Source organism: Pseudonocardia alaniniphila (assembly GCF_022524485.1).
GTDB classification, from domain to species: Bacteria; Actinomycetota; Actinomycetes; order Mycobacteriales; family Pseudonocardiaceae; genus Pseudonocardia; species Pseudonocardia alaniniphila.
Window position 1 is genome coordinate 115,344 of record NZ_JAKXMK010000003.1, and the last position, 56,579, is coordinate 171,922.

57 protein-coding genes and 1 tRNA gene (2 of these 58 cut by a window edge) are annotated in these 56,579 nt (G+C 71.9%); 21 read left to right on the forward strand and 37 right to left on the reverse strand.

Annotated elements, in window-relative coordinates; genetic code table 11:
- A protein-coding gene (gene cds1, locus MMF94_RS03390) for an L-cysteine desulfhydrase Cds1 (RefSeq protein ID WP_241034747.1) crosses the window boundary here: on the reverse strand, window positions 1-187 show its 5' portion. 917 nt of this gene lie to the left of the window's left edge; the window shows 187 of its 1,104 coding nt (coding positions 1-187); it begins with the start codon at window positions 185-187; the stop codon falls past the left edge of the window.
- 336 nt (window positions 188-523) lie between these two features.
- On the opposite strand from cds1, the gene MMF94_RS03395 reads away from it, so the two are divergent.
- Complete coding sequence (locus MMF94_RS03395) at window positions 524-1,231, forward strand: hypothetical protein (RefSeq protein WP_241034748.1); 708 nt, start codon at window positions 524-526, stop codon at window positions 1,229-1,231.
- Window positions 1,228-4,473, forward strand: coding sequence for a bifunctional cytochrome P450/NADPH--P450 reductase (locus MMF94_RS03400; protein WP_241034749.1), 3,246 nt, complete (start codon window positions 1,228-1,230; stop codon window positions 4,471-4,473). Before MMF94_RS03395 ends, MMF94_RS03400 begins: the two co-directional genes overlap by 4 nt.
- Window positions 4,474-4,502: 29 nt before the next feature.
- Here MMF94_RS03400 and selD read toward each other — a convergent pair whose 3' ends face one another.
- Window positions 4,503-5,537: a selenide, water dikinase SelD gene (gene selD / locus MMF94_RS03405; RefSeq protein WP_241034750.1), complete on the reverse strand. Its 1,035-nt coding sequence runs from the start codon at window positions 5,535-5,537 to the stop codon at window positions 4,503-4,505.
- A 173-nt stretch (window positions 5,538-5,710) separates the two neighbouring features.
- Here selD and MMF94_RS03410 point away from each other — a divergent pair, with 173 nt between their 5' ends.
- From MMF94_RS03410 to MMF94_RS03430, 5 genes are all read left to right on the forward strand, one after another.
- Window positions 5,711-6,493 (forward strand): hypothetical protein, encoded by a 783-nt coding sequence (locus tag MMF94_RS03410; RefSeq protein WP_241034751.1) that lies wholly within the window; start codon window positions 5,711-5,713, stop codon window positions 6,491-6,493.
- A gap of 97 nt (window positions 6,494-6,590) precedes the next feature.
- Complete coding sequence (gene selA / locus MMF94_RS03415; protein WP_241034752.1) at window positions 6,591-7,934, forward strand: L-seryl-tRNA(Sec) selenium transferase; 1,344 nt, start codon at window positions 6,591-6,593, stop codon at window positions 7,932-7,934.
- Window positions 7,924-9,771, forward strand: a complete 1,848-nt coding sequence (gene selB / locus MMF94_RS03420) for a selenocysteine-specific translation elongation factor (protein ID WP_241034753.1) — start codon at window positions 7,924-7,926, stop codon at window positions 9,769-9,771. The genes selA and selB overlap by 11 nt, the downstream gene beginning before the upstream one ends.
- A 59-nt stretch (window positions 9,772-9,830) precedes the next feature.
- Window positions 9,831-10,244: an anti-sigma factor antagonist gene (locus tag MMF94_RS03425; RefSeq protein ID WP_241034754.1), complete on the forward strand. Its 414-nt coding sequence runs from the start codon at window positions 9,831-9,833 to the stop codon at window positions 10,242-10,244.
- Window positions 10,245-10,530: 286 nt separating this feature from the next.
- The gene (locus MMF94_RS03430) at window positions 10,531-10,824 is read left to right on the forward strand and encodes a WhiB family transcriptional regulator (protein WP_277398639.1); all 294 of its coding nucleotides are present in this window, start codon (window positions 10,531-10,533) and stop codon (window positions 10,822-10,824) included.
- A gap of 52 nt (window positions 10,825-10,876) precedes the next feature.
- Here MMF94_RS03430 and MMF94_RS03435 read toward each other — a convergent pair whose 3' ends face one another.
- From MMF94_RS03435 to MMF94_RS03450, 4 genes are all read right to left on the reverse strand, one after another.
- On the reverse strand, window positions 10,877-11,317 hold the full coding sequence (locus tag MMF94_RS03435; RefSeq protein ID WP_241034755.1) for a hypothetical protein: 441 nt from the start codon (window positions 11,315-11,317) through the stop codon (window positions 10,877-10,879).
- A gap of 298 nt (window positions 11,318-11,615) precedes the next feature.
- Window positions 11,616-13,829, reverse strand: coding sequence for a SpoIIE family protein phosphatase (locus MMF94_RS03440; protein WP_241034756.1), 2,214 nt, complete (start codon window positions 13,827-13,829; stop codon window positions 11,616-11,618).
- A 53-nt stretch (window positions 13,830-13,882) separates the two neighbouring features.
- A complete protein-coding gene (locus MMF94_RS03445) occupies window positions 13,883-15,286 on the reverse strand; it encodes an Nramp family divalent metal transporter (protein WP_241034757.1) in 1,404 nt (467 codons plus the stop codon).
- 92 nt (window positions 15,287-15,378) lie between these two features.
- Complete coding sequence (locus MMF94_RS03450; RefSeq protein WP_241034758.1) at window positions 15,379-15,912, reverse strand: GNAT family N-acetyltransferase; 534 nt, start codon at window positions 15,910-15,912, stop codon at window positions 15,379-15,381.
- A gap of 40 nt (window positions 15,913-15,952) precedes the next feature.
- Between MMF94_RS03450 and MMF94_RS03455 the strand changes: the two genes are divergently transcribed.
- Window positions 15,953-16,516, forward strand: coding sequence for a helix-turn-helix domain-containing protein (locus MMF94_RS03455; protein ID WP_241034759.1), 564 nt, complete (start codon window positions 15,953-15,955; stop codon window positions 16,514-16,516).
- Window positions 16,517-16,567: 51 nt separating this feature from the next.
- On the opposite strand, the gene MMF94_RS03460 is transcribed toward MMF94_RS03455, so the two are convergent.
- The 9 genes from MMF94_RS03460 to larE all read right to left on the reverse strand — a co-directional run bounded on the left by MMF94_RS03460 (window position 16,568) and on the right by larE (window position 26,815).
- Entirely contained in the window at window positions 16,568-18,364 is a 1,797-nt protein-coding gene (locus tag MMF94_RS03460; RefSeq protein WP_241034760.1) for an IlvD/Edd family dehydratase, read from the reverse strand.
- Window positions 18,365-18,381: 17 nt separating this feature from the next.
- Window positions 18,382-19,143, reverse strand: coding sequence for an SDR family NAD(P)-dependent oxidoreductase (locus MMF94_RS03465; RefSeq protein WP_241034761.1), 762 nt, complete (start codon window positions 19,141-19,143; stop codon window positions 18,382-18,384).
- A gap of 15 nt (window positions 19,144-19,158) precedes the next feature.
- Window positions 19,159-20,700, reverse strand: a complete 1,542-nt coding sequence (locus tag MMF94_RS03470; RefSeq protein WP_241034762.1) for a UxaA family hydrolase — start codon at window positions 20,698-20,700, stop codon at window positions 19,159-19,161.
- Window positions 20,700-22,001: a nickel pincer cofactor-dependent isomerase, group 22 gene (locus MMF94_RS03475; protein WP_241034763.1), complete on the reverse strand. Its 1,302-nt coding sequence runs from the start codon at window positions 21,999-22,001 to the stop codon at window positions 20,700-20,702. The genes MMF94_RS03470 and MMF94_RS03475 overlap by 1 nt, the downstream gene beginning before the upstream one ends.
- 28 nt (window positions 22,002-22,029) lie before the next feature.
- A complete protein-coding gene (pdxA, locus tag MMF94_RS03480; RefSeq protein ID WP_241034764.1) occupies window positions 22,030-23,025 on the reverse strand; it encodes a 4-hydroxythreonine-4-phosphate dehydrogenase PdxA in 996 nt (331 codons plus the stop codon).
- Window positions 23,022-24,104: a four-carbon acid sugar kinase family protein gene (locus MMF94_RS03485; protein ID WP_241034765.1), complete on the reverse strand. Its 1,083-nt coding sequence runs from the start codon at window positions 24,102-24,104 to the stop codon at window positions 23,022-23,024. Before MMF94_RS03485 ends, pdxA begins: the two co-directional genes overlap by 4 nt.
- A 67-nt stretch (window positions 24,105-24,171) precedes the next feature.
- Window positions 24,172-25,320 (reverse strand): nickel pincer cofactor biosynthesis protein LarC, encoded by a 1,149-nt coding sequence (larC, locus tag MMF94_RS03490; RefSeq protein WP_241034766.1) that lies wholly within the window; start codon window positions 25,318-25,320, stop codon window positions 24,172-24,174.
- A complete protein-coding gene (larB, locus tag MMF94_RS03495) occupies window positions 25,317-25,982 on the reverse strand; it encodes a nickel pincer cofactor biosynthesis protein LarB (RefSeq protein ID WP_241034767.1) in 666 nt (221 codons plus the stop codon). Before larB ends, larC begins: the two co-directional genes overlap by 4 nt.
- Window positions 25,979-26,815, reverse strand: a complete 837-nt coding sequence (larE, locus tag MMF94_RS03500) for an ATP-dependent sacrificial sulfur transferase LarE (protein WP_241034768.1) — start codon at window positions 26,813-26,815, stop codon at window positions 25,979-25,981. Before larE ends, larB begins: the two co-directional genes overlap by 4 nt.
- Before the next feature lie 198 nt (window positions 26,816-27,013).
- Here larE and MMF94_RS03505 point away from each other — a divergent pair, with 198 nt between their 5' ends.
- From MMF94_RS03505 to MMF94_RS03520, 4 genes are all read left to right on the forward strand, one after another.
- On the forward strand, window positions 27,014-27,412 hold the full coding sequence (locus MMF94_RS03505) for an STAS domain-containing protein (RefSeq protein WP_241034769.1): 399 nt from the start codon (window positions 27,014-27,016) through the stop codon (window positions 27,410-27,412).
- A 68-nt stretch (window positions 27,413-27,480) separates the two neighbouring features.
- Entirely contained in the window at window positions 27,481-27,921 is a 441-nt protein-coding gene (locus MMF94_RS03510) for an ATP-binding protein (protein WP_241034770.1), read from the forward strand.
- A complete protein-coding gene (locus MMF94_RS03515) occupies window positions 27,918-28,697 on the forward strand; it encodes a SigB/SigF/SigG family RNA polymerase sigma factor (protein WP_241034771.1) in 780 nt (259 codons plus the stop codon). The genes MMF94_RS03510 and MMF94_RS03515 overlap by 4 nt, the downstream gene beginning before the upstream one ends.
- A gap of 30 nt (window positions 28,698-28,727) precedes the next feature.
- Window positions 28,728-29,951, forward strand: a complete 1,224-nt coding sequence (locus MMF94_RS03520) for an NAD(P)/FAD-dependent oxidoreductase (RefSeq protein WP_241034772.1) — start codon at window positions 28,728-28,730, stop codon at window positions 29,949-29,951.
- Between the two features lie 9 nt (window positions 29,952-29,960).
- On the opposite strand, the gene MMF94_RS03525 is transcribed toward MMF94_RS03520, so the two are convergent.
- Window positions 29,961-30,182, reverse strand: a complete 222-nt coding sequence (locus tag MMF94_RS03525; RefSeq protein ID WP_241034773.1) for a DUF3618 domain-containing protein — start codon at window positions 30,180-30,182, stop codon at window positions 29,961-29,963.
- Between the two features lie 122 nt (window positions 30,183-30,304).
- On the opposite strand from MMF94_RS03525, the gene bcp reads away from it, so the two are divergent.
- Complete coding sequence (gene bcp / locus MMF94_RS03530) at window positions 30,305-30,772, forward strand: thioredoxin-dependent thiol peroxidase (RefSeq protein WP_241034774.1); 468 nt, start codon at window positions 30,305-30,307, stop codon at window positions 30,770-30,772.
- Here the strand turns inward: bcp and MMF94_RS03535 are convergent.
- On the reverse strand, window positions 30,762-32,141 hold the full coding sequence (locus tag MMF94_RS03535) for a family 4 glycosyl hydrolase (protein WP_241034775.1): 1,380 nt from the start codon (window positions 32,139-32,141) through the stop codon (window positions 30,762-30,764). The two genes, bcp and MMF94_RS03535, sit on opposite strands and share 11 nt — an antisense overlap.
- A gap of 155 nt (window positions 32,142-32,296) precedes the next feature.
- Between MMF94_RS03535 and MMF94_RS03540 the strand changes: the two genes are divergently transcribed.
- From MMF94_RS03540 to MMF94_RS03550, 3 genes are all read left to right on the forward strand, one after another.
- Window positions 32,297-33,484: a PfkB family carbohydrate kinase gene (locus MMF94_RS03540; protein ID WP_379660394.1), complete on the forward strand. Its 1,188-nt coding sequence runs from the start codon at window positions 32,297-32,299 to the stop codon at window positions 33,482-33,484.
- A gap of 54 nt (window positions 33,485-33,538) precedes the next feature.
- On the forward strand, window positions 33,539-34,216 hold the full coding sequence (locus MMF94_RS03545) for a hypothetical protein (protein WP_241034776.1): 678 nt from the start codon (window positions 33,539-33,541) through the stop codon (window positions 34,214-34,216).
- Window positions 34,181-34,253, forward strand: a tRNA-Leu gene (locus MMF94_RS03550). Before MMF94_RS03545 ends, MMF94_RS03550 begins: the two co-directional genes overlap by 36 nt.
- Window positions 34,254-34,291: 38 nt before the next feature.
- On the opposite strand, the gene MMF94_RS03555 is transcribed toward MMF94_RS03550, so the two are convergent.
- A complete protein-coding gene (locus tag MMF94_RS03555; RefSeq protein WP_241034777.1) occupies window positions 34,292-34,975 on the reverse strand; it encodes a TVP38/TMEM64 family protein in 684 nt (227 codons plus the stop codon).
- Window positions 34,976-35,104: 129 nt separating this feature from the next.
- Between MMF94_RS03555 and pcaC the strand changes: the two genes are divergently transcribed.
- On the forward strand, window positions 35,105-35,512 hold the full coding sequence (gene pcaC, locus MMF94_RS03560; RefSeq protein WP_241034778.1) for a 4-carboxymuconolactone decarboxylase: 408 nt from the start codon (window positions 35,105-35,107) through the stop codon (window positions 35,510-35,512).
- Window positions 35,513-35,591: 79 nt separating this feature from the next.
- Here the strand turns inward: pcaC and rdgB are convergent, their stop codons facing one another.
- The 12 genes from rdgB to clpS all read right to left on the reverse strand — a co-directional run bounded on the left by rdgB (window position 35,592) and on the right by clpS (window position 42,975).
- A complete protein-coding gene (gene rdgB, locus MMF94_RS03565) occupies window positions 35,592-36,182 on the reverse strand; it encodes an RdgB/HAM1 family non-canonical purine NTP pyrophosphatase (protein ID WP_277398640.1) in 591 nt (196 codons plus the stop codon).
- Window positions 36,179-36,931, reverse strand: a complete 753-nt coding sequence (gene rph, locus MMF94_RS03570) for a ribonuclease PH (protein WP_241035039.1) — start codon at window positions 36,929-36,931, stop codon at window positions 36,179-36,181. The genes rdgB and rph overlap by 4 nt, the downstream gene beginning before the upstream one ends.
- Before the next feature lie 85 nt (window positions 36,932-37,016).
- Window positions 37,017-37,802, reverse strand: coding sequence for an MBL fold metallo-hydrolase (locus tag MMF94_RS03575; RefSeq protein ID WP_241034779.1), 786 nt, complete (start codon window positions 37,800-37,802; stop codon window positions 37,017-37,019).
- 10 nt (window positions 37,803-37,812) lie between these two features.
- On the reverse strand, window positions 37,813-38,214 hold the full coding sequence (locus MMF94_RS03580; RefSeq protein ID WP_241034780.1) for a hypothetical protein: 402 nt from the start codon (window positions 38,212-38,214) through the stop codon (window positions 37,813-37,815).
- A complete protein-coding gene (locus MMF94_RS03585) occupies window positions 38,207-38,569 on the reverse strand; it encodes a hypothetical protein (protein WP_241034781.1) in 363 nt (120 codons plus the stop codon). The genes MMF94_RS03580 and MMF94_RS03585 overlap by 8 nt, the downstream gene beginning before the upstream one ends.
- Window positions 38,570-38,627: 58 nt before the next feature.
- On the reverse strand, window positions 38,628-39,464 hold the full coding sequence (gene murI / locus MMF94_RS03590) for a glutamate racemase (RefSeq protein ID WP_241034782.1): 837 nt from the start codon (window positions 39,462-39,464) through the stop codon (window positions 38,628-38,630).
- A 10-nt stretch (window positions 39,465-39,474) separates the two neighbouring features.
- On the reverse strand, window positions 39,475-40,104 hold the full coding sequence (locus MMF94_RS03595; RefSeq protein WP_241034783.1) for a rhomboid family intramembrane serine protease: 630 nt from the start codon (window positions 40,102-40,104) through the stop codon (window positions 39,475-39,477).
- Between the two features lie 177 nt (window positions 40,105-40,281).
- Window positions 40,282-41,232, reverse strand: a complete 951-nt coding sequence (locus MMF94_RS03600; RefSeq protein WP_241034784.1) for a PLP-dependent cysteine synthase family protein — start codon at window positions 41,230-41,232, stop codon at window positions 40,282-40,284.
- Window positions 41,233-41,262: 30 nt separating this feature from the next.
- A complete protein-coding gene (locus MMF94_RS03605) occupies window positions 41,263-41,535 on the reverse strand; it encodes a MoaD/ThiS family protein (protein WP_241034785.1) in 273 nt (90 codons plus the stop codon).
- Window positions 41,536-41,583: 48 nt separating this feature from the next.
- Entirely contained in the window at window positions 41,584-42,063 is a 480-nt protein-coding gene (locus MMF94_RS03610; protein WP_241034786.1) for a M67 family metallopeptidase, read from the reverse strand.
- 67 nt (window positions 42,064-42,130) lie between these two features.
- Window positions 42,131-42,682, reverse strand: coding sequence for a DUF2017 domain-containing protein (locus MMF94_RS03615; RefSeq protein ID WP_241034787.1), 552 nt, complete (start codon window positions 42,680-42,682; stop codon window positions 42,131-42,133).
- On the reverse strand, window positions 42,679-42,975 hold the full coding sequence (clpS, locus tag MMF94_RS03620) for an ATP-dependent Clp protease adapter ClpS (RefSeq protein WP_241035040.1): 297 nt from the start codon (window positions 42,973-42,975) through the stop codon (window positions 42,679-42,681). The genes MMF94_RS03615 and clpS overlap by 4 nt, the downstream gene beginning before the upstream one ends.
- Window positions 42,976-43,053: 78 nt before the next feature.
- Here clpS and MMF94_RS03625 point away from each other — a divergent pair, with 78 nt between their 5' ends.
- Entirely contained in the window at window positions 43,054-44,361 is a 1,308-nt protein-coding gene (locus tag MMF94_RS03625) for a nicotinate phosphoribosyltransferase (RefSeq protein ID WP_241035041.1), read from the forward strand.
- A complete protein-coding gene (locus tag MMF94_RS03630) occupies window positions 44,358-44,924 on the forward strand; it encodes an isochorismatase family protein (RefSeq protein WP_241034788.1) in 567 nt (188 codons plus the stop codon). Before MMF94_RS03625 ends, MMF94_RS03630 begins: the two co-directional genes overlap by 4 nt.
- 74 nt (window positions 44,925-44,998) lie before the next feature.
- Here the strand turns inward: MMF94_RS03630 and MMF94_RS03635 are convergent, their stop codons facing one another.
- Window positions 44,999-45,904: an acyl-ACP thioesterase domain-containing protein gene (locus tag MMF94_RS03635; RefSeq protein WP_241034789.1), complete on the reverse strand. Its 906-nt coding sequence runs from the start codon at window positions 45,902-45,904 to the stop codon at window positions 44,999-45,001.
- Window positions 45,905-46,042: 138 nt separating this feature from the next.
- Between MMF94_RS03635 and MMF94_RS03640 the strand changes: the two genes are divergently transcribed.
- Window positions 46,043-48,064 (forward strand): ATP-dependent DNA helicase, encoded by a 2,022-nt coding sequence (locus MMF94_RS03640; protein ID WP_241034790.1) that lies wholly within the window; start codon window positions 46,043-46,045, stop codon window positions 48,062-48,064.
- A gap of 13 nt (window positions 48,065-48,077) precedes the next feature.
- Here the strand turns inward: MMF94_RS03640 and MMF94_RS03645 are convergent, their stop codons facing one another.
- The 6 genes from MMF94_RS03645 to MMF94_RS03670 form a co-directional block, all read right to left on the reverse strand.
- Window positions 48,078-48,791, reverse strand: a complete 714-nt coding sequence (locus MMF94_RS03645) for an aminoacyl-tRNA hydrolase (RefSeq protein WP_241034791.1) — start codon at window positions 48,789-48,791, stop codon at window positions 48,078-48,080.
- A gap of 20 nt (window positions 48,792-48,811) precedes the next feature.
- The gene (serB, locus tag MMF94_RS03650; protein ID WP_241034792.1) at window positions 48,812-50,044 is read right to left on the reverse strand and encodes a phosphoserine phosphatase SerB; all 1,233 of its coding nucleotides are present in this window, start codon (window positions 50,042-50,044) and stop codon (window positions 48,812-48,814) included.
- 22 nt (window positions 50,045-50,066) lie between these two features.
- A complete protein-coding gene (gene ctaD / locus MMF94_RS03655) occupies window positions 50,067-51,821 on the reverse strand; it encodes an aa3-type cytochrome oxidase subunit I (protein ID WP_241034793.1) in 1,755 nt (584 codons plus the stop codon).
- A gap of 172 nt (window positions 51,822-51,993) precedes the next feature.
- A complete protein-coding gene (locus tag MMF94_RS03660) occupies window positions 51,994-52,803 on the reverse strand; it encodes a PIG-L family deacetylase (RefSeq protein WP_241034794.1) in 810 nt (269 codons plus the stop codon).
- Between the two features lie 73 nt (window positions 52,804-52,876).
- Complete coding sequence (locus MMF94_RS03665) at window positions 52,877-54,739, reverse strand: AAA family ATPase (RefSeq protein ID WP_241034795.1); 1,863 nt, start codon at window positions 54,737-54,739, stop codon at window positions 52,877-52,879.
- A gap of 92 nt (window positions 54,740-54,831) precedes the next feature.
- Window positions 54,832-55,941 (reverse strand): NDMA-dependent alcohol dehydrogenase, encoded by a 1,110-nt coding sequence (locus MMF94_RS03670; protein WP_241034796.1) that lies wholly within the window; start codon window positions 55,939-55,941, stop codon window positions 54,832-54,834.
- A gap of 270 nt (window positions 55,942-56,211) precedes the next feature.
- Between MMF94_RS03670 and MMF94_RS03675 the strand changes: the two genes are divergently transcribed.
- On the forward strand, window positions 56,212-56,579 hold the 5' end (the start) of the coding sequence (locus MMF94_RS03675) for a benzoate-CoA ligase family protein (RefSeq protein ID WP_241034797.1). It continues 1,237 nt past the right edge of the window; only the first 368 of its 1,605 coding nucleotides appear in the window; it begins with the start codon at window positions 56,212-56,214; the stop codon falls past the right edge of the window.

A 56,579-nucleotide genomic window follows, 5' to 3' on the forward strand; every position in this document is an offset into this window, starting at 1 on the left:
GCTTGAGACTGCCCGTCGGGTGCACCGACTCGTCCTTGAGGTAGACGTCCACACCCCATTCCGCCGGCAGCGGGAACGGGTGCAGGTGCGTGTCGGCCGACCGGTTCGCATCGGCCTCGACGAGCCGGATCGCCTCGGTCACCCAGGCACGGGTGCGGTCACAGGATCGGTCGACAGGCTCGGTCACGAGCGCCAGTGAAGCGCACCGGGACCGGACCGGCCCCGCTGAGGCCGCGGCAACCAGTGCAATCCCGCGTGCCGGACGACACCGGCACGGTCCGAACAGGAGATCGCTGACCTGCGAAAACCCGTTGTGTTCGGCGTCTAGCCGACCGTAGCCGCAGGCAGGGCCGTTCGCGTGAGCCGGTGGGGGCGAATGGCTCATCTCGCCCGGTACGGGGCGTCTCGGTATTGACCGGGCACCGCGGACGCCCGTACTACAGGCGCGGGACTGGGCGTCCCGGCGGGGAACGACGACCGGGTTGGCCGGTCCCGGGCGCCCGCGGTCCCGAGGGGACCTCCCATGGCAGCAGCCACGCGGCACGACACCGGCAGCACCCCGGTCATCGCCAGGCCCGGGCTGTTCCACGCCCGGATGGCCGGCATCTCCGGCGTGGTGTTCGCGGTGTTGTTCACCGTCGGGCTGGTACTGCTCCAGCAAGCGCCGGACCTGGAGGCCTCGGACGCCGAGTACGTCGCGTTCTACAGCTCGGGATCCGGCAACGTACTGGTCGCACTCGGCCTGTACGTCGTCCCGTTCGCCGGCATCGCCTGCCTCTGGCACATGATCGCGACGCGCACCCTGCTGCAGGTGCTCCGCCCGGCGTCGTGGTCGCAGATCCCGCACTGGCTGCATCTGGCCGCGGGAGTGCTGTTCGTCGCGATGCTCTACAGCGGCGCGGCCGCGGTCGGCGCGGTGGCCCTGCTGTCCCAGTTCTCGAACGTGCCGGCGCCCGCACCCGACGTCGCCCGCGCCCTCTCGTCGGTGGGCTACTCGATGGTCTTCGTCTACGGCGTCCGGGCCGCCGGCGTGTACATGATCACCACCACCGGGCTCGCCAGGCTGGCCGGCGTCCTACCGCGCTGGCTCGCCGCAGCGAGCTACGTCATCGCCGCGTTCCTGCTGGTCAGCGTGACCTTTCATCCCGCGATCCTGCTGGTGTTCCCGGCCTGGGTGCTCATGATGAGCATCCTGCTGCTCGCGCACCGGCCGATTGGAGAAACACCATGAGTGAGCCGATCGGACTCGACGAGATACCCGGTCCCCGAGGGCTCCCGCTGCTGGGCAACATCTTCGACCTCGACGCCCACAACCCGATCGACGCACTGGTGCGAATGGCCGGTGAATACGGGCCGCTGTTCAAGCTCAACGTCCCCGGTGGCATGCGCCTGTTCGTATCCGGCCCCGAACTGGTGAACGAGATCTGTGACGAGCAGCGCTTCGACAAGCAGGTCGGCGGGGGCCTGTCCAACCTGCGCCGCGGCGGCATGTCGAACGGGCTCTTCACCTCCCGCACCGACGACCCGTTGTGGCACCGCGCGCACAACATCCTGATGCCGCCCTTCAGCCAGCAGTCGATGCGCGACTACATGCCGAAGATGCTCGACATCGCCGATCAATTGATGGAGAAATGGGGGCGGCTCAATCCGGGCGAGGACGTCGACGTGCCCGCGGACATGACCAGGCTGACCCTCGACACCATCGCGTTGTGCGGGTTCGGCTACCGGTTCAACTCGTTCTACCGCGACACCCCGCACCCGTTCGTCGAGGCGATGGTGCGTTCCCTGACCGAGGCGCAGACCAGGGTCCGGCAGACGAAGCTGCAGACGCGTCTGCGGGTCCGCGCCCAGCGTCAGGCGGAGGAGGACCAGGCGTTCATGAACGACCTGGTCGACCGGCTGATCACCGAACGCCGCGCGGAGGGGGACGCGGCCGACACCACCGACCTGCTCGGACGGATGCTCGTGGGCGTCGACAAGCAGAGCGGTGAGCGGCTGCCCGACGTCAACATCCGCGCGCAGTGCATCACGTTCCTCATCGCGGGCCACGAGACGACCTCGGGCCTGCTCTCCTTCGCGATCTACTACCTGCTCAAGAACCCGGACATGATGGAACGGGCGCGCGCCGAGGCCGACGACGTGCTCGGCACCTGGGCGTGGCCGACCTTCGAGCAGGTGCAGCGGCTCACCTACATCAGGCAGGTGCTCGACGAGGCCCTGCGGCTCTGGCCCACGGCCCCGGCGTTCAGCCGCTATCCCTACGAGGACACCGTGATCGGCAGCCGGTACGCGATCCCCGCCGGCACCACCCTCAGCGTCGTGATTCCGGCGCTGCACCGCCAGACATCGGTGTGGGGCCCGGACGCGGAGGAGTTCAACCCGGACCACATGGGCCCCGAGCGGCTGGCCGGCCTTCCCCCCAACGCCTACAAGCCCTTCGGCACGGGGCAGCGCGCGTGCATCGGGCGGCAGTTCGCGCTGCAGGAGGCCACGCTCGTACTCGGCATGCTGCTGCAGCGGTTCGAACTCGTCGACCACCTGGGCTACGAGCTGAAGACCAAGACGACGCTGACCGTCAAGCCGGACGAGTTCCGGATCCAGGTCCGGCCCCGCAGCGACGTCCACATCGAACGGGGCGCCGTCCCACCGGTGGCGACCGAGAGCCCCGCACGCACCGAGTCCATCGGCACCGCTGCCGCCGCTGCGGTCGCCCCGGCGGTGGCGCGCCACGGCACCCCGCTGTCGGTGCTGTTCGGATCGAACCTCGGCACGGCCGAGGGCATCGCCACCCGGCTGGCGCAGGAGGGCACGGAACGCGGCTTCGACGTGACGCTGGGCGCGCTCGACGACCACGTCGACGACATGCCCGCGAGCGGGGCCACAGTGATCGTGTCCTCGTCCTACAACGGCACGCCGCCGGACAACGCCGACGCGTTCTGCCGATGGATCACCGGAGCGGGCGACGGGGCCGCCGAGGGCGTCGCGTACACCGTCTTCGGCTGCGGCAACACCGAATGGGCAGCCACCTACCAGGCCGTGCCCACGCTGCTGGACGAGCAGCTGGAGGCCCACGGCGGCCGCCGCGTGCACCGCAGGGGCGAGGGCAACGCGGCCGGTGACTTCGACGCCCAGTACCGCGACTGGCACAGCGACCTCTGGTCCGACCTCGCCACCGCGCTCGACCTGCCAGCCGAGGTCGGCGCCGCCGTCGACGGCGGGCCGCGGCTGTCGCTCACGTTGACCAACCGGCAGCTCACCAACCCGGTGATCGTGTCCTACCGGGCCCGTCCGGGGCGGGTCACCGTCAACCGGGAGCTACTGATCGGCAACGGCAAGCCGGTCGACCGCTCCACCCGGCACGTCGAGATCGCGTTGCCGCCGGAGATGCCCTATCGCGCCGGTGACCACCTCGGCGTGCTCCCGCGCAACAGCGTCGACCTGATCCGGCGGGTGATGGCGCGCTTCGGACTGGACGCCGGTCAGTACGTCACGATCATCCCGCGCAGCGGCACCCACACCCACCTGCCGATCGAGGAGCCCGCACCGTTGCTCGGCGTGCTCGGCAGCTGCGTCGAGCTGCAGGACGTGGCCACGCGCGACGACATCCAGACCCTCGCCCGCTACACGACCGACCCGGACCAGAAAGCGCAGCTCGAGTCCTTCGCCGGCGACGACGAGGAGGCCCACGCCCGCTACACCGAGCACGTGTTCACGCCGAACCGGTCGATGCTCGACCTGCTCGAGGCGTTCCCGGCATGTGAGGTGCCGTTCGAGGTCTTCCTCGACATGCTGCCTCCGCTGCGCCCGCGGTACTACTCGATCTCCTCGTCACCGATGGCGGATCCGGAGGTCTGCAGCATCACGGCAGGGGTGCTCCGCGGGCCTGCCCGGTCCGGGGTGGGGACCTTCACCGGGATCTGCTCGGGGCACCTGTCGATCGTCCCGGAGAACGGCACGGCCTTCGTGTTCGTCCGGCAGCCCTCGATCCCGTTCCGGCCACCGGAGAACCCGCACGTGCCGATGATCATGATCGGCGCCGGCACGGGGCTCGCACCCTTCCGCGGGTTCCTGCAGGAACGGGCGGTCCTGCAGCAGCAGGGAGTGCCGATCGCGCGGTCGCTGCTCTTCTTCGGCTGCCGCCGCCCGGACACCGACATGCTCTACGCGGACGAGCTGAGCACGTACGAGGGGCGGGGCGTGGTGCGCGTGGAGAACGCGTTCTCCCGGGCCGACGCACGCTGCCGGTACGTCCAGGACGCGATGCTCGACTGCTCCGACGAGGTGTGGAGCCTGTTGCAGCAGGACGCCGTGGTGCTCGTGTGCGGCAACGCCGGGACGATGGCACCGGGCGTCCGCGCCGCCCTGCAGAAGATCTTCCGAGCCCACACCGGCGCAGGCGAGTCCGACGCCGAGGCCTGGCTCGCCGGCCTACGCAGCGCCGACCGCTACCTGGAGGACATCTGGGGCGGCTGAGCGCAGCCCCACCGCAACGAGCTCCGAGCTCAGCGAAGGGTTATGCGGCCCGTGCCCGTGCGGGCGCGACCGATCACCGCTGCGGGGGCACCCAGCCGCGCCACCGCCTCGGCCGCCCGGTCGGGCGCGGCGCCGAACAGGAGGCCACCGGAGGTCTGGGCGTCGGCGAGCAGCAGGACTTCCAGCTCCGCGAACCCGGCGGGGTCCACCGACGGGGCCACCCAGTCGCGGTTGCGGCGAGTGCCCCCGGGGATCGTCCCCGCCTCGGCCAGCGCGCGCGTGCCGGGCAGGAACGGCACGGCGGCCACGTCCAGGTCCACGTCGACGCCGGAGGCTGCCGTCATCTTCGACAGGTGCCCCAGCAGCCCGAACCCGGTGACGTCGGTGCAGCCGGTGGCGCCGGCGTCCACGGCGGCCGCCGCCGCTGCGGAGTTGCTCGCCGTCATCGACGCGACAGCGGCCTCCTGCACCTCGGGGGAGGCGGTGCCCGCCTTGATCGCGGTGGTCGCGATGCCGACCCCGAGGGCCTTGGTGAGCACCAGCACGTCCCCGTCCCGGAGCCCGGCGTTGGTGAGGATCCGGTCCGGGTGCACCTCCCCGACCACGGCGAGGCCGTACTTGGGCTCCGGGTCGTCCACGCTGTGGCCGCCGACCACGGCGAAGCCGCTCTCCGCGCCGATCTCGGCCCCGCCCGCCAGCACCTCGGCGAGCATCGACGTCGGGAGCTCCGACGACGGCCAGGCCACGAGGTTCAGCGCGAACAACGGGCGTCCGCCCATCGCGTAGACGTCGGACACCGCGTTCTGTGCGGCGATCCGGCCCCAGGTCCGGGGGTCGTCGACCAGCGGGGTGAAGAAGTCGGTGGTGGCGACCAAGGCACGGTCGGCGTCGAGCCGCCACACCGCGGCGTCGTCGCCGGTCTCGGTGCCGACCAGCAGGTCGGGGTGGGACTGCGGGGTCAAGGTGCGCAGCACGGTGGCGAGCTCGCCGGGAGCGAGCTTGCATGCGCAGCCCGCGCCGTGGCTGAACTGCGTAAGGCGGCGGGAGAGGGTGGATTCCGACACACCCCGAGCGTAGGAGTTCCCGGCGGCGATGGCAGTCAGGACGAACCAGACCAAACCGGCTACCGCACGAAATCACCCGCCTGTCGATCTCGGGTTCAGTTTCGCTCGTTCGGGGGAACAAACTACGCGCCGTGACGATCAGCGGCCAGAACCCTGCTCACGGAGTCCCGAACGTGCAGAGCGCAGGAACCGGCGGCCCGTCATCAGGGGGAGCGTCCTTCGACGTGGTCAGGCGCGGGTACGACCGCGATCAGGTCGACTCTCAGATGCGGGAGCTGCGCGACCGGCTGGCCTCCGCGGAAGCGGCCCGCCAGGGCGCAGAGCAGCACGCCCGGGCCACCGAGAAGGAGATGCGGGCCCGCGCCGCGGCTCAGGCGGACGCACCGATGTCGCAGGACAGCTTCGGGTTCCGCGCCGAGAAGATCCTCCGGCTGGCCGAGCGTGAGGCGGCCGACGTCCGCAACCGCGCGGCCAACGAGGCCACGGCGCTCCTCGAGCAGGCCCGCGCCGACGCGGAACGGCACCGCCACGAGGTGGAGCAGGCGCTGATCGCCCGGTCGGCCGAGCTGGACCAGGAGGCCACCCAGCGCAACGTTGCTCTGCAGGAGCGCGAGCAGCAGGCCGCCGCCACTCTCGCCGCGGCCCGCGACGACGCCGCCCGCATCACCGACGACGCGCGGCACGCCGCCGACGCCCTCGTCAGCGAGGCGCAGGCCCGCGCCGAGGAGGTGCGCCACCGCAGCGAGCAGGACCTCAAGCGCCGTCGCGAGGCCGCCGAGCAGGAGCTGCGCCGCGTCGAGGGGCTGCACGAGAACGTGCGCAGCGAGATGGGCAGGCTCCACAAGCTGCTCGGTGCCGAGCTGACCACGGGCCCGGAGAGCGCGCCGTTCGGCGGCGACGGCGCCGACGCCCCCGCAGCCCGGCCTGTTCAGCGCGAGCGTTCGACCGTCGGCTGAACCGGCCGCCCGATCGGCGGCGGCGCAGCTCCCCGCGCCGCCGCCGAAGGCCCTGGCTGCGAAACGTCGACGTGTTGCCTGGTCGTAGGGTGGTCTCGTGACCACGGTGGATCCGCGGCGACGCGTGCCGCGAACCGACGCGGTCCTGGCCGAGCCACGGATCGCGGCCGCGGCCGAGCGGCTCGGCCGCGCGCTCGTCAAGTCGGCGGTCACGGCCGCGCAGGACCGCGCCCGGCGAGGTGAGCTGCCCGTCGAGCAGGAAGCGGTCGTGAGCGCCGTTCTCGACTCGTTGCCGACCACCGCCACGGGCCTGCGACCGGTGCTGAACGCCACCGGGGTGCTGCTGCACACCAACCTCGGACGAGCCCCGCTCTCCGCGGCCGCCCGGGCCGCTCTGGACCTGGCCGCCGGTACCTGCGACGTCGAGCTCGATCTCGCCACCGGCGGGCGCGGTCCCCGCGGCGCCGCGGCCATCGACGCCCTCCTCGCCGCCGTGCCGGGTGCAGCGGCCGCCCATCTGGTCAACAACGGTGCCGCCGCGCTCGCGCTGGTGGCCGTCACGCTCGCCACCGGCGGTCCCGACGGGCGCCGCGAGATCGTCATCGCGCGCGGCGAGCTCGTCGAGATCGGCGACGGGTTCCGCATCCCCGAACTGCTCACGGCCACCGGCGCGCGCCTGCGCGAGGTCGGCACCACCAACCGCGTGAGCCGCGCCGACTACGCGGCCTCGGTCGGTCCCGAAACCGCGCTGATCCTCAAGGTGCACCCGTCTAACTTCGTGATCAGCGGCTTCACGCGATCCGTCGAGATCGAGGAGCTCACCGACCTGGGTGTGCCGGTCGTCGCGGACATCGGCTCCGGTTTGCTGGCGCCGCACCCGCTGCTCCCCGACGAGCCCGACGCCGCGAGCTCGCTCGCACGCGGGGCCACCCTCGTCACGGCCTCAGGCGACAAGCTGCTCGGTGGTCCGCAGGCCGGGCTGCTGCTCGGAGCGCCCGGCGAGGGAGCCCAGCTCGTGCAACGGATCCGGCGCCACCCGCTGGCCAGGGCGATGCGGGTGGACAAGCTCACCCTGGCCGCGTTCGAGGCCACCCTCCGCGGCCCGGCGCCGCCCACCAGAGCCGCGCTCGACGCCGACCCGGCAGCCCTGCGCGGTCGCGCCGCGCGGGTGGCAGGCTCGCTCGCCGAGGCGGGCGTGGACGCGGTCGCGGTGGACTCCGCGGCCACCGTCGGCGGTGGGGGCGCGCCCGGCGTCACACTGCCGAGCGCCGCGATCTCGCTGCCCGAGCGGTATGCCGACGCACTGCGCGCCGGTGAGCCTGCCGTGCTCGGACACGTCGAGCACGGGCGCTGCCTGCTCGACCTGCGTGCCCTGCCGCCTGACGCCGACGCCGCCCTCACCGCTGCGGTGCTCGCCGTGGGAGCAGGTCGTGAGCGGTAACGAGGGGCGGTCCGCCCGTGCCGTGGTGGCCACCGCGGGGCACGTGGACCACGGCAAGTCCACGCTGGTCCGCGCGCTCACCGGGATGGAGCCCGACCGGTGGGCCGAGGAGCGCCGCCGCGGCATGACGATCGACCTGGGCTTCGCGTGGACCACGCTCGCGTCGGGCACCACCGTGGCGTTCGTCGACGTTCCCGGCCACGAGCGGTTCGTCACCGCCATGCTGGCCGGAGTCGGGCCCGTGCCCGCCGTGCTGCTGGTCGTGGCCGCCGACGAAGGCTGGATGCCGCAGTCCGCAGAGCACGTCGACGCGCTCTGCGCCCTCGGTGTGCGCCACGGGCTCCTGGTGATCACCCGGAGCGACCTCATGGAGCCGGAGCTCGCCCGCGACGAGGCACTCGAGCACCTGGCCGGTACACCGCTCGCCGGCCTGCGGACCGTCTGCGTGTCGGCGGCGACCGGCTCCGGGCTCGACGAGCTGCGCGACGCACTGGACGACCTGATCGCCGGCCTGCCCGCGCCGGACACCACGGCGGACGTGCGTCTCTGGGTGGACCGTGCCTTCACCATCCGGGGGGCCGGCACGGTGGTCACCGGCACGCTCGGGGCCGGCCGTATCCGTGTGCACGACGAGCTGGAGCTGCTCACGGCCGAGGGCGCTCGCACGGTGAGCGTGCGCGGTCTGCAGAGCCTCGGCGCCGACGCCACCGAGGCCGCCGGTGTGTCCCGGGTGGCGGTGAACCTGCGCGGAGTGCCCCGCGAGGCCGTGACCCGCGGCGACGTGCTGCTCACCCCCGGAGCCTGGCTCGCCACCGACCTGCTCGACGCCCGCCTGCACGGGATCCGCGACGGCATTCCCGTCGACGTCGACGACCTGCCCGCCGAGCTGAGCCTGCACATCGGCGCGGCGGCCGTCACAGCCCGGGTACGGCCGCTCGGCGCCGACACCGTGCGGCTGCGGCTGCGCCATCCGCTCCCGCTGCGCGTCGGAGATCGGGCCGTGCTGCGCGATCCCGGGCGTCGGGTGGTCGCGGCCGGGCTGACCGTGCTCGACGTCCGTCCCCCGGAGCTGCGCCGCCGTGGATCTGCCACCAGGCGCGCGGCCCAGCTCGCGACGATGACCGGCGTCGCGTCCGCGGCCGCGGAGCTGGCCCGCCGCGGCATCGCGCGCCGCAGCGAGCTGATCGCCATGGGCGTCACCCGCCCCGATGTGGACGCCGTGGCGCGCGTGGCGCCAGGAGCGGCCGGGTGGCTGGTGGATCCCGGGCGGGCCACCGGGATCGCGGCCGAGCTGGCGGCTGCGGTGGCCGCGCACGACACCGACGACCCGCTCGACCCCGGCCTGCCCACCGAGGCGGCGCGGCGGGCCGTCGGCCTGCCGGAGCCGCGGCTGGTGGAGGCAGTACTGCGCCATGCCGAGCGGGCAGGAAGCGATACCGGCCTCGTGCTGCGGGACGGGCGGGTCGCGCGATCGGCGGCACGCTCGCTGCCGCCCGCGGTTCGCGCCGCGATGGACGCGCTGCGCGCCGACCTGGAGCGCACCCCCTTCGCAGCGCCGGAGGCGGCGCGCCTTTCGGAACTCGGGTTGGGGCCGCGACAGGTCGCCTCGCTCGTCAAGACGGGCGAGCTGATGCGGATCGCCGACGGCGTCGTGCTGCTCCCGGGCGCCGACAAGCGTGCCCTGGAGGTGCTCGCCGACCTCGGCCCCGAGTTCACGCTCAGCGCGGCACGCCAAGCACTCGGTACCAGCAGGCGGGTCGCCGTGCCGCTGCTCGAGCTCCTGGCCAGCGCCGGACACACCGTCCGGACCCCCGACGGGGGTCACCGGCTCGCCTGAGAACCAGGACGAGTGTCTGGAGTGGCACAGCAGCCACGTGGCCCCTACCGTGAGCCTCGATGTCCGAGACCCGTGAGAACCTGCCCGCCGATCCGCCGTCCGTCAGGCGGGGCGGCGACGTCGACGACCAGATCACCCTGGGCCGGCGGAGCCCTGCACCCGGGCAGGTCGTGATCGAGGTCGGAGGTGAGGTCGACATGCTCACCTCGCCTCAGCTGCGCTCCGCCGTGATCGACCAGTTCGGCACGGAAGCGGGCGTGGAGCTCGTGGTGCTGGCCCTCGACGGCGTGTCGTTCCTCGGCACGAGCGGCTTGGCCGTCCTCATCGAGGTGCGCGAGGCGGCCCACGCGGCGGGTGTGGAGCTTCGGCTGGCGTGCACTGCGCGTCGCGTTCTCCGCCCGTTGACGATCGCCGGGCTCGTGCCGTTGTTCGACATTCATGACACGGTCGAGCAGGCCTTGGCGGCCACCTAGCCCGAGTGAGTGACCCGTGACAGTGGTGAGCTGTATCACACCGGATCGGGCGAAGAGCGGCGTCGCCCGAGAGCGTGGAGGCGCCCACGCCGCGTAGGCGGCGCTCTGAGCTGCTCGAACGGCCGAGCAGACGTCCCACGGGCGGCCGCGGAACCGAGCGTTCGGCCAGCGCCGAACGCCGGCAGCTCCCTCATGTCCGATTGGGGGGTGTTTGGCCCCTCAACCAGCCGGGAACGACGTCGTGGATTCGCCGAGTGCCGTCGGGCACGAACGACAAGAGGTGACGATGAGCGACGTCAGCCGGCTTCCCGGCCCGATGGACCATGCGTGGCAGTGGCAGCGGTTGGGTTCCTGCCGGGGGATGGACAGCGCCGTGTTCTTCCACCCGGACGGTGAACGTAACCCGTCCAGGGCGCGCCGGACCGCACAGGCCAAAGCCGTCTGCCACCGATGCCCGGTGATCGAGCAGTGCCGGGAGTTCGCTCTACAGACCCGCGAGCCGTTCGGGGTGTGGGGCGGCTTGGCGGAGTCGGAGCGTCGCGTGATCCTGGAGCAGCGCGGCGTGCCGCTGGCGAGCTGAGCGGCCAGAACGGAGCGAGGGGTGGTCCGGGCTCGGGCCACCCCTCAGCGTGTCAGGCGCCTTCCTCGCCGACGACCGACAGCTCGAGGCAGAGGTAGCGCAGCAAAGGAATGCCGTACACCTGCGCGATGCGCCGAGCGGCCCGGTTGACGACGGCGCGTGCGGCGTCGGCGGGTGCAGGGACGGGTGCCAGGCAGTAGACGCCCGGCTCCGGATCGAAACCGACCAGTTCGCTGATCGCCGCCACGACGTCGTGCTCGGCCCATGGGCCCAGCGGCTGTCGGAGCCCCAGGCGGTGCAGGTGCAGGCCGGGGACGCCGAGTTGGTCCACATCGGCGCGGAGCTCGTCGTAGCCGTCGTCGACGCCGTCGCCGTACCCGTCGAGCGCCTCGACCACGGACACCGGCTCGTCGTCGGCGATGATCAGAACGTCGATGTGCGGGAATGCGGCGACCGCTCGCGCCAGATCCGACTCGGGCCGTAGTAGCTCCATCGCAGTGACGGCAACTGCAACGGCCCGTCGCCTCTGCAGAGAAACAGGCGATCGTTCGATGACAGATGTTGCCATCGGTGCGGAGATCGGAATCTCCGGTACCGCGACCATGTAGTACGTCCCCCTAGACGCGTGCCGACCCCTCGCCCCCCGAGGCGCCTCCCTTTCTGTTGAGGATTGAACCGGCAGGCAGCTACGGGTTGCTCGTTTCCCGCGACCTCGAACGACAAGCGGCGCGCCGGGATCCGCAAACGGCCCTACTACCAGCCGGTAACTCATTCCGGTGCTGATACGCCGTTCAGCGCTCGGCTGTAACGAGTCGATCATCGATGCGGACGGCGAGCAGCGCGACATCGTCGCGGAGGCGGTGCGGACTGCAGGCCGCCAGCACCTGTTCGACGACGGCTTCCGGTTCCGATCGGGGCTCCATCGCGGCGAGGGTGCGCTCCAGCAGCTCCGTGCGCTCGTCGGCGTCCTCCCCCGCGATGTCGGTGAGCCCGTCGGTGTAGAGCAGCAGGATCGAGCCGGGCGAACAGCGCAGCACGGCCTCCGTGCGCCCCGGGTCGGCCGCCCGGCCGAAACTCCGTACGGCCCCGATCATCGGGGAGGTGTGCTCGTCGAGCCGCCGGAGCGTGCCGTCCGGACCGAGCAACAACGGCGCGGGGTGCCCGGCGTTGGCGTAGCGCAGGAGCCGATCGTCGCTGCCCTCGATCGGTTCGATCCGCGCGTACACCGCCGTTGCCATGGCCGCCATCTCCAGGCCCTGCACCAACTGGTCGCAGCGGTCCAGCACCGACCCGGGAAGGCCCCCGTCCCAGGCGTAGGACCGGACGACGCCGCGCAGCTGCCCCATCGCCGCCGCGGCTCGCAGGTCGTGCCCCACCACGTCACCGACCGCCAGCCCGACGGATCCGTCGGGGAGCTTGAGCACGTCATACCAGTCCCCGCCCACCTGGTTGCCGTCGACGCCCACCAGGTAGCGCGCCGCCACCTGCAGGCCCTCGACCTCCAGCACGGCAGGCAGCAGGCTGCGTTGCAGGGTGACCGCCGCCGCGTGCTCCACCTCGTACAGGCGGGCGTTGTCGACGGTGAGGCCGGCGCGGCCGGCGATGTCGGTGGCCAGATGCAGATCCCGCGAGCCGTACCGGCGTCCATAGGGGTGCTGTGTGACGAGGGTGAGCGCCCCGAGCACCCGGCCACGCGCCCGTACCGGCACGACCATGACCGACCGCATCCTCAGCGTGTCGTACACGGCGGCGGCAGCAGGGTCCTCGGGGTAGCGGTCGTCGCCGTGCTCGGGCAGCTCCGGCACGAGGACGGGACGGTCCCCCACGAGCACGCTCCCGGTGTCGCTGCCGCTGCTCGGCCGGTTGCTGCGCAGCCTGCCCAGCTCCTGCATGCGCGCCTCGTCGGCGAGCTCCCTGGCCGCCACGGCGATACGCAGCGGCACGCCCGTGCCCGGCCGATCCAGCAGGTCGACGGCACACACGTCGGCGAGCTCCGGCACGAGGCTGCGCGCAAGCCGCTCGCACGCGTCGGTGACGCCGAGGGCACCGGTCATCTGCGTGGTCGCCTCGGCGAGCAGCCGCAGTTGGCTGCGGGCCTCCTCGGCCTCGGCGAGCGCGGACCTGCGCTCCTGCTCGACGATCACCCGCTCGGTGACGTCGGTCTGCACGCCCACGAAGTTGATCAGATCGCCCTGGCCGTCGTACACAGGGGAGATCGAGACCTGGTTCCAGAACGCCGTGCGGTCGCGTCGGTAGTTGAGCAGCAACTCGGTGATCGGCTTGCGGCGCTGGAGCGCCTCGTGAATGCGCTGCACTGCCGCCCGATCGGTGTTGGGTCCCTGCAGGAACCGGCAGTCCCGCCCGACGATCTCGTCGTAGGAGTAACCGGTGAGCTTGCAGAACGAGGGGTTGACCCAGATCAGCGGGTTCTCGCCGTCCCGCGCGACGGTGATGGTGAATGACATGTCCGTGGCGATGACGGCTCGATCGCGCAGCATCTCGAGCCGCCGCCGGTCGCCGTGCTCGGTGTCGGAGAGCTGGAGGAACACCACCAGCGCGCGGGCGTCAGTGCCGTCGCCGAAGCCGGAGGGCACCATCCCGGCGGGCGCGTGGGAGAGGCTGAAGCCGGTGACCCAGAGCAGCCTGCCCTCGCTGGCGTCGCGCTGGGCGGTGGTGACGCGCCCGCCCCGTCGCGCCGCGTCGCTCACCGCCACCGGTTCCCCCGCCACCGGCACGCCGCTCGCCACGAGCGACAGCGGTGAGCGGGTCTCGCTCATCCGCCTGCCCCCGAGGTCGGTGAGCCCCGCCGCGTCGCTCCAATCGTCGATGTCGACGGGCAGCTGCACGCGGTGACCCGTGAGCTCGATGGCAGCCTCGTTCGCGTAGACGACCTGCTGTCGTTCGAGGTCGATCACCAGGACTGCGGCGGGAGCGCCGTTCAGCACCTGCGGAAGGTCTGCAACGGGGTGCGCCGTGCGGGCACCGAGGTCTCTGCCGTCCTCCACCCGCCCCAGGGTAGGGCGGCACGCCGTTTGCCGCGGCCCGATGTCCGGAGCGACTAGCCGATCCCGAGGCCGAACACCTCGAGCAGTGTGTAGAGGCCGAGCAGCCCGATGGCGACGCTGCTGACGACGAGCAGGGTGTTGAACGCCGAGCCGCCACGCAGCCGCGGATCGAGCTCGGTGCTGCGGAGGTACCAGACCGCCACCACCGTGGCCACGAGGAAGATGCCCGTCATCACGCCGCCGATCTGCACCATCACCACCGGCGACTGGATGGTGAGGTAGGTCACTGCCCACAGCAGCGGCAAGGCGACGGTGAAGATGCGGATCCAGCGCAGCCGCGCAACGGGGTCCTGCCAGTCGAGCACGCCCATCGTCGCGAGCAGGTTGACATACATCCGCGACCAGCTGGGCACGGCCGCCCACATCGTCGAACCCAGCACGGCGATGGCACCGATCAGGAAGGCGATGCTCGCCCACTCGCCGAGCACGTCGGTGTAGATGCGCGAGAGCGTGGTGATCATCCCGTTGCCCTCGGGCACGAGGCCCTGAGGGTTCAGCACCGCAGCGCCCATGAGATAGAAGGCGAGCGTGCCGAAGGTGTAGACGAGCCACGAGACGAACGCGTCCTTGTACATCACGCGGATCCACCCGTTGGCCCGGCGCACCCATGCCTCGCTGCCGTCGTTCGGGCCCGTCCACCGGGCGTAGCCCTTCTCGATGCACCAGTACGTGTAGAACGTGATCTCGTCCGCCCCGACGCCGGTGATGCCGAACATCGCGATCGCGGCGCCGATCGCGCCCGCGGGAATGAGGAACGTCAGCCCGCTCGCCACGTCACCGGCGCCGTAGGCGAACGGCGTGAAAGGCAGGCCGATGGCGATGCCGACCGTGACGAACGTGAAGATCACCACGAGGAGCACCGCTCCCCGCTCGATGAGCCGGTACGAGTTCGTCCAGAGCAGCGCGATGCTGCCCAGGGCGAGCATCGACGTCCAGATCACGAGCGACTGGAAGGCGAGAGGGTCGGGCCCGAACGGCAGCAGGATGCTGAACGCCACGGCCGTGCCGCCGATGATGCCGCCGAGCTGCAGCAGCTTGGTGAGGGCCAGCACCATCCACAGGACGTTGACCCAGCCCATCCGGCCGATCCTGGGCGGCACCCTGTTGTAGCCGGTGAGCGCGGGCTGCCCGGTCGCGATGGTCCAGCGCGCCAGCTCGACCTGGACGGCGACCTTCACGAACGTGCTGAAGATGACCAGCCAGAGCAGCGCGAAGCCGACCTCCGCGCCCAGAGTGGTGGTAGCGATGAGCTCGCCCGATCCCACGATCGACGCACTGAGGATCAGCCCTGGGCCGAGGTAGCGGAAGCTGGCCCTCCACCCGACCGGCGGATCCTTGATCCCCTCCGGGGTCAGGGTGTACGGGTCGGTGCTGGCGGTCTCGGGTGTTGCAGACATACGGCCCCCGTCGGCGTTGACAGCGAGTACTCGATGATGGACAGATACCCCCGATCGGGTCAATGCGACATATGCACCGCAGCGTCGCGAGGTCACACGAGCTCGGGTGGTGCCTCCGCCTCGGCGCCGATCACTCGTTGCATGAAGGCCACGTCGTGCCACCTGCCGTGCTTCCAGCCGATGCGGCGGAAGGTCCCGATCTCCTCGAACCCCATGGCGCGGTGCAGGCCGACACTCGCGTCGTTGGGCAGCGTCATGCCCGCCACGACGGTGCGGAACCCGCGCTCGGCCAGCCGGGCGAGCAGCGCCTCGTAGAGCACGCGCCCGCCGCCGGTGCGCTGCCTGCCATGCCCGAGATAGACGCTGACCTCGCACGACCAGTCGTACGCCCGCCGCGCACGGAACGGGCCGCCGTACGCGTAGCCGATCACCCGGCCCTGGTCCTCCAGCACGAGCCAGGCGTGCGTGCGCAGGGCGTCGGCGATGCGCCGGGCCATGACTCCGGGCTGGGGCGGCTCGCTCTCGAACGAGATCGCCGTGTCGGTGACGTAGGGGGCGTAGATCTCCGCGCAAGCCCCGGCGTCGGCGTCGCAGGCGTCCCGGATCCGGGCGGACACAGCAGTCATGGCAACGATAGTAAGCAAATCGGATCCTATAGTGGCAGCTATGTCCGACCCGCTCTCCGCTTCGCTCGCCGCGACGCTCTCCGCCGCCCGTCGGTCCCGTGCCCTGTCGGCCAGCGCTCTCGCGGAGCGCTCCGGTGTCTCGCGAGCGATGATCGGCAAGATCGAACGCGGCGAGGCGCAGCCCACCGCGGTCCTCCTCGGCCGTCTGTCGGCCGCGCTGGGTATGACGCTGTCCGAACTGGTGGCCCGCGCCGAGGGCGGAGACCGGCGCCTCGCGCGGGCCGCGGACCAGCCGACATGGACCGATCCGGAGACCGGTTACCGGCGCCGTGCCGTGTCACCGATCAGCGGCGGGCCGCTGCAGCTCGTCGAGGTCGAGCTGCCGGCGGGCGCGGAGGTCTCCTACGCGGCCGACACCTACGCCTTCAGACACCAGCAGATCTGGATCCTGGAGGGCCGGCTGCTCTTCCGCGAGGGCGGCACCGACCACGAACTCGACGCCGGAGACTGCCTTCAGCTCGGCCCACCGGCCCCGTGCACGTACGCGAACACGACCCGCGAGCCGGTCCGCTACCTGGTGGCGCTGACGAAACGCGCCACCTGACCCGACGACCGGGACCCCGCCGCGGCGGACGTCCCGGTCGTCGGTGGCGCGTCAGTGGTTGTCGCGGGGTATGCCCATCGTCTGGGCCACACGCTGGTAGGCCACCGCGGGCTTGAGGACCATGCCGTCGCTGAGCTGGTCGACCATCGAGCGCTGGATCTCCTGCCACGGCGTCTGCGACGGGGGCATCGGATAACCGCCCGCCTCCTCCAGCTGCCGCCGGCGCTGCGCGAGCTCCCCGGGATCGACGAGGACGTCGGCGGCGCCCGTGTTCAGGTCGATGCGCACCGTGTCGCCGGTGCGCAGCAGTGCCAGCCCGCCACCGGCCGCAGCCTCCGGGGAGGCGTTGAGGATCGACGGCGAGCCGGACGTGCCGGACTGGCGGCCGTCACCGATGCACGGCAGTGAGTGCACCCCGCGCTTGATCATCGCGGCCGGTGGCTGCATGTTGACCACCTCGGCCGAGCCCGGATGACCCAACGGGCCGCCACCGCGGATGACCAGCACGGAGTCCTCGTCGACAGCGAGCTCGGGGTCGTCGATCCGGGCGTGGTAGTCCTCCGAGCCGTCGAAGACGACGGCCCGGCCCTGCAGGACGTTCGGATGGTCCGGGTCGCTCAGGTACCGCTCGCGGAACTCCGGGGAGATCACGCTCGTCTTCATGATCGCGCAGTCGAAGAGGTTGCCGCGCAGCACGAGGAACCCCGCGTCGCCGACCAGCGCGTCGTCGAAGGTGCTGATCACGTCGCGGTCAGTGGCCACCGTGGCGCGGCAGTTCTCCCCGATCGACGCCCCGTTCACCGTGCGGGCGTCCTCGTGGATGAGACCGTGCGCCATCAGCTCGTTGATCACCGCGGGCACGCCGCCTGCGCGGTGGAACTCCTCGCCGAGGTACTTGCCTGCCGGCTGCATGTTGACGATCAGCGGAACGGTGAGCCCGAGGCGCTGCCACTCGTCCATCTCCAGCGGCACGCCGATGTGCCGCGCGATCGCGGTGATGTGGATCGGCGCGTTCGTCGACCCGCCGATGGCGGAGTTCACGACAATCGCGTTCTCGAACGCCTCGCGGGTGAGGATGTCGGAGGGCTTGAGGTCCTCGTGCACCATCTCCACGATCCGCCTGCCCGTCGCGTGGGCGATGCGTGCGCGGTCGCGGTGCGGAGCCGGGATCGCCGCGCAGCCGGGAAGGCTCATCCCGAGCGACTCGGCGAGGGCGTTCATCGTGGACGCGGTGCCCATCGTGTTGCAGTGCCCCGGCGACGGCGCCGACGACGCCACCAGCTCCACGAACTCGGCCTCGTCGATCTCACCGGCGGCCAGCATCTCCCTGGCCTTCCACACGATGGTGCCCGAGCCGGTGCGCTCGCCGTTGTACCAGCCGTTGAGCATCGGGCCACCGGACAGCACGATCGCCGGGATGTTCACCGTGGCCGCCGCCATCAGGCAGGCGGGCGTGGTCTTGTCACACCCGGTGGTGAGCACGACCCCGTCGAGCGGGTAGCCGTAGAGCACCTCGACCAGGCCGAGGTAGGCCAGGTTGCGGTCCAGCGCCGCGGTGGGGCGCTTGCCGGTCTCCTGGATGGGGTGCACCGGGAACTCGAACGCGATGCCCCCCATCTCCCTGATGCCCTCGCGCACACGGTCGGCGAGCTGCAGGTGGTGGCGGTTGCACGGCGAGAGGTCCGATCCGGTCTGCGCGATACCGATGATCGGCCTGCCCGACTGCAGCTCCTCCCGGGTGAGGCCCCAGTTCATGTACCGCTCGATGTAGAGCGCCGTCATCCCGGGGTTGTCCGGGTTGTCGAACCACGCCTGGCTGCGTAGGCGTCGCTGCCCGTCGGCGTTCATCCGTGCTCCGATCTCGGTCAGGGGGTGAGCTGGCCGCCGTTGATCTCGATCACCTGTCCGGTGATGTAGCCGCTCATCGCCGGCGATGCGAGGAACAGCACAGCGCCGGCACACTCGTCGGGCCGCCCGGCACGGCCCATCGGGATACCGCCGAGCATCGTCTTCATCTGTGCGTCGGCCGTGTGGCGCTCGTGGAACGGGGTGGTGATGACTCCCGGCGCGATCGCGTTGACCCGGATCCCCTCGGGCGCGAGCTCCTTGGCCAGCCCGCGGGTGAAGGTGCTGACCGCGGCCTTCGCCGTGGCGTACACGACCGAGCCCCCGGCACCGCCGGTGCGGGCGGCCACCGAGGTGACGTTGACGATCGATCCCGATCCCTGCCGGCGCATCACCGGAACGGCCTGCCGGCTCGCGGCGAAGACCGACGTCATGTTGACGTCCATCACGCGCGCGTAGTCGACGTCGGACGTCTCCGCCACCGGGCCGCGGCGCAGGAGGTCACCGGCGTTGTTCACGAGAACGTCCAGCCGCCCGAGCCGGGCGACGACGTCGTCGACGACCGCGGCGGCCCCGTCGGGTGGGGCGAGGTCGCCCGAGACCTCCACGGCCGTCCCCCCGGCCGCCTGGATCGCGGCGACGACCTTCTCGGCCCCCTCGCGGTTGCGGTGGTAGTGCACCGCAACGCGAGCACCGTGGCGGGCGAAGCCTTCGGCGACAGCCGCGCCGATCCCGCTGCTCGCGCCCGTGACGAGCACGACCTGGTCACTGAAATCGAGCATCCTGTCCGTCCCTCATCACATGACTGCCCCGAGTTGCCAGGGCACGAACTCCTCTTGACCGAAGCCCAGCTCCTCGCTCAAGGTCCGGCGGCCGGACGCCGTCTCGAGGATCAGCTCGAAGAGCTCCCGGCCGACGTCCTGCACCGATGCGGCACCGTCGGCGATGACCCCGCAGTTGAGGTCCATGTCCTCGGTCATCCGCGTGTACATCTCGGTGTTGGTGGCGAGCTTCAGGCTGGGGGTGGGCTTGCAGCCCAGCACCGAGCCGCGCCCGGTGGTGAAGCACATGACCGTGGCTCCGCCCGCCACGATGCCGGTGACCGAGACCGGGTCGTAGCCCGGCGTGTCCATGAACGTGAATCCCTTGTCGGTGACCTTCTCGGCGTAGCGGTAGACCGCCGTCAGGTTCGTCGTGCCGCCCTTCGCGACGGCGCCGAGCGACTTCTCCAGGATCGTCGTCAGGCCGCCGGCCTTGTTGCCCGGCGACGGGTTGTTGTCCATCGACCCGTGGTTGTCGGCGGTGTAGCGCTCCCACCAGCGGATCCGCTCGACGAGCCGGTCGGCCACCTCGCGGCTCACCGCCCGGCGCGTCAGCAGGTGCTCGGCGCCGTAGATCTCCGGGGTCTCGCCGAGCACCGCGGTGCCCCCGTGGCGCACGAGCAGGTCGACGGCGGCGCCCAGCGCAGGGTTCGCCGTGATGCCGGAGTAGGCGTCCGAACCGCCGCAGTTGAGCCCGAGCACGAGCTCACTCGCGGGCACCGTCGTGCGGCTCACGTCGTTCGCCGCCGGGAGCATCGCCTGCAGCGCCGCGACGCCCGCCCGCATCGTGGCGGCCGTACCGCCCTGTTCCTGGATCGTCATCGTCCGCACGGGCGTGCTGGGGTCGATGTTCCACTCGTCGGAGACGCCGGAGATCTGGTTGACCTCGCAGCCGAGCCCGAGCAGCAGGAAACCTGCGAAGTTCGGGTGCTCGGCGTAGCCGGTGAGCGTGCGCTGGAGGACGGCGAGGCCCTCGCCGTCGGCGGCCATCCCGCACCCCGTGCCGTGGGTCAGGGCCACCACGCCGTCGACGTTCGGGAAGGCGTCGAGCAGGCCGGGGCGGCGGAACTGGTCGGCGATCAGCTTGGCCGTGGTGGCCGAGCAGTTCACCGACGTGAGGATGCCGAGGTAGTTGCGGGTGGCCACGCGACCGTCGGCACGGACGATGCCCTGGAAGGTGGCGCGCTCGGCCTCGGGCACCATCTCGGTGGCCGTGACATCGGAGCCGGGGGCGTAGTCACGCTCGAACGCCTTGAACTCGACGTTGTGCGTGTGCACGTGGTCGCCGGGCTCGATGGCCGCCGTGGCGAAGCCGATGATCTGGTTGTACTTGCGCACGGGCTCGCCCACCGCGATGGCTGCCGTGGCGACCTTGTGCCCCCGCGGCACGGCCCGGCTCAGCGTGAGCCCGCCCTCGGTGGTGCCCTCGTCCAGATCGCGGAAGGCGACCACGACGTTGTCGGCCTCGTGCAGCCGCACACCGATCTCGTCGACATCCACCGACGATGCCCTGCTCATCAGCCCTCCAGCTGCCCTTCGTCGTCGAAGACCATCGGAACGGCCTCACCCGTGACCTCCAGGCCCGGGTGGGCCAGCACCTGTTCGCGCAGCGACTCCGACACCCACAGGTGCTCCAGGTCGAGGGTGTTGCGCATGCGGACGAGCGTGACCCCTTCGAGATCCGGCCGTCCGCAGGTGAGGATCGCGGCGGCGATCGCGCTCCGGTCGGTGGCCATCGCCATCGGTATCTGCGCGCGCTGCGGGCCGCCGAGACCGGAGGTCATCGCGTTGATGTAGACGGCCTCCAGATCGATCCGCTCCAGCAGCCGGAACGGCACGAAGTCGGCGAGGCCGAGGCCCACCGCGTTGCCGTGGGAGGCGTCGCTGACGTCCAGCACCGCGATGTTGGTGATGCGCGGGCGCTCGAACTCCGCGCTGCCGCGGATCATCATCCGGCCGATCACGTTGGTGTCCATGCCCGCGCCGGAGTAGTTCTTGCCGAGGAGATCGATCACGGCCACGTCGATGTCGTCGAAGGGCAGGGTGGCCATCCTGCGCTTGGCGTCCAGGAGCAACTCCGCCTCGACGGGGCCACCGATGTCCTGGGCCGCGACCAGCTCGATCCGGGCCGCCCGGTCGCCCGCGTTCTCGATGATCGCGAGGCCGCCGAGCACCTTGCCCGTCTCGACGATCCGGCGGGCCACCTGCGGGATCCACACGCCGAGGTTCGCGGGCCCGTACCGGTGGATGCCCTCGGCGCCGCGCCGCTTCCCCAGCCCGATGGCGACGATCTTGGCGAGCCCGCTCTCCACCTCGTCCGAGAAGTCGGTGTGGGCCTTGATGCGGTTGACCGCGAGGATGGCGTCGGCCTTGGCCGCGTTGGCGTCGAGGTGCACCGCCGGGCCGCCTGGCACCCGTTCCAGCTCGACCGTCTCCATCGTGGCGTGGATCGGCATGCCGAGCGACTCCTCGGTCATCCCGAGCTCGGCGAGCAGCTGCACCTGCCCCTCGGCGGTGGCGCCGCCGTGCGAGCCCATCGCCGGCACGACGAACGGCTCGGCGCCGAGCGATCGCAGCCACTCCCCTGCCGCGCGCACCACCGCGCACTTGTCGTGGATGCCGCGGCTGCCGGCCGTGATCGCCACGGTCATTCCGGGGGTGATCCGGGAGCGCAGCGGCTCCATGGCCGCCGCCGTGGCCGCCGCGACGTCCTGGATGCGCGTGTCGTCGAGGAGCTGGCGGACGGGCAGCAGGTGTGGGAAGGGCGCGTCGAACTCCAGGCCGCGAACGGCCTCGAACGGGCCGAGGTGGTGGGTCACTGCTTTTCCCTCATGACGGCCTCTCCCCTCATGCGCGGGCGGCGGCGCGGGCCTGCGCCATCGCCGCCCCGACGGTGATGGCCTCGACGAGGCTGTCGGCGCCGGCCTTGCCGGTGCCCGCGATGTCGAAGGCCGTGCCGTGGTCGACGCTCGTGCGCACGATCGGCAGCCCGATCGTCGCGTTGACCCCGGTCTCGAAGCCGAGCACCTTCACCGCGATGTGGCCCTGGTCGTGGTACATCGCGATGGCCACGTCGAAGTCACCCGCGACGGCCCGCCCGAACAGCGTGTCGGCGGGCCACGGTCCGCTCGCCGCGATCCCCTCGGCCTTGGCCTGCTCGATCGCGGGCGTGATGACCTGCGCCTCCTCGTCGCCGAAGAGGCCGCCCTCGCCGGCGTGCGGGTTGAGCCCGGCGACACCGACGGTCGGCTTGTCGATGCCCATGTCGCGCAGCGCGGCGTGGGCGAGCCGGATCGTGGTCAGGACGCGCTCGGTGGTGACGCGCTCCAGCATCGTGCGGATCCCGACGTGGGTGGTGACGTGCACGACGCGGAGCTTCAGCGCGGTGAGCATCATCGCGAAGTCGGTGGTGCCGGTGAGATCGGCCAGGATCTCGGTGTGGCCGGGGTAGGGGTGGCCGGCGAGCGCGATGGCCTCCTTGTTGAGGGGCGCGGTGACGATGCCGTCGATCTCACCCGCGAGCGCGAGCGACACCGCGAGCTCCACACCCTCGAAGGCGATCTGCCCCGCCTCGGCGGAGAGCTGTCCGACGGGCACGGCGACGTCCGAGGGCACGGGGAGCACGTCGAGCGTGCCCGGCTCGAAACGCGCCTCGCCGGGAGAGGACACCGCACGCAGGGCAGGCGCGTCGGGCACCACCGCCGCGGCGGCGCGCAGGGCCTCGAGGCTGCCGATCGCGAGGAGCCGCGCTACCGCGACCCGCGGATCACCCGCCGCCTTCACTGTGACCTCCGGTCCGATGCCGGCAGGGTCACCGACGGTCAGCCCGAGCAACGGCGTCATGGGCGCACCTCCAAAGCCTCCGCGGCGCGGCACAGTGCGTCCTTCGCACCGAACCCGCCCGACTTGGTGACCACCGGGATAGAGCGGTCCCTCATCACCATCTCACCCCGTGGCAGGCCCGGCGTCACTTCCGAGAGCAGGCACACCTCGTGAGCTCCGAGGACGGTCGCCACCGCGAGGGCGGTGGCACCGCCGGTGAGAACGAGCCCGGCGGACGGCGCCGCGTCCAGCACGGTGGTCACGACCCGCGCGAGCTCCGCGGTCAGCGCCACCGCCTGCGGGCTGTCCGGTTCGACCTCGCCGGTGACCTCGCAGGTCAGCACGATCCGGCGGCCGGCACGCAGGGCAGCCGCCACGGTCTCGGCCGGGGACGTACCCCCGGGACGGATCACCACGAGCTCCGCCCCGCAGCCGATGGCGTGCTCCACCTGCGCCGTCGTGGCCGCATGCGCGGTGCCGACGACGAGCAGCACACCGGTCGCGGCCGCTCGGGTTCCGCCCCGGCGGGGCCGGGGTTCGCGCAGAGCGGCGAGAGCGCGGGAGAGCCCACCCGAGCCGACCGCGACGGACCCGTCCGCGACGATCTCGCGGGCGATCTGCGCCAGGTCGTCGTCGGTCTCGGCGTCGGCCACCCGCACACCGGGCGGGAAGTGGTCCGCCACCCGTTCCACGGTCGTCTCACCGTGGACGACGAGCGCGCCGTGCCGGACCGTGCGGCCCTGGCCGGGAAAGGCAGGTGTGGCGACGGCGTCACCGCCGCCCCAGGCGTCCAGCGCGACCGCGACGTCGGCGCGCACCCGCCCGCGCAGCGTCGAGTCGATCTTGACGAACAGCATCTCGGGACCCCAGTCCCGGATGCGGGAGACCGCGGCCCGCATCCGCCGCGCGGCTTCGGCTTCCAGCCGCCAGCGGTTGTCGGTGAGCAGGGCGAGCACCTCGGCGTCCGCGGGTAGCACCTCGGAGGAGGGCAGGACGACGGAGACATTCAGCCCGCGGGCGGCGAAAGGAGCTGCGGCGTCGGCGGCGCCCGTCAGGTCGTCGGCGACGATGGCAAGGTGACGGACGGTGCCGGGAGCCACTCGTGCGATGACCTCCGTCGGGAGGGAAACGGCCGCTTCCGAGGCTATGTGGATGCGCTTTCCAAAGTCAACGCGCATCCTCTGACCCGGCGCTGCGGGCCCGGCGCGTGACCTCCCGCAGCGGCAGGCCGAGCGCCGCTGCCGCGGCGGCCACGTCGTCGTGCTCGGGCTTGGAGCCCCAGGGACCGTGCTTGACCCGGACCGCGTGCCCGTCGACGTCCACGGTCACGGTGCTGCGGGGCAGCGCCAGCCGGTCGACGGTGGTGCGCCGCAGCCCGAGGCTTCCGGTCTCGGCGAGCACGATCCGTTCGCAGTCGCCTGCCCGCTCCGGCGCGGCGAGCACGTGCACGGTGTGCGCCGGGCGCCCCTTCTTCATGACGATCGGCGAGAGCCACGCGTCCGCGGCACCCGCGTCGAGCAGCAGCCCGACCAGGTGGCCCAGCACCTCGCCCGTGACGTCGTCGACGTTCGTCTCCAGCAGCACCATCGCCGCCCCGGCTCCCGATGCGGCTCCCGCGGCCTCGCCGATCAGGGCCTGCAGCACGTTCGGACGGTCGGCGGGGTCGCGGCTCCCCGCGCCGTAGCCCACGGACTGCAGCGCCATGGTGGGCACCGGCCCGAACCGTGCCTCCGCGGCGACGAGCAGCGCGGCCCCGGTGGGCGTGACGGTCTCCCCGCTACCGGTCCCCGTCACCTGTGCGCCCGCCGACGCGAGCAGCGCCGCGGTGGCCGGCGCGGGCAGGGGCAGGATGCCGTGCCTGGTCGAGACGGTGCCGGTGCCAAGGGCGAGCGGCCCGCAGTGCACCTCCGTGACGTCGAGCAGTTCCAGGGCCGCGGCGACGCCCACGGTGTCGACCACCGTGTCCAGGCCGCCGATCTCGTGCAGATGGACGACACCCGGATCGGTGCCGTGGATGCGCGCCTCGACCTCCGCGATCGCCCGGACGGCGCGGGCGGCCAGTGGCAGCTCCGCCCGCTCGACGTGCGCGAGCAGGGCAGCTGCCCGGCGCTCGGTCGCCGTGTCCTCCACGGTGACGATCGCCCTGGTCGCCGACATCCCCCCGCGCGTGACGCGCGCGGCGTCGAGGCTCCAGCCTGCGAGGCCGGTGCGCGCCACGGCCTCGCGTACGCCGTCGAGCGGGGCACCCAGGTCCAGCAGGGCGCCGAGCAGCATGTCCCCGGAGATTCCGCTCACCGGGTTGAGCCAGAGGATCATCGCCTGACCGCCATCCGGTGCGCCGCCACCGCTGCACCGAACCCGGAGTCGATGTTCACCACCACGAGCCCGGGGGCGCACGAGCTGAGCATCGCGAGCAGCGGGGTGACCCCCTCCAGGGTCGCGCCGTAGCCCACCGACGTGGGCACAGCGATCACCGGACAGCCGACGAGCCCGCCCACGACGCTCGGGAGCGCACCCTCCATCCCGGCGATGCAGATCACGGCGTCGGCTCCGGCGAGAACCTCGACCTCACCGAGCAGCCGGTGGATACCGGCCACGCCCACGTCCCGCAGCTCGATGACGTCCAGGCCGATCGCGCGAGCCACCGCCGCGGCCTCGGCCGCCACCGGTGCGTCGGACGTGCCTGCGGAGACGACGACCACCCGGAACGCCCGTGGCGACGCGGGCCGCCACACGAGCAGGCGCGCGGCCGGGTCGTACTCCCCACCGGGCACGGCCGCTGCGACGACCGCCGCGGTGGCCTCCTCGAGCCGTGTGACGAGCACCGGCCCCTCGTTGGCGGCGAGCAGCGCTCCCACCACGCCGATGATCTGTTCCGCCGTCTTGCCCGGGCCGTAGACCACCTCCGGCAGGCCGAGCCGCCGCTCCCGGCCGGTGTCGGCCCGCGCGTACCCGAGGTCTTCGAAGCCGTCCGTCACGGCGCGCTGCGAGCGGGCATGCCGAGCAGGACGTTCATCCGACCGCTGGCGAAGCCCTGCAGGTCCAGGGCGCAGAAGTCGAAGCCTGCCGAGCGGACCACCGCGTCCAGCTCCCCGCGCAGCTGCGCAGCGCGGGGCACCTCGTCGGCGGGAACCTCGATCCGCGCGACCGCGCCACCCGCGTGGACCCGCACCCGGCAGACGGGGAACCCGAGCTCGCGCACCCCCACCTCGGCGAGCTCGACGCGGTGCAGCACCTCCGGCGTCACCGGGTCGCCGTACGCCACCCGGGAGGCGAGACACGCCGCGGCCGGCTTCTCGGCGGTGTCGAGGCCGAGGGCCACGCTCACCTGGCGCACCTCGGCCTTGCCGAAGCCGACGTCGAGGAGCGGGGCGATCGCGCCCCGCTGGCTCGCGGCCCGCTGGCCCGGCCGATGGTCGCCCAGGTCGTCCATGTTGGTGCCGAGGGCGATGCGGGCACCGGACAGGGTGGCCAGCGGCCCGAGCGCGTCGAACAGTGCCGTCTTGCAGTGGAAGCAGCGGTCGGCGCCGTTGGCGACGTACTCGGGCCGGTCGAGCTCGTCGGTGTCCACCTCCACGTGGGCGATACCGCGGCCACGGGCGAACTCCTTGGCGGCGATGCGCTCCGCCCGCGGCAGGCTGGCCGACACCGCGGTGACCGCCACGGCACGCTCACCGAGCTGCTCGGCCGCCACGGCGGCCACGAGGGCCGAGTCGACCCCTCCCGAGAACGCCACGAGCAGTCGCTGCTCGCTGCGCAGCCGACCTCGCAGAGCGGCGAGGAGGGCATCCACCGGTAGTTGCGTGCGCACCAGGTCACTGTATGTGTGCCGTGCGGGGACCCACCACCGGACAGCGGTGCTGCGTGCCGATGCACGTCGGCGCAAGGGTAGGGTTTCGCCTGACGCGCCCGAGACCCCATCGTTTCGACCGAGGTACTTGCGGAGCTCCGGTTGGTGCTTCCTCGATCCGGCCGGGCCAGCGTCTGACAGGCGCCGGAGGTGGAGACCATGCCCGACCCCGCACAGCCCGGGTCGAATGCGCCCGCTGCCGATCCGGTCGGCGAGTTCCTCGGCACCGTCATCACACGGTCCCGGCCCGGCACCGTCGTCCTCGAGGTGCAGGGCGAAGTGGACACCCTCACCGCACCCCAGTTCTCGGCCGCCGTCGACGAGCTGATGAACGATCGCGCGAGCAGGCTCGTCGTCGACCTGACCGGTGTGACGTTCCTGGCCTCGAGCGGTCTGGCCGTCCTCATCCAGGCGGCGCACCGGGCCGACGAGCGCGGTGCGAGACTTCGGCTGGTCGTGAGCACCCGGGCCGTCCGGCGTCCGCTGGAGGTCACCGGCACCGACCAGCTCTTCGACATGTACGCCGACACGCGCCACGCGACCGGCGACGATGATTGATCCCTCACACAGCGGGTAGCAAGATGACCGATCACGTTCCCAGCACGACCGGAAGGAGACCCGGCAGCGTGTCCGACCTGGACGGCCTCTCGCCCGCCGAGACGCTCGACGGGGCCTCGACCGTCGAGGTCCGGACGTCGGCGAGCGCCGCGCTGATCCCCACGATCCGCGCCGTCGCCTCGGACCTGGCCGCGCGAGCGGACTTCGACCTCGACGCCATCTCCGATCTTCGGATGGCCGTCGACGAGGCCTGCGCCACCCTGGTCGACGTCGCCGCACCGTCCTCGATGCTGCTGTGCACCTTCATGGTGCGTTCGGAGCGCATCGAGGTCCACGCCGAGGTACAGGCCCGGCACCCCGATGCCGCGGTGTCCACCGACACGTTCGGATGGCGCGTACTCCAGACCCTCGCCGACGACGTCGCCGTGCACCACGAGCCCGGTGTCGGCGGAGCGGGGCCCACCGTCGGCATCCGCCTGGACAAGCGCTCCGGCGATCTACCACGGTGACCAGGGCCGATCCCGAGTACGGCCACCTCGCTCCCCTGCTCGAGCGGTATGCGGCGCTGGAGCCGGACGACCCTGACCGCGAGAGGCTGCGCGAGGAGCTCGTTCGCGGCTTCCTGCCGGTGGCCCAGCACATCGCGCGCCGGTTCTCCAACCGGGGCGAGCCGCTCGACGACCTCGTGCAGGTGGCGACCGTCGGTCTCATCAACGCCATCGACCGGTACTCCCCGGAACGCGGCAGCGACTTCTTCTCCTTCGCCGTGCCCACGATCAGCGGCGAGGTACGCAGGCACTTCCGTGACCTCGGCTGGTCGATGCGGGTGCCGCGACGGCTCAAGGACCTGCACGTGTCCATCAACGGTGCGGTCTCGGAGCTGTCGCAGAACCTGGGCCGGGCACCGAAACCCACCGAGATCGCCGAGCTGCTCGGCGTGCCGGTGTCGGACGTGCTCGAAGGGCTCGAGGCCTCGGAGGCCTACCGCAGCTCGTCGCTGGACGAGATGCTCTCGTCCGAGCAGGGCAGCGCCACCGTGGGAGAGCTGGTCGGCGCGGCCGACGCGGAGCTGGATCGCGTCGACTTCCGCCAGGCACTGCGCCCCGTGCTCGCCGAGCTCGCCGAACGCGAGCGCACCATCGTCCTGCTGAGGTTCTTCGGCAACATGACGCAGACACAGATCGCTGATCGCGTCGGGATCTCGCAGATGCACGTCTCCCGCCTGCTGGCCCAGACCCTCGACCGGCTTCGCTCGCGGCTGGACCCAGAGACCCGCGTCAGCTGACCTTCGGCTCGTTCCTGCGGAGGGAGACTCATGACTGGCCAACCCGAACACGTGATGATCATCGGAGCGGGCCTCGGCGGCCTGCGCACCGTCGAGCAGCTGCGCTCGGCGGGATACCAGGGACGGATCAGCCTCGTGGGCGCGGAGCAGCACGCTCCGTACGACCGGCCGCCGCTGTCCAAGCAGATCCTCACCGGCGACTGGGAGCCCGAGCGCACCGCGCTGACCGGGCTCGACGAGCTCGAGGACCTGGGCGTCCGCGTCCACCTCGGGATGGCGGCCGTGGCGCTGCGGCCCGGCGGTGGCGGCACCGGCTGGAGCCCGGGGGCCACCTCCGGCCACGAGCTCGAGCTCTCCGACGGCGCCACGCTGCACGGTGACGCCGTGGTGATCGCCACCGGCCTGGTGGCCCGCACGCTGCCCGGGCAGCCCGACTCCGTCCACACGTTGCGCACACTGGACGACGCACTCGCCCTGCGCGCCACCCTGACCCAGATCGAGTCGCTGCTCGTCGTGGGCGGCGGTTTCATCGGCGCGGAGGTGGCGAGCGCGGCCCGGCAGCTCGGGGTCGCCGTCACCGTCCTGGAGGGCCTACCCGTGGTCCTCGCCCGCGCCCTCGGGCCCGACGTCGGGGCGATCGCAGGCCGGCTGCTCGTGGAGGGCGGCGTCGACCTGCGCACCGGTGTGAAGATCACCGGGTTCACCGACTCCACCGGCCCCGGCGTGGGCGTCGAGCTGGCCGACGGCTCGAGCGTCTCGGCCGACGCCGCGGTGGTCGGCATCGGCGGCGTTCCACGGCTGGACTGGCTGGCGAGCTGCGGGCTCGACCTCGGCAACGGTCTGCCCTGCGGTCCCACCGGCCGGATCCACGGGCTGGACGCCGGGTGGGCCGTGGGCGACGTGGCTGCCTGGGACGACCCGGTGCACGGTGAGCGCTACCGCGACGAGCACTGGACGAGCGCCTCCGACCAGGCTGCGGTGGTGGCTCGCGACATCCTCGGCGCCGCTCCCCCGCCCGCGACCGTGCCCTACTTCTGGTCCGACCAGTTCGGTCTCAAGATCCAGCTCCTCGGCCGCCCGGAGCTGGCCGACTCGGTGGTGCCCCTCCACGGTGAGGGCTTCGACGGAGGTCCCGTCCGCGGCACCGTGGCCGGGTACCTCGACGGCGACCGGCTGATGGCCGTGGTCGGCTTCGGCGCGGCCCGGACCGTCACCCGCTACCGCATGCAGGTGGCCGAAGGCGCAACCCTGTAGGGCCCGGGGTCAGCGGAAGATGCGGCGGATGAACGCGATGGCGAGCAACGCCCCCACGGCCATGAGGCCGTAGCGGATCCTCGGGTCGTCGAGCTGCTCGTGCACGCTCTCCTTTCCGGCGTCCACCAGGCGCTTCGGGCTGGCCCGCTCGCCCAGCGCGTCCAGGCTCTCGGCGAGCGCGTCCCTGGCCTGCTCGATCTCACGCTGGATGGTGTCCGGGTCGCGCGCCACGATGCCTCCTGCAGTTCGCACGGTCGAGGAGATGCCACCGTAGATCACGCGCGCCGCAGCGCTCGGCACGGCTGGGGCGGGTCGGCGCGCCACCCCCCGGCCGTGGTGCGAGTATCGCCGGCATGAGTACTCGACTGGCGGTGGGCGACGCGGCCCCGGACTTCACCCTCTCCGACGCCGACGGCAAGCCGGTGTCGCTCTCGGACTATCGCGGTCGCCGGGTCATCGTCTACTTCTACCCCGCGGCCAGCACTCCGGGGTGCACAAAGGAGGCGTGCGACTTCCGCGACAGCCTCGCCGACCTCGGCGACGCCGGGCTCGACGTCATCGGCATCTCGCCGGACAAGCCGGCCAAGATCGCGAAGTTCCGAGACGCCGAAGGCCTGAACTTCCCGCTCCTCTCCGACCCCGACAAGGAGGTCCTCACCGCGTGGGGCGCCTTCGGGGAGAAGAAGATGTACGGCAAGACCGTCACGGGCGTGATCCGCTCCACGTTCGTGGTCGACGGCGACGGCAAGATCGAGGAAGCCCAGTACAACGTGCGCGCCACCGGGCACGTGGCGAAGCTGCGCCGGGACCTCAAGATCTGAGCCGCCCGGGGCCCAGCACCGCGGCCACCCCGGGCAGCGCCGCCCGGTAGGCGGCCACGAGCTCGCGCGCGACGGAGACAGAGCCGACGAGGGGATGCTGGGCGAAGGCACGCACCGCAAGCGTCACGGAGCCCGTGAACGCAGCCTCGATCGTGTCCTGCTCCACCGCCTTGACCTGCTGCAGCAGCCCGAGCATCGAGCCCGGCAGCGGATCGGTGGCCAACGGTGTGACGCCGTGCGGACCGACCATGCAGGGCACCTCGACCACCGCGGCTGCCGGCAGGCCCGGCACCGCCGAACCGTTGCGCACGTTGAGGATCAGCATGCGCGGCGAGCCGCCGGCCAGGGCCGTCATCAGCTCGAGTGCCACCTGCTGATAGCCCCCCGCCGCGACGTCGGCCGCCTCACGCGCACCCGCGCCGCTCGCGCGGCGGCTCTCCGCCATGTAGGTGGCATCGCGCTCGTCCCGTGTCCGCGACCAGCGGCGCAGGGCGTCCTCCGGGTCGGCGGTGGCCGCCGCGTCGTAGAAACGAGCCTGCTGCTCGGCGAGGAACTCGCCCCGGGTGATCGGCTCGGACCGGATCGCCGCCACCGCCTCCGGCGTCCGATAGAAGTAGTAGAGGTACTCGTTGGGCAGCGCCCCGACGGTGCGCACCCAGTCGGCGCCCATCAGCCGCACCTCCTCGATGGTGCGCAGCGCGGAGTCGTCGGCGAGCAGGTCGGGCAAGCGGTCCACACCGTTCACGCGCAGCGTGCGCAGCCAGCCCAGGTGGTTGAGCCCCACGTAGCCGACACCGAGACCGCCCCCCTCCCCGCCGGCCGGGGCGTCGCGCAGGCCCATGCCCTCGACCGCCCGGAGCGCCCGCTGCGCCAGGCCGACCGGGGAGTCGCAGATGCCGACCACCCGCTCGCCGAGCACGCGCTGCATCGCCTCGGTGATCATGCCGGCCGGGTTGGTGAAGTTGATCACCCACGCGCGCGGCGCGACCTCGGCCACACGCTGCGCCACCCGCACCGCCACCGGGACCGTGCGCAGCCCGTACGCGATGCCTCCCGCGCCGACGGTCTCCTGGCCCAGCAACCCGTGCGCCAGCGCGACGCGCTCGTCCACGGTCCGCCCGGCCAGCCCGTCAACCCGGATCGCCGAGAACACGAACCGCGCACCCCTCAGCGCCTCGTTGAGATCGGTGGTGGTGTGCACGGCCGGGGCGCCCGGCCGCTCCATCCGGGCCAGCACGGCGCGGATCGCGGCCAGGCGCGACGGCACCACGTCGTGCAGGACGACCTCGGTGACCGGCGAGCCGCCCGCCAGCGCGGCGTAGACCAGGGGGACCCGGAAGCCCCCGCCGCCAAGGACGGTGAGTCTCACGCGAGCGCCTGCACGAAGTGAGCCACCCGCCGACGGTAACGCAGGCGCCACCCGCCTCCCGCGGGCCACGGGGTGTGGCCCGGCGTTCGCGTTGCCACACGCGCGGACAAGGCGGCAGTATCCGAAGAGCACCACCGGAGGGGGATGAGTTCGCCGTGACCAGCGCAGCGTGGAGGGCTGTTCCCGATCCGGAGGCACTGCCGGTGGGGCCGCTGACCTTGCCGCACGAGACGGTGTGGTGGGACCCCCTCGTCGACGTGCGTGACGCCGACTGGCCCGCGATCGACGTGTTCATGTCCGGCACGGTCTTCCTCGACATCGTGTTCACCGGCCTGCCCACCCTCCCCGCCGCGGGCACGGAGGTGTGGGCCGGGGGGATGGCCTCCTGCCCCGGAGGCATCGCCAACCTGGCGATTGCCTCGGCCCGGCTCGGGCTGCGCACGAGCCTCGCGGCAGGCTTCGGCGACGACGTCTACGCCGACTTCTGCTGGCGCACCCTCGCCGGGCAGGAACGGGTGGACCTATCGCGCTCGCGGCAGTTCGCGGGATGGCACTCACCCGTCACGGTGTCGATGGCCGTGGATCGCGACCGCAGCATGGTCACCCACGCCCACCACCTACCGATCAGCGCCGACACCCTGATCGGCACGCCCCCACCCTCACGGGCCGTGATCACCAGCATCGGCGCCGGGGCCGCCGAACCGGTGCTCCCCGACTGGGTCGTCCAGGCCAGGGCGAACGGCTCGATGATCTTCGCCGACGCCGGCTGGGACCCCACCGGGGCCTGGGACCCCACCTTGTTCACCACGCTCGACGGGTGCGACGCGTTCATGCCCAACGCCGTGGAGGCCATGAGCTACACGCGCACCGACAGCCCTCGCGAGGCGCTGCACCGGCTCGCCCGCCACGTCCCGCTCGCCGTCGTCACCTGCGGCGGCGACGGGGCAATGGCTGTGGACGCCGTCACGGGCGAGGAGGCGTCGGTCCCCGCGCTACCGGTCGATGCGCTCGACCCCACCGGCGCAGGCGACGTGTTCGGAGCCGGCCTCGTGCTGGGCACGATCGCGGGCTGGCCGCTCGAACACCGGCTGCTGTTCGCCGGGGTCTCCGCGGCGCTCGCCGTGCACGAGTTCGGCGGTTCGCTCGCCGCTCCGGGGTGGGGCGACATCGGGGACTGGTGGCGGCAGGTCGAGGAACAGGCCGCCGCGGGTCACCAGGGAGCCGACGAACTGCGCCGCCGCTACGGCTTCCTCGACGCCCTGGTGCCCCGCACCCACGTCTGCGGTGTCCGGCGCGCAGCCGCCACCATCGCCCGCCAGTCGGACCTGACCCGCCCGGTCTGAGCGTATCGACCGACCCGGACCTAGTTTCGAACATGTGTTCGATATGATCCGCTCATGCCCCGCGCCCGAAGCTGGACCGACGAGCAGCTCGCCGTGGCGGTGGCCGCGAGCAGCACGTTGAGCGAGGTCTGCCGGCGGCTGGGACTGCAGCCCGGCAAGTACGACGTGCTCAGCCGCCACATCCAGCGTCTCGGGCTGGACGCCTCACACCTGCCCCGCGCGGGCGCGGCGTCGCCACGCAGCTCGCGACGCTTCAGCGACAAGGACCTCATCGAGGCGGTACGCGTCGAGACGTCGGTGCACGGTGTCCTGCGACGCCTGGGCTACGAGACCAACGGCGGGATGTTCCGCTACATCGTCGCCCACATCCGCCGACTCGGCCTCGACACCAGTCACTTCCGCGGGCAGGGCTGGGCACGAGGATTGAAGCGGCCGTCCACCGGCCTCACCCCCCTCGATAAACTTCTGGTCAAGGGCTCCACAACAGGATCGAGCTCTCTTCGACTGCGGCTCGTCGCCGCAGGGCTGCTGCCCGACCGCTGTCAGGAGTGCGGACTGAACGAATGGCGAGGTCAGCCGCTTCCTCTCGCCCTGGACCACATCAACGGCGACCACACTGACAATCGTCTTGAGAACCTCCGTATCCTCTGTCCCAACTGTCACGCCATGACCGACACGTGGTGTGGAAGGAAGAACGCCGGCGTAGCCCAACGGCAGAGGCGCGGGTCCTAGGAACCCGACAGTGTGGGTTCGAATCCCACCGCCGGCACCCGTACACCCCTGTCCGAGAGGCGCTCACCGAGAGTGCTACCCGGCCTGAGCCTCCCCCGATACCCCCTGTGTCGCAGGGGGTATCGGCTCGTCGATCGGACGGCGGCGCGCCACCAGCAGCGCGCCGGTCAGACCCAGCAGCCCCGACACGACCGACACGGCGAACATGGCCGGGTGCGGGCTGCCGCCCACCGCCGCGTCGCCCAGCACCACGATGGCGACCGTGCCGGGCAGCACCCCGAGCACCGTGCCCAGCAGGTACGGCAGGAAGCGCACCCCTGACAGCGCCGAGGCGTAGTTCATCACCGCGAACGGCACGGCCGGGATGAGACGCAGGGACACCATGGCGAGCAGCCCGCTCTGGTCGAGCCGACCGCGCACCCAGGCCACTCCACGGCGGTGGGCGTGCCGCTCCGCCATCCGGCCGCCGATCAGCCGGACCAGCCAGAAAGCCAGCACCGCGGCCAGTGTGGTGCCGGCGACGGTGAGCAGCAGCCCCAGCACCGAGCCGAACAGGACGCCCGCGGCCACGGTGAAGACCGTGCGCGGCACCGGAGTGATCGTGATCGCACCCTGGAGCAGCACGAACAGCACCGGCGCCCAGAGCCCGGCGCTCTGCACCGTCTGGCGTACATCGGGGACACCGTCGCGCAGAAGGAAGACGGCGATGCCGGCCACCACCAGCACAGCGGCGCCTGCGGCCACCCTCCTCCAGGTCATACTTCGACCGTACCGACGGAGGCGTCGACAGCACGTCGACGGGTGCAGTACGCCACCATCAGGCCACCGCCCCGCCACCGCGCGCTCACCGAACGACCCGCGCCGCAGCGGCGGCTACGGTGGACCATCGTGACCACCGAGCAGCCGCAATCTCCCGCTCTCGATCTCGATCTCGACCCCGACGGGCTCGCCGTGCGCCGCGAGGTGCTCGGGCCCGACCACGTCGACGCGGCACTCGCCCGTGCCGACGACGTCACGGCCGAGTTCCAGGAGATGATCACCCGATACGCGTGGGGTCACATCTGGACCCGCCCCGGCCTGGACCGGCGGATGCGCAGCGCGATCACGATCACCGCCCTCGTCGCGCACGGGCACTACGCCGAGCTGGAGCTGCACCTGCGCGCCGCGCTGCGCAACGGCCTCACGCGGGCGGAGATCGTCGAGGTGCTGCTGCAGAGCGCGATCTACTGTGGAGTGCCCGCCGCCAACTCCGCGTTCGGCGTGGCCCGCCGCATCCTGAACGAGGACGCGTCCTGAGCCGTCGTCGCAGAGCCGACGAGTTCCGCGCAGGGGCCGCGGGCCCTGCGAGGACGACAGCGCCTCTGCGATGACGGGCTTACCGCAGGTCGCGTAGGTGTGGGAGGAGGGCGCGCATCGCCCGGCCCCGGTGCGAGGCCGCGTCCTTCTCCTCCGGGCTGAGCTCGGCGCTGGTGCGCTGCTCCCCGTCCGGCACGAAGATCGGGTCGTAGCCGAACCCGCCCGAGCCGCGGGGCCCGCGGACGATCCGGCCGGTCCACTCGCCGTGCACCACGGTCTCCAGGCCGCCCGGCACCACGAGCGCCGCGGCGCAGACGAACGCCGCTCCCCTGCGCTCGTCGGGCACGTCGGTGAGCTGACCCAGCAGCAGTTCCAGGTTGGCCACGTCGTCCCCGTGCCGGCCCGACCAGCGGGCGGAGAGCACGCCGGGCATGCCGTTGAGGGCGTCGACGGCGAGCCCCGAGTCGTCGGCCACGGACGGCAGCCCGGTGGCGTTCGCCGCGTCGCGTGCCTTCGCCAGCGCGTTCTCCGCGAACGTGGCTCCGGTCTCGGGCGCGTCCGGGAACTCCGGGACGTCGGCGAGCCCGACGATCTCGACGGGGCCGTCCGCGAGCATCCGCCGCAGCTCGGCGAGCTTGCCGGCGTTGCGGGTGGCGAGCAGCACCTTCACGGCTGTGTCGGCAGCGTGCCGGGGTAGGGCTCGGCGAGCGCGGCGGCCTGCAGGTCGGACAGCTGCCGGATGCCGGCGAGCGCCGTGTCGAGCATGGCGTCGAGCGTGCTGCGGGTGAACGTGGCGCCCTCACCGGTGCCCTGGACCTCGATGAGCGTGCCGGTGTCGGTGGCGACGACGTTGGTGTCCACCTCGGCGCGCGAGTCCTCCTCGTAGGGCAGGTCCAGCCGGACCCGCCCGTCGACGACCCCCACGCTGACGGCCGCCACGCGGCACGAGAGCGGCTTCGGGTCGGCGAGGCGGCCGTGCGCCCCCAGCCAGGTGACGGCGTCGGCGAGCGCAACGTAGGCACCGGTGATCGCCGCGGTGCGGGTGCCGCCGTCGGCCTGCAGCACGTCGCAGTCCAGGGCGATGGTGTTCTCGCCGAGGGCGGCGAGGTCGATGCAGGCACGCAACGAGCGGCCGATCAACCGGCTGATCTCGTGGGTGCGGCCGCCGATGCGCCCCTTCACGGACTCGCGGTCGCTGCGGGTGTTGGTGGCCGAGGGCAGCATCGCGTACTCCGCGGTGAGCCAGCCCAGGCCGGAGCCCTTGCGCCAGCGCGGCACGCCTTCCGCGACGCTCGCGGCGCACAGCACCTTGGTGTCGCCGAACTCGACGAGCACCGAACCCGCCGGGTGCTTCTGGAAGCCGCGGGTGATCGTCACCGGTCGTAGCTGGTCGTCGGCTCGGCCATCCACCCTGGCCACGTCGCGGGCACTGCCATCCGTTCGTGTCACGCGCGCCAGCTTAGGTCTCCGGGCCGGGAGCCTCCGTCCGGCGGGAGGGACGAGGTCAGATCGTGTACGCGCCGTCCGGGGCGACCAGCTCGACGGGTCCGGCGAACGCGGCCTTGGCCTCGGCGAGCAGCTGATCGCCGTCGAACCAGGCCGGGACGTGGGTCACCAGCAGCCGCCCGACGCCGGCGGCCTCGGCGTGCTCGCCCGCCTGCCTGCCCGAGAGGTGCACACCACGGGGCGGCTCCGACCAGGACTCGGTGACGTGCGGCCAGGTGGCCTCGCAGAGCAGCACGTCGGCGCCGCGCGCCAGCTCCACCAGCCCGTCGCAGGGCCCGGTGTCTCCGCTGTAGACGAGGCTGCGCCCGCCGTGCTCGAGCCGGACGGCGTACGCGTCGCAGGGGTGATCGACGGTCCGGGCGCGCAGTGTCACACCGGCGACGGTGCCGGCTGCGCCGTCGGAGAGCGGGTGGAAGGTGAAGACGTCGGTGAGATCGGTGACCGCCCGCTCGGCTGCCGAGGCCGCGAAGGCGGCGGCGAACCGGTCCGGCGCCTCGACCGGAGCATGCACGGGCAGCGGCCGCGTGGTGGGGTCGAACGGCGGCCGCGGGTGGAAGCGACGGTGCACCGCGAGCGACGCGAAGTCGGCGCAGTGGTCGGGGTGCAGGTGGCTGAACACCACCCCGTCGAGCTCCCACGGGTCGAGGTGGCGCTGCAGCGCGCCTAGCGTGCCGTTGCCCAGATCCAGCACCAGGCGCGCGTCGCCCGCCTCCACGAGGTAGCCGGACGCCGGCGAGGCCGGACCGGGGCCGCTGCCGGAGCAACCGAGAACGATCAGCCTCATGGGCCGCACGCTAACGCGCGCGTGTGTGCCGCAACCACCACAAGCCGATGAACGGAAGGACCAGCGGCACGAAGCCGTAACCTCGCCCGTACACCGACCACACTGTGTCGTCGGGGAAGTCGGCGGCGTCGAACACGGTGAGCGTGCCGACGACCAGCACTCCGACCAGCTCGAACCCGACGGCGGCCCAGGCCAGTTTGCGGGCGCCGGGCCCACGCCCGTTCAGCCCGATCGTGGCCAGGATGTAGACGACACCGGCCAGCGCCGAGAGCAGGTACGCCAGCGGCGCCTCGTCGAACTTCGTGGCGATCTGCACGAGGGCACGCGCGGTGGCCGACAGGGCGAAGACGCCGTACACCGCGATGAGCACCCGGCCGGGGCCGGACGACGTGGCACGGGCCGGCTCAGGCACCTGCGTCCCACAGACCCTGCAACCGCCACACGGCCACCGCGGTGGCGATCGCCCCGACGGCCACGACCATGCCGCCCCAGCGAGTGGGTTCGGCGGTGGCGAACTGCGTGGCGATCGGGAGCACGCACACCGACACGACGAGATAGATGAGGAACGTCGTGGTCTCCGGCAGCGTGACGCCGCCGAAGATCCGGACGGCCGCGATCGCGGCCTGCACGAGCAGGAGCGCCTCCACGACGCCTACCGCGCGCTTCGTCCAGACGTCCGGAGGCCGGTTCAGTGCTGTCATGACCACGCCGTAGACGGCCAGCGCGGCAAGTGCCACGAGAACCACGATCTCCAGCGCCCCGATCACGCTGGGACGGTACCTGAGCGGCCACGACCGGCCCGCTCGGCCTGGCGGCGAGGGAACGTCAGCGGGCGAGCGGCGTCTGTTCCGTGGCCGGACCGAGAGCGGCGACCTGCCTGATCTCCGGGCCCAGGAAGCGACGGCCGAGCCTGCGGAACGGTTCCGGGTCGCCCGTGGCGAGGAACTCGTGCGGGCCCGGCGCCGGGGCTTCGGGGTCGCGGGCGAGGTCGGCCTCCATGAGCAGGCGCACGAGGTCCTTCGCGGTCTCGTCGGCGCTGGACACCAGCGTGACCTCCGGGCCCAGGACGATCTGCAGCACGGCGGCCAGCAGCGGGTAGTGGGTGCAGCCGAGAACGAGCGTGTCGACGCGGGCGCGCTGCAGCGGTTCGAGGTAGCTCTGGGCGAGGCCGAGGATCTGGCGCCCACTCGTCATGCCGCGCTCGACGAAGTCGACGAAGCGCGGGCACGCCACCGCCGTGACCTGCACGTCGGGGGCCGCCTGGAACGCGTCGGTGTACGCCCCTGACGCGATCGTGGCCCGGGTGCCGATCACCCCGATCCGCCCGGTGCGGGTGGCTGCGACAGCACGGCGGACCGCCGGGCGCAGAACCTCCACGACCGGCATCGGGTAGCGCTCCCTGATGTCCGGGAGGCAGGCCGCCGTGGCCGTGTTGCAGGCGACGACCAGGGCCTTGACCCCACGCTCCTGCAGCGCGTCACCGACGGCGAGCGCATGCCGGCGCACATCGGCGATCCGCAGCGGGCCGTACGGGCCGTTCCCGGTGTCGCCGACGTAGATGACCCGCTCGGCGGGCAGGAGGTCGATGACCGCCCTCGCGACCGTGAGGCCGCCGACGCCCGAGTCGAAGATCCCGATCGGGGCGTCGATGTCTGAGGGCACGGGCAGGAGTCTAGGCGCCGAGGATCGGGGCAGGGCGGGATCGTCGGTCGGCCCGCGCCACGAGCCGCGCGGCCAGCAGCCCGGCCACCGCGCCGAACAGGTGCGCCTGCCAGGAGATGCCTGCCTGACCGGGGAGGATGCCGAACAGGATGCCGCCCCAGATCACGAACAGCACCACCGCCAGGAGGATCTGGCGGCCGCTGCGGGCGAAGAACCCGCGGGCGAGCAGGAACACCAGCCAGCCGAAGATCAGCCCCGACGCACCGACGGTGGACGTGTTCTCCGGGCCGATGAGCCAGACACCGAGCCCGCCGAGCAGCCAGATCATGGCGGTCACGACGACGAACTGCCGGAACCCGCCCGCCATGGCGAGGAACCCGAAGACGAGGAACGGCACGGTGTTGGCCAGCAGGTGCGGCCATCCGGCGTGCAGCAGCGGGGCCCAGATGATGCCGTCCAGCCCGTCGAACGTGCGCGGCACGATGCCATCGTCGTCGAGGCGCAGCGCTGTGAGCTGGTCGACGAACTCAGCGATGTACAGCACGCCGGTGAACAGCAGCATGAAGAACAACGAACGCACCGGCGCGGGCGGGAGCACCCGCGCGATCGACCGACGGGACGCAGGCGCGGGGACGACCATACGATCGAGGCTACCCGCGCCAGGCGGTCGTTCTGCGGCTCTTCAGCGTTCCTTCAGCGAGTTCGGCCGTGCTCCTCAGTTTTCACGGCCGGTGCCCGGGTCCGGTACCGGCCCCGGACGAGCGGCACGCCGGTCCGGCAGGTCCGGACGAGCACGCCGCTCGTGCGCGGAAGGCGGCTAGGCCCAGAGCTGGCCCTCGATGCCGTGGACCGCGGCGTCGAGCTCACCTGCGTACGCGCCCGTGGACAGGTACTTCCAGCCCGCGTCGGCCACGATGATGGCGATGTCGGCGGACTCGCCCGCTCCCGCCGCTTTCTCCGCCACGGCCAGCGCGGCGTGCAGGATGCCGCCGGTGGAGATGCCGGCGAAGATGCCCTCCTGCTCGACGAGCTGCCGGGTGCGGCGCAACGCGTCGCGCGATCCGACGCTGTAGCGCGCCGTGAGCACCTCGGGGTCGTACAGCTCGGGGACGAAACCCTCGTCGAGGTTGCGCAGCCCGTACACCAGCTCGCCGTAACGCGGCTCCGCCGCCACGATCTGGATGTCGGGCTTGTGTTCCCGCAGGTAGCGGCCGGTGCCGACGAGCGTGCCCGTGGTGCCGAGACCCGCGACGAAATGCGTGATCTCCGGGAGGTCACGCAGGATCTCGGGGCCCGTGGTGCGGTAGTGGGCGTCGGCGTTGGCCGGGTTGCCGTACTGGTAGAGCATCACCCAGTCGGGATGCTCCGCCGCGAGATCCTTGGCCAGGGCCACCGCCTGGTTGGAGCCGCCTGCGGCAGGCGAGGAGATGATCTGCGCGCCGTACATCTCGAGCAGCTGCCTGCGCTCGACGGAGGTGTTCTCCGGCATCACGCAGATCAGCTCGTAGCCCTTGAGCTTGCACGCCATCGCGAGCGAGATGCCGGTGTTGCCGGACGTGGGCTCCAGCACGGTGCAGCCCGGCTTCAGCAGGCCGTCCGCCTCCGCTTTCTCGATCATGGCGAGAGCGGGACGGTCCTTGATCGAGCCCGTGGGGTTACGGTCCTCGAGCTTCGCCCAGAGCCGCACGTCCGGCGAGGGCGACAGGTTCGGCAGGCCGACGAGCGGGGTGTTTCCCACCGCGGCGAGCAGCGAGTCGTAGCGGGCCATCCCTGGCCTTCCTTCCCGTCGCCTGGTCTCTCAGCCGCCGGCGACGGCAGGCAGGATCGTGACGGTGGAGTTCTCGCCGACCGGCGCCTCGAGGCCGCCGGCGAACCGGACGTCCTCGTCGTCGACATAGATGTTGACGAAGCGGTGCAGCGACCCGTTGTTGACCAGGCGCGCCGCGATGCCGCTGTGACGCGACTCGAGGTCGTCGATCACCTCGCCGACGGTGCTGCCCTTCGCTTCGACGGACTTCTCACCGCCGGTGTGGGTGCGGAGGATGGTGGGGATGAATACGGACACGGCCATGGCGATGCTCCAGGTCGGGTGGTTCTGAACGGTCGTGGCAGGTGGGCGTCAGACCGACGCGTCCCTGTCGGGGACGTCGTCCGCGCCGGTGTGCGCGAACATGTAAGACTCCACGACCTCAACCTGTTCCTCGTTGACCACACCGTCCACGATGCGGAACGACCGGAGCTCGTGCCCGGTGTGGTTCGGCTCGGCCTGCTCCCGGGTGGATACGAGCACGTAGTGCGCGTCGGGCTCGGAGGCGAGCGAGATATCGGTGCGCGACGGGTGGGCCTCTGTGGCGGTGTGCGAGTGGTAGATCACCACGGGCACCTCGTCGCGGGCGTCCATGTCGCGGTAGAGGCGCAGCAGGTCACCGGAGTCGAACTCGTAGAACGTGGGCGACCGGGCCGCATTCAGCATCGGGATGAACCGCTCCGGCCGATCGGACCCCTCGGGCCCGGCGATGACACCGCACGCCTCGTCGGGATGGTCCCGGCGGGCGTGGGCGACGATCTCCGCAACGAGATCGGCTCGGATCACCAACACCCCGACAGCCTACGTCGCGAGGGCGCTTCATCCCACTCCAGCGGGACGGCTCACACCTCGTGATGGCTCAGCGCACCTGCATCCGGCTCTGGACCAGCGCGTCCTGAACGAACGTGAGCCAGTGGTAGACGCCGATGTGCGTGGCGCGAGGGTCGTCCGGCGGCAGCTGCTCGGGCATGTCCTCGCTCACGTCGAGAGCGGTGCCGAGGGCGAGCCGCACGTCGTTGAGTGAGGCGAGCCAGGCATCGGCCTGTTCGGGTGTGAGCTCCACCCGGCCGCCCGACTCGGGCAGCGTCTCCAGCAGCACGGCAGCCGCGGAGTCCTTGGCCTCGATCAGCTCTGGTTCGTGCAGGGAACGCAGGCCTGCGGCGAGGTCGGCGTCCTCGGTGGTGAAGTCGGGAAGCAGGCGGGCGAGGACGCGGTCGGTGGGACGGGTCGACGGGCCGGTGCGCATGCCGGTGAGGGCCGCCAGCTCGTCGGAGGGATTGTCGTCGGCTCTCCCGGCGAGGATCTGCCGGACCTCGCCGACGAGGCCGCGCAGCACAGCGGCCTCCTGCGGCTCGAGCGAGGCCACGAGCCGAGCCCGGCCTCCGCGGCCGGAGCGCTTCCAGCCGTTCACGCGCGTTGCATGGTGGCCCACAGGCCGGCGGCGTGCAGCTTCGCGACGTCGGCCTCGATCTTGTCCTTGTCCCCTGCCGACACCGCCGCCTTGCCCTTGTGGTGAACGTCGAGCATCAGCGCGGTGGCCTTCGGCTCCGGGTAGCCGAAGAGCTTCTGCAGCACGTAGGTGACGTAGGACATGAGGTTGACTGGGTCGTTCCACACGATCGCCTGCCAGGGCGTGTCCAGCACCGTGTCCTCGGCGAGGTCCGGATCCACCTGGCGCGTGGGTGTGGGTAGCGGCGCGGCCATGCGGTCCATGGTGACACCTCGGCCATCGACGCCGCGAGGCAACATAGGCTCCACCGCATGACTGAGCGGGCAAGGGCGATGAGCGGCAGTCCGTCGTCGGCCGGGGTCAGTACGGCGCTGCTCACCGACCGCTACGAGCTGACGATGGTGGCCGCCGCGCTCGCCGACGGCACCGCCAAGCGCCATTGCGTGTTCGAGGTGTTCGCCCGCAGGCTCCCGGATGGCCGCCGTTACGGAGTCGTGGCCGGCACGGGCCGGCTGCTGGAGTCGATCGAGCGGTTCCGGTTCGGCGACCAGGAGCTGCGGACGCTCGCCGACGTCGTCGATCGCGAGACGCTCGACTGGCTGGCGGACTACCGCTTCTCCGGTGACGTGGACGGCTATCCGGAAGGCGAGCTGTACTTCCCCGGCTCGCCCATCCTCACGGTGAGCGGCACGTTCGCCGACACGGTGCTGCTGGAGACGCTGGCCCTGTCGGTGCTCAACTACGACAGCGCGGTCGCCTCGGCCGCCTCCCGGATGGTCACGGCCGCGGCGGGCCGGCCGATCATCGAGATGGGCTCGCGGCGCACGCACGAGGCTGCGGCGGTCGCCGCCGCCCGCGCCACCTACCTCGCCGGGTTCGCCGCCACGTCGAACCTGGAGGCCGAGCGCCGCCACGGCATCCCCACCGCGGGCACCGCCGCCCACGCCTTCGTGCTCCTGCACGACGACGAGCTGGGCGCGTTCAAGAGCCAGGTGGCGACCCTCGGGGCGGACACCACCCTGCTCGTCGACACCTATGACATCCGCCGGGGCATCGAGCGGGCGATCGAGGCGGCGGGCCCCGGGCTCGGCGCCGTGCGCATCGACTCCGGCGACCTCGGCGAGCTGGCCCGGCAGGCCCGCGACCAGCTCGACGCCCTCGGCGCGAAAGAGACCAGGATCGTGCTGTCCGGCGATCTCGACGAGTACGCGATCGCCTCTCTGCGCGCCGAGCCCGTCGACTCCTACGGCGTCGGCACGTCGGTGGTCACCGGGTCCGGCGCACCCACCGCGGGCCTGGTCTACAAGCTGGTGGAGGTCGACGACAAGCCGGTCGCCAAGCGCAGCGCGGCCAAGGAGTCCCGCGGCGGGCGGAAGTCGACACTGCGGCGCTACAAGCCGACCGGCACGGCCATCGAGGAGGTCGTGCACCCCGCGGCCAGCCCACCGGAGATGGGGCCGCACGACCGCGTGGTGCCGATCCCGCTGATGCGCGGTGGCGAGCAGGTCGCGGGCCTGCCCACGCTCGAGGAGTCGCGCGAGCACCTGCGTGCCGCGCTCGTGTCCGTACCGTGGGAGGGGCTCAAGCTCTCTCGCGGCGAGCCCGCGATCGCCACCGTGTTCGAGGACGGCAACCGTTGACTCGTGCTCTGATCGTCGTCGACGTCCAGAACGACTTCTGCGAGGGCGGCTCGCTCGGCGTCGACGGCGGCGCAGCGGTTGCGGCCGCGATCTCGGCCGCCCTGCAGACCGCGGAGCAAGGGCGCCGTTGGGATCACGTAGTGGCCAGCCGTGACCACCACTCCGACCCGGGCGCCCATTTCTCCGACGCCCCCGACTTCGTCGACACGTGGCCGCCGCACTGCCGGACCGGCACTCCGGGGGCGTCCTTCCACCCGGAGCTCGACGTCGCGCGGATCGAGGCGGTGTTCGACAAGGGCCTGCACGAGGCCGCGTACTCCGGATTCGAGGGCGTCGAGCCGGGTGGCGCGAGCCTGGGCGCCTGGCTGCGCGCCCACGACGTCGACACGGTGGACGTGGTGGGCATCGCCACCGACCACTGTGTGCGCGCCACCGCGCTGGACGCCGCCGCGGCGGGCTTCACCACCACGGTGCTGCTGAACCTGTGCGCAGGAGTGGCCCCGGAAACGACAGCGAAAGCACTGGAGCAAATGCGAACAGCAGGGATAAAGCTAGTGCACTAGGGCCGAAGGTGTCGTGGAGCCGTAGTGCTGTCGGTGGTGGCTGATGGACAGCACTACGGCTCCGGAATCGGGTCTCAGACCGAACGCATGCGGAACGGTTCCAGGCGTGCGGCCAGGTCGCCCGGGTCTCCGGCCTCCTCCGGGAGGTGGTGGGCGCCCACCGCCTCCGCCAGCCCGATGCACTGCGGCCCGTCGAACAGGCCGCAGGCGTAGCGCACCGAGGCGTCGTCGAGATCGAGCACGCCGACGCGGAGCTGGTAGATGCCCGGGTAGCGCACCTCGTCGAGGTAGTCCACGCGCAGCGAGCTCGGCGAGAGCCCGTCGAGCGGGCCGCCGGTGGGGTAGCCGAGCACGTCGAGGTGCAGCTCGGCGAGGCCGTCGAGATACCAGCCCGCCAGCGCCACATTGTTGACGTGCCGGTTCGGGTCGAGGTCGCCGAAGCGGGTGCGGACGTCGAGCCGGAACGGGTACGCCTCGCGCACGACGCGGGCCGGACCGCGCTGCAGGCGGGTGGGTTCGGGGGCGTCCATGCGCAGTGTCTTCAGCGCCTCGCGAACCGGCTCGGGCAGCGGCGCCGGTCCCCCGGTCGTCGCGTGCACGCTGACCGACTCGCCCGTGGCCACGCACTCGTCACCGGCGTAGACGCCGTAGGTGTAGGCGAAGGAGGAGGTGCCGATGTGGCTGACTCCGATGCCGATGCGGTACTGCCCGGCCTCGATTCGCGCCCCGACGGCACTGCGGGCAGCCACCTGGAGGGGGGCCAGCACGTCGACCCGGACCGAAGCCAGCAGCAGCCGCATCCGCCCGACCAGGGCGGCACCGAAGACATCCCGTTCGACGGCGATGCGCGCGTCTTCGAACCACCGCACGAGCGCGTCGCGCCCGATGCGCCGGCTCGGGTCCAGATCGCTGTACCGGGCGGCGTGCTCGATCAGCACCGGGTAGTCCGACGGGCGGAGCATGAGCTGGGTGTGCGTCACTCTGCTCATGATGGCGGCACCCGGCCGCGGCTCGTGGGCGACCCCGCCCGGGATCACGTGTGAGCCTCGCAACGCAGGTCGCGGCCGGGATCGGCGGTTCTGCCCCGGGTCGGGAGGGGCGGGGGGTAGCCTCCCGGAGTGCCCACCACGACCGAGCTGCCCGGCGTGGCGGAGCTTCTGGAGGCGGCTGTCACAGCGGTCGGCGGCCGGCGCCGCGAGGGCCAGGACGCCATGGCCCAGGCAGTGCGCAGAGCGATCGCCACCGGCGAGCACGTGGCCGTGCAGGCCGGCACCGGCACGGGCAAGTCGCTGGCCTACCTGGTGCCCGCCATCCACCACGCCATCGCGAAGGGCTCCACGGTCGTGGTGTCCACCGCCACCATCGCGTTGCAGCGCCAGCTGGTCGATCGCGACCTCCCGCGTGTCGCCAAGGCCCTCAAGCCGCTCCTCGGCCGCGCGCCCACGTTCGCGATCCTCAAGGGCCGTCGCAACTACCTGTGCCTCAACAAGCTCCACGGCGGTGACGAGCAGGACCCCGCCGACGAGCTGTTCGACCCCTTCGCGATCTCGGCGATGGGCCGCCAGATCAAGCGCCTGCACGAGTGGGCCGACACCACCGACAAGGGCGACCGCGACGAGCTGGTGCCCGGCGTGCCCGACTCCACGTGGCGGCAGGTCTCGGTCACCGCACGCGAGTGCATCGGGGCGGCGAAGTGCCCCGTCGGCGACGACTGCTTCGCCGAGCGGGCCCGCGCCGAGGCCGGCCACGCCGACATCGTCGTCACCAACCATGCGCTGCTGGCGATCGACGCGCTGGAGGGCCGCCCGGTGCTGCCCGAGCACGACGTCGTGGTGGTCGACGAGGCGCACGAGCTGGTCGACCGGGTCACCGGGGTGGCCACGGCAGAGCTGGCCTCGGGCGTGGTCGGCATCGCGGCCCGCCGGGTGGGCAAGCTGGTCGACCAGGCGGTCGCCGACCGGCTCGCCGAGGCAGGCGAGGGCCTCGCGATGGTGCTGGAGGACCTCCCGCCCGCACGGTGGGACAGCCTGCCGCAGGCCGCCGTGGGTGCCCTGTCGGCGGTCCGCGACGCGGCCGCGGCGTGCAAGCAGTCACTCGGGTCCGAACGGCGTGAGGACCCCGAGGCCGCCACCGGACGCAAGGTCGCGCAGGCTGCGCTCGACGAGCTGGCCGACACCGCTGTCCGGCTGCTCACCGCGTTCGAGGAGCCCGATCCGGCGAAGCGGCGCGACGTCGTCTGGCTCGGTGAGCAGGGGCCCGACGGCGCCCGGCACAAGGTGCTGCGCATCGCGCCGCTGTGGGTGGGCGGGCTGCTGCGGGAGCGGCTGTTCGGGCGGTCCACGGTGGTGCTGACGTCGGCCACGCTGGCGCTGGGCGGCAACTTCGACGCCCTCGCCCGCCAGTGGGGCCTGCCACCGGAGAAGGCGGCCGACACCGGCGGAGAGAGCGACCCGATCCCCGATCCCGACGCGCCGAAGTGGTCGGGCCTCGACGTCGGCTCGCCCTTCGCCCACGGCCGCAGCGGCATCCTCTACGTCGCGAAGCGGCTACCGCCACCGGGCCGCGACGGACTGCCGCCTGCCTACCTCGACGAGATCGCCGGTCTGGTGGAGGCGGCCGGTGGGCGCACCCTGGGGCTGTTCTCGTCGATGCGCGCGGCCAAGCAGGCCACCGAGGCGCTGCGCGGCAGGCTCGACACACCGCTGCTGTGCCAGGGCGACGACTCCACGATGCAGCTGGTGAAGAAGTTCGCCGAGGACGAGCCCACCTCGCTCTTCGGCACGCTCTCGCTCTGGCAGGGCGTCGACGTGCCGGGGCCGTCGCTCTCGTGCGTGATCATCGACCGCATCCCCTTCCCGCGCCCTGACGACCCGCTGGTCGCGGCGAGGCAGCGCGCCACCGACGCCCGCGGGGGCAACGGCTTCCTCACGGTGTCCGCCACCCACGCGGCTCTTCTGCTCGCCCAGGGCGCCGGACGGCTGCTGCGCGGCATGGACGATCGCGGCGTCGTCGCGATCCTCGATCCTCGTCTGGCCACGGCCCGCTACGGCGGGTTCCTGCGTGCGTCGCTGCCGCCGTTCTGGCCCACCGACGACCGGGAGAAGGTGCACGGCGCGCTGCGGCGGCTGCGCGGGGCGTGACGACGAGCCGGGCTCAGCTCGGTGGCGTGGCGATGCAGGTGATCGTGCCCGGCGCCACCTCGGTGAAGCCGGCGTCCCGCACGGCCACACCCGCGCCGCCCTTCACGCCGTCGCACAGCCGCGCCCAGCGATCGCCGCGGGCCTCGCGCACAGCGAACGACGGCACGGCCGTGAGGCCCCGGGCGGCGGCGTAGAGCATCGAGGCGTGCCCGACCTGCGCGGCCGCCTTGCCCACGGTCATCTCCAGGTCGGCGTTCACCCAGATCACCGGCACTCCGGGCGGGGGCGGACCTGGCTCGTCGGACGGCAGCTCGGTGCCGCCGATCTGCAGCCGGGACACCACCTTGGGCACCTCGTCGACCGGCCCGGGCAGCAGCGCCCGCGCCTCGGCCGGCCCGTCGGGCGAGTCGACCACGCACGTGACGCCGGGAAGCTCCTGCACCGCGGCCCAGTGCGCGCCGCGGGCCCGCCGGGCGATCTTGCGGATGCGGCCGGCCACCCACGTGGCGACGGCGTCGTGCCACTCCCCTCCTGGCTCGGCACGCGGGTCGAGACAGACGGCGAGCGCCGCGCCGGCCGCGGCCTCCAGCACCGGGGTGCGCGGGGCGGGAGGCCGGTCCAGCCGCAGGACGACCGGCATCGCCCGCACCACGCCGTCCGGCTCCGGTGGGATGTCGGTGTCGCGCCGCACGTACCGCGCGGCGAGCGGCTCCAGCACGCTGGTCATGTCGTGAGGGGCGGGGCTGGTCACGCGATCGGCACGCGACGCAGCACGCCCTCGGCGGCGTCCGCGTGCTCCACCTCGTCGCGGGTGATGCCGAGGACGAACAGCACCACGTCCAGGTAGGGGTGCGAGAGGGCGGCGTCCGCCACCTCGCGCAGCGCGGGCTTGGCGTTGAACGCGATGCCGAGCCCCGCGGTGGACAGCATGTCGATGTCGTTGGCGCCGTCACCGACGGCGACGCACTGCTCCAGCGGGATGCCGAACGTCTCGGCGAACCGGCGCAGGGCCACCGCCTTGGCCGGCCGGTCGACGATCTCGCCGAGCACACGCCCGGTCAGCTTGCCGTCGACGATCTCCAGCTCGTTGGCGGCGCAGAAGTCGAGCCCGAGCTCGTCCACCAGGCCGCTGATCACGCGGGTGAAGCCGCCCGACACGACACCGCAGCGGAACCCGAGACGCTTGAGCGTGCGGATCGTGGTGCGCGCGCCGGGTGTGAGCTCCAGCTTCGCGGCGACCTCGGCGAGCACCGACTCCGGCAGCCCTTCGAGCACCGCAACGCGCCGCTGGAGCGACTCGGCGAAGTCCAGCTCACCGCGCATGGCCGCCTCGGTGACGGCTCGGACCTCCTGCTCGGCGCCCGCCCGGGCCGCGAGCATCTCGATCACCTCGCCCTGCACGAGCGTGGAGTCGACGTCGAACACGATCAGCCGCTTGCTGCGGCGGCTGAACCCGGCCCGCTCGACGGCGACGTCGACGCCTGCGGTGCGGGCCACCTCCACGAGCCGCGCGCGCAGCGTTCCGGGCGGATGGGCCTCGCTGCCGCCGGCCGGATCCGGGGAGACCATCAGCTCGAGCCCGGTGACGGGGTAGTCGGCCACCCGGCGGATGGAGTCGATGTTCGCTCCCACGCCGGCGAGCGCCTGCGCGATCGCCCCGAACGCGCGTGCCGTGATCGGGCTCCCGATCACCAGCACGACGTGTGTGGCGCGCTGCCGCACCGACCGGTCGTCGGGCACCTCGAGCGAGGTCTGCACGTTCATCGAGATGCTCGCCATGGCCTGCTCGACGGCCTCCTGGAGGCCCTCAGGGTCGTGGTGGGCGGCCACCAGCGCGCCCAGCGTGAGCTGACCGCGGATCACCACCTGCTCGACATCGAGCAGGTCCACCCCGTGGCGGATGAGCGCGGCGAACAGCACCGAGCTCACGCCGGGCCGGTCCGGGCCGGTGACCGTGATGAGGACGGTGGTGTCTGTCATTCCGTGAAGCGTAGGAGATCGGTCACCGTGACCGCGGATCGCCGTTGGGTTGCGACTCCGGCGCGGTGTGCTGGGCCGCCACCTCGTACGGCGACGGCCTGCCCCCGGAGTGCGCCTCCTCTCGGAAGCGCTCCACCAGGTGCGGGTAGTGCAGCTCGAACGCCGGACGCTCCGAACGGATCCGGGGCAGCTCCGTGAAGTTGTGCCGCGGCGGCGGGCAGCTGGTGGCCCACTCCAGCGAGTTGGCGAAGCCCCACGGGTCGTCCACCGTGACGATCCGCCCGTAGCGGTAGCTGCGGAAGACGTTCCAGATGAACGGAAGCGTCGAGGCACCCAGCACGAACGCACCGATCGAGGAGACCATGTTGAGCGTGGTGAACCCGTCGGTGGGCAGGTAGTCGGCGTAGCGACGGGGCATGCCCTCGGCGCCCAGCCAGTGCTGCACCAGGAAGGTCAGGTGGAACCCGATGAACGTGAGCCAGAAGTGCACCTTGCCGAGGGTGTCGTCCATCATCCGGCCGGTCATCTTCGGGAACCAGAAGTAGATGCCGGCGTAGGTGGCGAACACGATCGTGCCGAACAGCACGTAGTGGAAGTGCGCCACCACGAAGTAGGTGTCCGAGACGTTGAAGTCCAGCGGCGGGGACGCCAGCAGGATGCCGGTGAGACCACCGAACAGGAACGTGACCAGGAAGCCGAGCGCGAACAGCATCGGCGTCTCGAAGGTCAGGTGGCCCTTCCAGAGCGTGCCGATCCAGTTCACGAACTTGATCCCGGTGGGGATCGCGATCAGGAAGGTGGTGAAGGAGAAGAAGGCGAGCAGCACGGCCCCGGTGGCGTACATGTGGTGCGCCCACACGGCGCCGGACAGCGCACCGATGGAGATCGTCGCGTAGATCAGGCCCTTGTAGCCGAAGACCGGCTTGCGCGCGAACACCGGGAAGATCTCGGACACGATGCCGAAGAACGGCAGCGCCACGATGTAGACCTCGGGGTGGCCGAAGAACCAGAACAGGTGCTGCCAGAGGATCGCGCCGCCGTTGGCGGGGTCGAACACGTGCGCCCCGAGCTGCCGGTCGGCCAGCAGGCCGAGCAGCGCCGCGGTCAGCACCGGGAACGCGATGAGGATCAGGATCGCGGTGACGAAGATGTTCCAGGTGAAGATCGGCATCCGGAACATCGTCATGCCGGGTGCGCGCATGCAGATGATCGTGGTGATGAAGTTGACGCCACCGAGGATCGTGCCCAGACCGGACAGTGCCAGTCCCACGATCCACAGGTCCGCACCCGCTCCGGGCGTGTGCACCGCGTCGGACAGCGGCGTGTACGCGAACCAGCCGAAGTCGGCGGCGCCGCCGGGAGTGAGGAAACCGGACAGGACGGTCAGCCCACCGAAAAGGAACAACCAGTACGAGAAAGCATTGAGCCGCGGAAATGCGACGTCGGGCGCACCGATCTGCAGCGGCACGATGTAGTTGGCGAAGCCGAACAGGATCGGCGTCGCGTACAACAACAGCATGATCGTGCCGTGCATGGTGAACAGCTGGTTGTACTGCTCGTTCGACAGGAACTGCAGTCCCGGTTCGGCCAGCTCCGCACGCATCAGCAGCGCCATCGCGCCGCCGGCCAGGAAGAACCCGAACGACGTCACCAGATAGAGGATGGCGATGTCCTTGGGATCCGTGGTGTGGAGCATCTTGACCAGCGCTGATCCCTTGGCCGACCGCCGGGCCGGATAGGGGCGCGCGGTGATCGGCTTGGGGGCGACGGCTGTCACTGAGCCTCCTGAAACTGCCTTGCCGATTGCATTTGGCCTTGTCGAACTGATGGGTGATCGGTGCTACGAGCCCAGCGTGGATCGTAGCTCTACCCGTCGTCGAAGGCTTGCCCCGGCCCCGGTATCCCGGCGTGACACACATCGCCCGAGAAACGGGCGTAAAGCGACATAACTATCGCAAAGGGCTGAAAAGTTCCTCGAACAAGTCGGGGGTGGCCGCCTGGCTCGGCAACGGGTCGACGACGTAGAACTCGACACCCATCCCCATGGCGAACAGCGGGTCCGGCATCGCGAGGAGGAAGTGGTCGGGAGCGATCTGGCTCGCGTGGGCCCGCATCGAGGCCTTCTTCTGCTCCACGAAGTCCACGGCGTCGACGCGGTGGGTGATCTCGCTCTCGGGCTTTCCGAACGTCGGCTCGTCGAGCGCGGGGAGAACCCAGTCCTCGGGCAGCTGCCCGGACTTCGCCATCCCGCGGATGCCCCGCGTCATCCAGTCGCGGTTGACGGTGCTCTGCGCCACCACGGGCACGGCCGACAGCTCGGCGGCGCGGCGGCCCACGCGGTGCACCTGGATGTGGTCGGGGTGCCCGTAGCCGCCGTTGTCGTCGTAGATCGTGAGGACGTCGGGCTCCTCCTCGTCGAGGATCACGGAGAGGAGCCGGGCGGCGTGGTCGACGTCGGCCCGCCAGAAGCAGAAGGGGGCGTCGTTGCTCGGCTCGCCCATCATCCCGGAGTCGGTGTAGGGGAGGAACTCCACGCGCTTCGCCCCGATCACGGCGGCCGAGTCGTAGCACTCGGCCGAGCGGCGCACGGCGAGCTGCTCGCCGTCGGCGAGGACGCCGGGCACGGGTTCGCCCAGCTCACCACGGGTCGCGAAGACGAGAACAACGCGGTGACCTGCGGCAGCAGCGCGGGCGAGAGTGCCCGCCGAGCCGATCGACTCGTCGTCGGGATGTGCGTGAAAGGAGACAATTGTGCCCACCGCGCGAGACTATCTCCGCCGCGAGATCCGGCTCCCGGCCCTGCGCAGGGCGAACAGCCGGATCTCGTGACGATCAGGTGCGGATCCGCGTCAGCGCCGGGCCGACGTCCGCGAGCCGGCGCACGGTCTGTGCCCGCCCGCCCGCTCGCGCGGCCAGTGCGGACGCCGCGGCCTCGGCCTCCGCGCCGCCCAGCGGCACCAGCACGTGCAGCCGGTCGATCCCGGCGAGTGCCTCCGCGGGCTCGTCGCCCGCGGTGTGCCGGCAGTCCGAGAGCAGCACGACCAGCCGCTCGTCGGCCACCGCTCCGGCGAGCTGGCGCGACGCCTCCCGCAGCCCGGCCGCCAGGTCGGTGAGGCCGTGGCCGCGCAGGGCGACGATGTCGGAGAGCAGCTCCTCGGGCGGACGGCGCACCCCCTGCGCCTGCAACACCCGCACGCCGGCACCGAACGCGATCACCGCGGGTTCCAGCTTCCCGTCGGCCGCGAGGACGACTCCCGCAGCAGCCACCGCCGCCAGCGCGACGGCACGACCCTGCATGGATCCGGAGATGTCGACGACCAGGCACACGGCCCGGCGGTGTGCGGTCCAGGTGCGGGTGACGATGTCGTCGGTCTCCGGCCGCCGTGACGGACCGGGCGACCAGCGCTCGAGCGTGCGATCGAGGTCGAGGTCGCCGTCCATGCCTCGCGCGGGCCCGAGCCGTCGCGTGCCCCGGGCGCGGGCGGGTCCGACCCTGCCGAGCTGGATGAACACGCGGCCGGCCAGCCGCCGCGCCGCGGCACGCAACTGCGCGTCGGTGGCCACGGCGAGATCGGCCAGCAGTGCGGCGGCGGCCTCGGGTGCCTCGGCGAGCGCCCGGTCGAACGCCTCGGCGTCCAGGGAACCGAGCTCGGGAGAGACCTCGGCGAACTGCTCGTGACGCGCGCCGAGCTCGCCGCGTCCGACGGTGCGCTCCCCCCGGTTGCGGTGCGGGCGCTCACGGGATCGGCCCGCCCCTCCCGGCGGCGGGCCGTCAGCTTTTCCCGGGCTGCCGGCTTCCGGCTCGTCACCGGGCTGCGGCGGTGCTGCGGAGTCCTCCGGCCAGAGCCGGTCGAGCAGCTCGTCGATCACCGATTCCGCGGTGCGGTCGACGCCGTCGGCCACCCGGATCCGCCCCGACAGCGCGGCGTAAGCGGCGTCGCGGGCGGTCTCCCTGGCCGGCGTGGCCTCGCCGCGAAGCTCCGTCAGTCCGGTGAGCACGAGCGCGAGGTCGATCGCCCCGCGCACCGACGAACCCATCCGCACGTCCCGGTGGGTACGGGTGGCCCGGGTGAGCGACACGGCGAAGTCGGTGACCCAACCGGTCACTCCGCTGACCGAGGCGGTGATGGCCTGCTCGCCGGCCTCGTCCTGGTAGCCGAGCACCACCCGGCACATCCGGTCGGCGATCGCCTGGCTGACGCGCGCGGTGCCGACCGCGTCGAACGGGTTCATCGCGGCGATGAGCCGGAACCGCGCACCGGCGCGCACGGTGCCCAGCCGCGGCACCGCGATCTCGCCCTCGGTGAGCACGGTGATGAGGACGTTGAGCGTCTCCTCGGGAACCCGGTTGAGCTCCTCGAGATAGAGCAGCGCTCCCCCACGCATCGCGGTGAGCAGCGGCCCGTCGACGAAGCTCGCGGGCAGGTACCCCTCGGCCAGCACCTGCGACGGGTCGAACGCGCCGATCAGCCGGGCCGGGGTGAGCTCCGCGTTCCCCTCGACGAAGACGACCTGCTGCACCGCCTCGCGGGCGATCGAACGCAGCAGTGTCGACTTCCCGGTGCCGGGCGGCCCTTCGATGACGACGTGCCGGCCGGTGGCGAGCGCGACCGTCAGCACCTCCCGCTCCCGGCGCAGCCCGACGACGGGGACGGGCGAGGAGGTCTGTGACGGTGGAGCGGTCACGGGCGTCACGGGTGGCACCACCTTCGGAAGCGGCCGCGCCGGGCCCGCTGAGGACGGGCCCGGCGCGTCACGGGTATGGCGGACTGTGTCCTCCGGTGCGGTCAGTAGACGATCACGCCCCGGACGTTGACGCCGTTGACCAGGTCGTCGTAGCCCTTGTTGACGTCATCGAGGGTGTAGGTGTTGGTGATCAGCTCGTCGAGCTTGATCTGCCCGGCCTGGTACATGTCCACCAGCCGCGGGATGTCCGTGAACGGGTCGCCCGAGCCGAACAGCGAGCCCTGGATCCGCTTCTCGAACAAGGTGAGCAGCGCGCCCGGGATCTCGATGGTGTTCTTCGTCGGGTCGGCCAGGCCGGTGACGACGACCGTGCCGCCCTTGCGGATGGCGTGGAAGGCGTTGGTGGTGACCTCGGTGTCGACCACCCCGACCGTGACGATCGCCTTGTCGGCGCCGACGCCGCGGGTGAGCTCCTGGATCAGTGCGTGGGCCTCCGCGGCGCTGCCACAGGAGTGCGTTGCTCCGAGCCGCTCGGCCATCTCGCGCTTGTTGGCCAGCGGGTCGATGGCCACGACGTTGGTGGCGCCGGCGAGCGCCGCACCCTGCACGGCGTTGATGCCGATACCGCCGACGCCGTAGATCGCGATGGTGTCGCCGGGCTGGGTCTGCGCGGCGTGCACGGCCGAGCCGAAGCCGGTGGGGACACCGCAGCCGATCAGCACGGCCTTGTCGAGCGGGACGTCGTCGGCGACCTTGACGCAGGAACCCTGCGAGATCACGGCACGCTCGGAGAACGTGCCGAGCATGCACATGCCGCCGACGTCCTCACCGGAGTCGGAGTGGAAGCGGTAGGTGCCGTCCGGCAGGTTCCCGTTGAGGATCGAGGCGCCCATGTCGCAGAGGTTGGTCATCCCGGCCGCACAGAACCGGCACGCGCCGCACACGGGCAGGAACGAGCAGATGACGTGGTCACCGGGCTTGAGCCGGGTGACACCCTCCCCGACCTCCTCGATGATCCCGGCCCCCTCGTGGCCTCCGACGATCGGGAAGCGCGGCACGATGTCGCCGTGGCGGAGGTGCTCGTCGGAGTGGCATAGCCCGGCGGCGACGTACTTGATCAGCACCTCGCCTGCCTTGGGCGGGTCGAGGGTCAGCTCCTCGATCTCGAACGGTCGGCCCACCCCGCGCAGCACCGCGGCCTTGGTCTTCATCGCCCCTCCAGACATCAGCCCTCGTTGGCTGATCGTGTGACGTGAGTGTTTCCGACAGGACCCCCGGACGCCGGCACCTGCCCCATCGCCCGGGTGTGCCTCGTCACCATTCGTATCAGCACGGGCATGCCAGCGGAAGGCCGTGGGACCCGAAGGTCAGGACCGTTCGGTCGACGCGGCGGGGGGATTTGATCTGCTACTGATCTGTGGCGGCGATGGATCAAGCTGTAGTGTCTGGCCACCCGATCCGGCATGGGAGTGAGCGCCGTCATGACCGAACTCTTGAACGCCGCCGAGTACCTCACGCAGCGCCGTGTCGCCGCCGGAGACGGTGACCGTGTGGCGATCATCCACCCGGGCGGGAGCCTCACCTACGGGGAACTCGTCGGCGAGGTCCGCCGCGTCGCCGCCGGGCTCGTCGCGATCGGCGTGCGCCCCGAGGAGCGGGTGCTGATGTGCATGGCGGACGACGTCGAGCTCGCCACGGCGATCCTCGCCACGATGTACATCGGGGCGGTGGCCGTGCCGTCCTCGACCATGCTCACCGGTGGCGAGCTGCACAAGCTGGTCACCGACTCGCGTGCCCGCGTGCTGCTCGGCGACGCGCGGTTCGCCGACGCCGTGACCATCGCCGCGAC

Bases quoted from the DNA above. Each gene is read 5' to 3' on its own strand.
- MMF94_RS03395 (WP_241034748.1), top strand. From the start codon at position 524: ATGGCAGCAGCCACGCGGCACGACACCGGCAGCACCCCGGTCATCGCC.
- MMF94_RS03400 (WP_241034749.1), top strand. From the start codon at position 1,228: ATGAGTGAGCCGATCGGACTCGACGAGATACCCGGTCCCCGAGGGCTC.
- MMF94_RS03425 (WP_241034754.1), top strand. From the start codon at position 9,831: ATGTCCGAGACCCGTGAGAACCTGCCCGCCGATCCGCCGTCCGTCAGG.
- MMF94_RS03430 (WP_277398639.1), top strand. From the start codon at position 10,531: ATGAGCGACGTCAGCCGGCTTCCCGGCCCGATGGACCATGCGTGGCAG.
- MMF94_RS03435 (WP_241034755.1), bottom strand. From the start codon at position 11,317: ATGGAGCTACTACGGCCCGAGTCGGATCTGGCGCGAGCGGTCGCCGCA.
- MMF94_RS03445 (WP_241034757.1), bottom strand. From the start codon at position 15,286: ATGTCTGCAACACCCGAGACCGCCAGCACCGACCCGTACACCCTGACC.
- MMF94_RS03450 (WP_241034758.1), bottom strand. From the start codon at position 15,912: ATGACTGCTGTGTCCGCCCGGATCCGGGACGCCTGCGACGCCGACGCC.
- MMF94_RS03455 (WP_241034759.1), top strand. From the start codon at position 15,953: ATGTCCGACCCGCTCTCCGCTTCGCTCGCCGCGACGCTCTCCGCCGCC.
- MMF94_RS03460 (WP_241034760.1), bottom strand. From the start codon at position 18,364: ATGAACGCCGACGGGCAGCGACGCCTACGCAGCCAGGCGTGGTTCGAC.
- MMF94_RS03465 (WP_241034761.1), bottom strand. From the start codon at position 19,143: ATGCTCGATTTCAGTGACCAGGTCGTGCTCGTCACGGGCGCGAGCAGC.
- MMF94_RS03470 (WP_241034762.1), bottom strand. From the start codon at position 20,700: ATGAGCAGGGCATCGTCGGTGGATGTCGACGAGATCGGTGTGCGGCTG.
- pdxA (WP_241034764.1), bottom strand. From the start codon at position 23,025: ATGACGCCGTTGCTCGGGCTGACCGTCGGTGACCCTGCCGGCATCGGA.
- larC (WP_241034766.1), bottom strand. From the start codon at position 25,320: ATGATCCTCTGGCTCAACCCGGTGAGCGGAATCTCCGGGGACATGCTG.
- MMF94_RS03505 (WP_241034769.1), top strand. From the start codon at position 27,014: ATGCCCGACCCCGCACAGCCCGGGTCGAATGCGCCCGCTGCCGATCCG.
- MMF94_RS03520 (WP_241034772.1), top strand. From the start codon at position 28,728: ATGACTGGCCAACCCGAACACGTGATGATCATCGGAGCGGGCCTCGGC.
- bcp (WP_241034774.1), top strand. From the start codon at position 30,305: ATGAGTACTCGACTGGCGGTGGGCGACGCGGCCCCGGACTTCACCCTC.
- MMF94_RS03545 (WP_241034776.1), top strand. From the start codon at position 33,539: ATGCCCCGCGCCCGAAGCTGGACCGACGAGCAGCTCGCCGTGGCGGTG.
- MMF94_RS03555 (WP_241034777.1), bottom strand. From the start codon at position 34,975: ATGACCTGGAGGAGGGTGGCCGCAGGCGCCGCTGTGCTGGTGGTGGCC.
- MMF94_RS03575 (WP_241034779.1), bottom strand. From the start codon at position 37,802: ATGAGGCTGATCGTTCTCGGTTGCTCCGGCAGCGGCCCCGGTCCGGCC.
- MMF94_RS03595 (WP_241034783.1), bottom strand. From the start codon at position 40,104: ATGGTCGTCCCCGCGCCTGCGTCCCGTCGGTCGATCGCGCGGGTGCTC.
- MMF94_RS03600 (WP_241034784.1), bottom strand. From the start codon at position 41,232: ATGGCCCGCTACGACTCGCTGCTCGCCGCGGTGGGAAACACCCCGCTC.
- MMF94_RS03605 (WP_241034785.1), bottom strand. From the start codon at position 41,535: ATGGCCGTGTCCGTATTCATCCCCACCATCCTCCGCACCCACACCGGC.
- clpS (WP_241035040.1), bottom strand. From the start codon at position 42,975: ATGGCCGCGCCGCTACCCACACCCACGCGCCAGGTGGATCCGGACCTC.
- MMF94_RS03625 (WP_241035041.1), top strand. From the start codon at position 43,054: ATGAGCGGCAGTCCGTCGTCGGCCGGGGTCAGTACGGCGCTGCTCACC.
- MMF94_RS03645 (WP_241034791.1), bottom strand. From the start codon at position 48,791: ATGACCAGCGTGCTGGAGCCGCTCGCCGCGCGGTACGTGCGGCGCGAC.
- serB (WP_241034792.1), bottom strand. From the start codon at position 50,044: ATGACAGACACCACCGTCCTCATCACGGTCACCGGCCCGGACCGGCCC.
- MMF94_RS03670 (WP_241034796.1), bottom strand. From the start codon at position 55,941: ATGAAGACCAAGGCCGCGGTGCTGCGCGGGGTGGGCCGACCGTTCGAG.